Below are 56,127 nucleotides of genomic sequence, written 5' to 3' on the forward strand. Positions count from 1 at the left end.
TTGGTGTAACATCGGCAGCAACAATATGGGTGCTGGCCGCGATAGGCGTAAGTATTGGTATTGGTTTTGAGCTAGTGGGAATAAAACTCTCGATATTGGTGGTAGGTGTACTTACGGGCATTGATTTACTAGAGAATTCTTCATCAGCACTGCGTCGTGGTGTACATCGCACCTATAGTGAATGGCTAAACGGCAGCTATGGAGGTTTATTTAACCGGCGCAAGAGTGACAAGCCGAAACCTCAGGATATTGATGATCCACATTAACTCAGCAGCAACGGTATTAGGTTAGTATATTGAATTGATATAAAAGGGAACGGTAATAAATGCTTGAAGCGGTCTGGATAGGTTTTGCTTTTTCTCTTGGTTTATTGGTCCGAGCTATAGGTTTACCGCCACTAATCGGTTATTTGATAGCAGGCTTTGTCATATCGGCTACTTCTGCCGATTTAAATTACCCGTCTGAGGGTAACGACATTATTCATCACGTTGCGCATTTAGGTGTGTTGCTACTGCTATTTACTGTGGGTTTAAAGCTTAATGTCCGCAGTTTAGGTAAGTCTGAAGTGCTGGGTACTAGCATGCTGCATTTCGGGTTATCAATAGTTTTAACTTTACCCGCAGCACTGTTTATTTTTGATGTTAGCCTATATCAGGCATTATTACTGGCGGTAGCCTTAGCGTTCTCTAGCACGGTGTTAGCAGCCAAAGTGTTGGAAGGTAAACGAGAAATACGCGCCTTTCATGGCCGAGTTGCCATCGGCATTTTAATTATGCAAGATTTACTAGCATTATTAGTAATGAGCATTGCTAACGGCACTGCGCCTTCACCTTGGGCGTTACTGGTGTTTTTATTACCTTTGCTGCGGCCAGTATTATATAAATTGCTTGATGTTAGCGGCCATGAAGATTTACTTATTTTGTTTGGTTTAATGCTGGCATTAGTGGTCGGCGGCCAAGGCTTTGAAATGGTTGGTTTAAGCTCTGAGCTTGGTGCTTTGGTGTTTGGCGCAATATTGGCAAAACATCCCCGTGCAGGCGAGCTAGCGAAATCATTATGGAGTATTAAAGAGTTTTTCTTAGTTGGTTTTTTTCTACAAATTGGTATTGATGGTTTACCCGATGCCAATGCATGGCTATTTGCCGGTGTTATGTCGCTATTGTTACCGATAAAAGCACTACTGTTTTTCTTGTTATTGGTGTTTTTTAAACTTCGGGCACGTAGTGCATTTTTAGCCAGTTTAAGCCTAACTAATTACAGTGAGTTTGGTCTTATTGTTGCTAGCGTGGTGTTGCCGCAGTGGCTAATTCCGTTGGCGTTAACGGTTGCTATCTCTTTTGTTATTTCAGCGCCACTAAACCGCTTTGCCCATCCGTTATATGACCGGTTATGTAATAGGTTATTAAAGTTCGAACGCAATATTCATCACCCTGATGAGCAACCTATATCTCTAGGCGAAGCAGAAATACTCATTATGGGCATGGGCCGTACGGGTAATGCGGCTTATCATTATCTTGAAGATAAGCGTAATATTATTGCTATGGATTCAGATCCAGCTAAAGTGCTGGAACATAAAAGTAAGGGTATTAATATATTTTATGCTGACGCAGAAGATCAGATATTTTGGCAGGGCTTAAACTTTGGTGCCGTTGAAGCGGTAATTTTAAGTATGAACGATGTTGAAGCTAAAATGATTGCTGCGAAAAAGCTGCGCAAAGCCGGTTTTAAAGGCTTTATTGTGTCGCACAGTATGCACGATGATGAAGCCAGAGACATTATTGCCGCTGGTGCTGATCAAACCTACCTTACAATGTCAGAAGCCGGCGTAGGTATTGCCGAACACGTAAAACAACATTGTTTTAATAAAAGTGCATAATTAGTAATGAAGCAGAAACAAACAAGGCGCCATTAGGCGCCTTGTTTTAAATATTCAGTATATTAGCTTGCACTACGCTCTTTGATGGCAGCGATAATAGGTGAAGAGCTAAAACCATTGCTGGTGGCCCATTCAATGTCACCTGATGCAGCAACTTGGCTACCAGGTAATTGGCTGATAATAAAACCTGCAGCGTCTGCAGCATTATGCTTAATAGCATGACGAACTAATGGTAAACCATCACAAACGATACCGTCATACACGTTACGTAAACGTAAGCGGTTATCCGCTAAGGTTTTACGCAGGTTATTTTTGCTATCAGCAGCTACATATGAGCAAATAGACTGAGCCAGCTGTTCATCAGCAGCAACTGGAGTGCTGATAAAAGACGTTGCGGCAATAATAGTGGCTAAAGAAAGTAATTTTGCGTTCATAGTCGTGCTCCAAAATGAGTTATTTCACAATCAATAATTAAGTAAGTTCAATTATTTAAAGTGCTTATCGCGAAAGGACATGCAGGATGTCGAGTAACTCTGGCGGAGCAGAATAAACATCGCATTTGCGACGGCAGCCCAGCTATCGTAGATGCCATACTATGGCAACCCTTAGACCTGAAGCTTTGCGTGTACACCCTTTCGGATGACTTGCCTTTCGATTGTTAACATTTTAAATAGTGCCGGTTTTTTATGCAAGCTTAATTTTATTAATAAGCGGTTAATACCTAAAAAGCGAAGATAGTTTACATTTAGTCGTTATAAATACTTTATTTAACGCTACAATTAACCGCAACGTAGCATTTAGATAGTAAATACACTATTTGTTATCGCTAAATTTGGAGTAATTATGATTGTTACCTTTAAAACTAAAGCCAGCGGTAATTTAATTTATTTTAAAGATGTGGCTATTAAGCTACTAGCGTTAATGGGAAGAGATGACAAAGTACCTTCTGCGCTGTTTGCTGAGGATGTAGCTGCGGCTCTGGCTAAACTACAACACGGGCTAGCCGAGATAGCACGAGAAGAACAAGAAAAAGTAAAACAAAATGAAAATTTGGCGGAACAGCGGGTATCCTCGGCTACAACAAAAGCCTACATTAGTTTAAATGTGCGCGCTGAACCCTTGCTTGAGATGCTACAAAAGGCCGTAAAAAAACAGTGTCCAGTACAATGGGAGTAAAAGTTAAACGGGTAACGCTACATTAGTGCTACCCGTTTTTATTAAGATAAACTTATAGAGTTAAGGCTTTTTTACCCACTTGCCATCAAGTAAAATAAAGTGTCCAGAGTTAGTGCGTTCTATCGCTTTTTTACCGGCCATGGCTTCTACATCGGCTACGGCAATATTATTTTGCTGAGCTAGGCGGCTATATTCAGCGCGTCTTGCATCGTTAATTAATTTAACGATGTCGTTGGCATCCGCATTCGATGTCACTGCACCTAGGTAGCCGTTAGCTTGTTCACCAACTAAACCTTGAGCTTTCGCTTGCCCCAACGTTGCCATAGCCTGCTGCAAATTCATGGCTAGCACCGGCAAGCTAAGTGCAAACAGGGCCGGTAACAACAGCATTTTTACTTTAGTCATTAATTTCATCTTGGGCTCCTTAGAATAAACCGCTGTCGTCGCTGAACAATTCATCTAATTGTTTATCGACTTTAATAAAAATTTCGTGCTGAATTTTAACATTCAAATTAATGTTAATCGGCTCGGATGGCAGCGCTACTTGCACCTTAGGTGTGCAGGCGCCAAGTAGCAGTACCAGCATGGCTGAGGCTGTTAATTGTTGGATCATGGTTTAGCTCCATTAGCGCGGTTTGCGCTTGATTGTTGTATGCGTTGCTGTACCCGTTGCTTAATTTTGTCGCTGATTTTGCTACTTAATTGCAAACTGGTGATCAATGCGGGTATATCTTCCTCTAAATTTATATTGAGGTTTATCGCTCTACCACCTTCCAACGCAGGGTTACTGCCTTGCAAGTTAAGCGTTAATATAAGTTGGCCTTGATTGCTATAGCTTACATCACTGGCCAGCACTGAGTAATGAAAATCGTTTAATGCATCTAATACTACCTTCATGCCTGAATTACCTGCCGCCATGTTTTCTGCGCCAGTAGGGCGGTATTGTAGTTCTCCACCTGGGCTTTCTGCGGCAATATGACCATTTTTTATGGTTGCGCCACTGCGATTAATAAGTAAGGGAACAGTACCTGAGATACGGCCATTACCGGTTAAATCGGTAGTGGGGTGTTGTTGCAGTAACTGAGCTAGGTTTATCTGGCTTAACTGCAATATCACTTCTTGTTGCTCTTTCGTTAGGTCAAGAGTTACTGGCTGCACCGTTATTTGGCCGCCCATGGCCTGTAATAGCAGCTGAGTAACGGTCATTTTACCGGCGACGGGGGCACTTGCTAAGGCATGATATTGAGCCGCTAATTTTAATGGGCCAACGACTACCCCGTGATCTATTTCTTTTAACGTCGTGTTTTCGGTAGTAAGCGTGATTTCATTGGCATCGTAGTTTAGATTAAGCTCGGCTGATAAGTCTTTAAATAGGCTGCGATCATAAATACCACTTATACCGGATAAATTAAGGTTAGCTTGGGCCTTTAAAGAGTCGGTATAGTGAAGACTGCCGCTAGCATTCATTCGCCCTCGGCTAAACTCTAATAACGCTGGCCAACTGGTAAAAGAGGCCATTAATGGGTTACCCGCCAATAAGAACATCTCATCAAGCTGCCAGTTAAGTTCTAACTGCTTATTTTGATACTCTAGTTGATGATTAATACCTAAGTTAGCATGGTTGCTAAGTGCACCTTTAACCATTAGTTCATGTTGGGATGCAGTAGTAAGGTCTAATTTACCGCTAATATCCGCTTGCCACTGCCAGCTTTGTGTTAATAACTCTGTCTGCTTAATACTGCCTAATGTCAGCGCGATCTGGCTTTTAAAATCGATACGGTGAAATTGACTATCACCATTGAATTTGCTTGGTGATATATCTAACTGGATTGTTTTAGCACTGATATCGTTGACACTCAGGTGTTGTAAATTGAGCTGAGCAGTTTTTATATCAAGTTGCCAGCTATCGTCTAACCAATTGGCAGTAAACTGACTGTGTAAGCTGAGTTGTTCCAGCCTAGTTTGTGGTGTAGGGGTAAATGTTTGCTGCTGCAGCGCTAGCTCACTGTGTTGCAGCGTTGCACTTAGCGGCGGTATAAGGTTAATTATTGCAGCACTATTAAACGAAAGATTAGTGGCGCCTTGTGAGCTAATACTCACCTGTACTGGCAACGCCGTGAATTGTGGCTTAGTTTTACCATCGGCATAAAGCCTAATATTAACAATGTCAGCTTGTATACCTTTTTGTTGCAAGGCATCAGGCAGTATTGGCTGCAGCAGTGCAAGCTCGCTGTTTAATTTATAAAGGCTTAGTTCACCATCACTTAACCCTATTTCTAGTTGCAGCTGACCTTGTAATTGACCAATGCCTGGCACTGACAGCGGTGAGGGTAAATGAAGGGTTAGTTGTCCGTTACCACTAGCTTGTTGGCTAATACTGATTAAATCGAGTTGCTTAGGTAAATCAAACTGCCAATCACTGTTGAGTGTTACCGGAGCAGTAAATTGTGCAACGGCATCCGCGGGTAATTCGAGTTGCCAAGCGCTAATTTGTTGTAATAACCATGGAGATGGCGGGGCTATTTGCAGCTTTATATTGCCGCTTGCATGCAACAGATCGGGTTGTTTAGCAACTTGTTGGCTCAAGGTTTGTGCTAAATTTAGGCTAATACTATCATCAAACGTTAATTGGCTATTAAGTAAGGGTAGGCCTTGTACGGTTTGGTAATCACCTTGCAGGTTTAACCTTACTATGTCCGCACTGGCAGCATCATAACCATACAGCTGATAACGTAAATGTTGCTCTGCTATTTGTAGCTGCGCAGCTAATAGATAATCGCACTGTCCTGCTGGGCAAGGTAGGCTGAGCATCAGTTGCTTTATATCTATTTGCTTCGGGAACTGAGTTGGTATTTGCCAGTTGCTTGGCAAGCTATAGTTTAGTTCTGCTAGTGGGTCTTTATCTGGTGCCGAGCGCGGCCACTGTGTAAGTATTACTTTGCCACTGCCAAGGCTAATCTGTTGCAGAGTAGGGCGAAATAACGACGGAAAATGCCAACGTATTACAAGATCATTAAGTTCAGCTTTTACTGCAGGTTGTTCTAGCTCAAAGCTTAAATGCTTAAGTTGCAGTTGATGTAGGCTAAGGGTTTTTATGCCAAATTGCAGGTTATGTATGGCTAAAGTCTGCAGTGTTTTTTGCCAATACCAGTAGCCTGCAGAAAAAAGCAGTACAACGAGTATTAACATTGTTAGCAGTACTTTAGGCCAGTGACGCATTGAATATCCTTAATTTACTTCAGCAGACACTACGCTGAACTGACTGAATAGCTTATGAATAATTGAGACCAATAGAAAGGGTAGCCTAAGCTACCCTATACAACAATAACTGCTGTTATTGCTTATTTACGAGCATTCGCTGAGGTATCACGCAGTGCGCGAAACTCATTGGTTTTGTTCCAATTTGGCCATTCGCGGCTATTTGCCAACTCATTACCCACTTGGTAGAACAGGAATAAATCTTGTTGTGCACCACGTAAATCCCAGTTGTCGTCCCACTCGTCGGTTACTTTGTGGTAGCAGCATTTATTGTATTCAGCACTTTGCGCTTTACCCCATTCGATACCTTTTTCAAAGTGATCGTTGCCGCCTTTAGCGTACAGTATAGGTACACCTTTTTTCGATAGGTTAAAATGGTCCGAACGATAGGCTGTGCCTGCCGCAGGGTTTGGCTCACGCACGGCATAACGGCCTTGTTGTTTAGTATATTTGATTAAAATATCCTCGGCATTATTATTACCAAGACCAACCACCACCATATCTTTCATTGGGCCATATACGTTCATCACGTCCATGTTAATGCCCACTACCGTTTTCTCTAATGGGAATACTGGGTTAGCGGCATACCACGCCGAGCCTAATAGGCCGCGCTCTTCTGCCGTTACCGCAACAAATACAACTGAACGTTCTGGTTGTTTTTGTTGGGTAAAGTACTCTGCGAGTGCTAATAAGCCGCCCGTACCAGAGGCGTTATCTTGTGCGCCGTTAAATACTTTGTTACTTGGGTTGGAAAAATCCATACCTAGATGATCCCAGTGCGCCATATAAAGCACGTATTCATCAGGGTATTTGCTACCTTCGATATAACCCACTACGTTGCTTGAGGTAAGTTCACGTAGATTGTTTTTTACACTAATTGATGCAGTTGCATCTAAGGCCACGGCTTTGAAATCTTTTTCTAGTGCTTTTTTATGCATTGTTGCTAAGTCGGTACCGATATGTGCAAGTAGCTTTTCGGCTGACTCAGTGGTGATCCAACCTTCAACCTTGGCTAAATCGGCGTTTTTATTTTCATTAACCAAGTCAAATTTAATTGGCGAGCCGTGTGCAACCACACCCCAACCATAACTGGCGGCGTCGGTTTCATGAATAATTAATGCCATTGCCGCACCTTGACGTGCTGCTTCTTCATATTTATAGGTCCAGCGGCCGTAATAGGTCATGGCATCGCCATTAAATAATGCGGGATCTTTAGTCGCAAAGCCTGGATCGTTAACAAACATCACTACGGTTTTGCCTTTTACGTCTAAACCTTCGTAGTCGTTCCAATTGTATTCTGGCGCAACAATACCATAACCAACAAAGACCATTTCGCTATCGGTTACTTCAACTTGCTCGGTAACTTGCTTAGTCCAGGCGGTCATATCATCGCGGTAATTAAACTGCGCCGGCAAGTTTTTACCTTTTAACGTCATTGCTGATACTTGAGTCGGATCAATTTGCACTAAAGAAACAGGTTGTTTATAGCTGTCACCATTAATTGGCTTTAAGCCAATACGACGAAAGTTATCTTCTAAAAAAGCGACAGTTAGCTCTTCGCCTTTAGTTGCTGGCGCGCGGCCTTGAAACTCGTCAGATGATAAGGTTTTAATATATTCACCTAACCGCGGGTTAACCTCGGTTATTTTAAATTCATTTTGCAATTCAACCGCAGGCTTGACTTGAGCCGTTGTTGTATCTGCTGGTTGCTTTGAGCAGGCACTAAGTAGCGCACCTGCCGCCAGTAAACTGGCAAGCGTGGTAAACCTGGAAAGGGTTGTCATGGTTACTCCGTAGTTTTTATCGTTATATGTTTAGCTATTTAGTGCCGCTGTCACGGCAGCTGGTGTAAAAACACTTTATCTTAACGCAACTCTGTAGCCTCAACCAGTAAACTGGTCGATAAAGCTCGACGATTAGTCTTTATAGCCCCATGGCAACGGCGGTAATGCCACCGGTTTTGTTAAATCAAAATCAACTCGAAATTCTCGTCCTTCACGAATTAAGCGATAGCTAAAAGTGGTAGGATAAATATACATTTGCCAAATGTTGCTGTTAGATTGTGGCATGCCTAAGCGAGTAAACAACTCTTTAGAGTACTGATCTGCGGGGAAGCTTTGCACCGTTGGCCAACCGGCATCTAAAGTATGGCCGCCATACATGGTTGACTCATCATAGCTACCGTCTTTCATCCGGTGATCATGCTTTAAACTTAAGCCTGAACCAGTTTTAGTAATAATCCAGGTGCGAGAGTGATCGTTGCCAACATGAAACGGGATCTGCAGTTGGTTGTCAGTACAATTACGCACATGCATAATTAATGCACCGTCAAAACCTCCGCTTGCCGGATTATCCATTACAACTTTACCAGCATAAGCTTTGCCGCAATGTGCGCGTAAATTATCAAAATAAGCATCATGGCTGACAATAGATACTAATGGCGCATTTTGTATGGTGTTAGCAAATATACTGGTCGAAAATATTAACGTTAAAGCGCCGGTAATCATGGACTGGTGCATTTATCTCTCCTTGTAATTTGGCCGGACTATAACCTTTGTACGTAATAGCTGCAAACTGGTGTTATTCTTAAGTTGTAGGTAACAGGAGCAAACACAAATGCAAAACGAACTTGATGGTAAATTTTTATTAACGGTATTTGGTAAAGTGGAACAACATGGTCAGCCAATAAAGAATGAGCTGGGTGCGGGGTTTACACTAGATGGTATGACGGTTAATTCAGGTTTTGACGGTTATGAGGTGTATTTTAATGATGGTAAAGTGCAATTAACACTGGGTTTTCATAATAAATGGCACAGTGATGCTAAGTCAGAGAAAGATATGGACGACTTTATTACGCAGTTGAAAAAAATTAATGAAAAGTACTAATTTTTTTCACATTGCTAAGGATTTGTTCAGTTACACGCGTTAAAATAGCGCCGAATTATAAGCGCTGGCAGTATACAGTAGTAAGCTAACCTATAACTTTGTAATTTAGACGGCTGTAAGGCTATTGTCTGGATTGAAAAAACAAGGTAAGGTAATGCCCGTCAATCATATTAGATAGACCAGAAGAGGTGCGTTAGCCAGGTAACTCGGGACAGATGTCTATACATCGTAGCCCGAGTGAGGGGGCGTAACGCCGAAAAAAACACCAGTATAGAACAGTGTTTTTTGGCCGTATCGGTTGAATCCGTGCGACTGTCACCTGAATTTCGGTGGAGAGCTTCTGGCCTTTGTTAATTATAGAAGCGGTCTGTTTTTTTCGTTTTGCTATTAGCAAATGCCATGCTCTGCTTATTATGTTTTATAAGGAGAGATCCCTTTTGTCCAAGCTTATAGTTGCAAAATTCGGCGGCAGTAGTGTTGCTGATTTCGACGCCATGTCTCGTTGTGCTGATATCATTTTAGCCGAACCCAATATCCGTTTAATCGTAGTGAGTGCCAGTGCTGGCGTTACTAACTTACTGGTTGCCATTACCAAGCACTGTGACATTAGCGAACGTTACGTTTGCTATCAAGGTATTGAGGCTATCACGCTCTCGGTAATTAACCAGTTGCAGCAGCCAGAGTGCGTAGCCGCAGAAATTAAACATTTACTACTCGCCCTTAAGCATTTAATTGAAAATGGAGGAGTGGTATATGGCGCAGCACAAAAAGATGAAATTCAGTCATTTGGCGAGCGCTTAAGCTCGGTATTATTTGCGCAAGTACTGCGTGAGCGTGGCGTTGCCGGTTTGTGTTTTGATATCAGACAAATAATGCGCACTGACAGTCGTTTTGGTAAAGCCGAACCGCAAGTGGCCAATATTAGTGCACTATGTGGCCAGCATTTGCAGCCGTTACTGCATGATAATATTGTTGTTACCCAAGGTTTTATTGGTGCTGATGAGCTAGGGCAAACCACTACCTTAGGCCGTGGCGGCTCTGACTATAGCGCAGCACTATTAGGCGAGGCATTATCAGCATCTACAGTACAAATTTGGACTGACGTAGTAGGTATATTTACAACCGATCCGCGCCTAACTGAGCAAGCACGTTGTATTAAAGAAATTAGTTTTGATGAAGCGGCTGAAATGGCTACCTTTGGCGCTAAAGTGTTGCACCCGGCTACGTTAATACCGGCTATGCGGCGCAATATTGCTGTTTTTGTCGGCTCTAGCCGAGAACCACATGCTGGTGGTACATGGATTGCCAAAGAAGTAAAAGATCGCCCGCCGTATCGCGCTATTGCGCTGCGTAAATCGCAAACCTTAATTACCGTTAAAAGCCCCGCCATGCTGCATGCTGCTGGTTTTTTAACACGGGTTTTTGATACCTTAAGTCGGCATCAAATTTCGGTAGATTTAGTAACCACCTCTGAGATTAGTGTGGCGTTAACACTTGATGAAAATGGCATGTCCACGGCGTTTAGTGCATCTGTTGAACCTGCATTAACCGAGCTTAAAACCTTTTGCGACGTTAGTGTCGAGCAAGGGTTAAGTTTGATTGCCGTTATTGGTAACCATTTGCATGGCAGCAAGGGGATCCCTGGCGATTTATTTAATACTTTGGAGCGGGTTAATATGCGTTTGATTTGCCATGGCGCATCTAAACATAACCTGTGCTTTTTAGTGCAAGACGCTGATGCGGCAAATGTTGTAAAGCAACTGCATCAACGCTTATTTACTGCAGGCTGACATAAGCACTGCAGTAAATGCAGTTAGTATTATTCGTAAGGGAGCGGGTCAGTGGCGTGATTTAACGTAAATGCCTCTAAACGCTCCTGACATGAACCACACTTACCACAAGCTTTTTCACGGCCATTGTAACAAGTCCAAGTTTTACTGTAGTCCAGTCCCATAGCGATACCATCGGCTAAAATATCAATTTTGGTGTGGCTTAAATAGGGGCTAACAATGTCTACCGCTTCATAGTTGGCTATCTGACACACATCATGCATTTTCTGTACGAATTCTGGGCGGCAATCAGGATAAATAAAATGATCACCAGAGTGCGCACCATAGTATACCTGTGATGCACCAATCGACACGGCGTAGGCCACAGCCAAAGATAGCAAGATCATATTACGGTTAGGCACTATGGTTGATTTCATGTTGTCAGCAGCGTAATGGCCTTCAGGAATATCAATATTGTCTGTTAGTGATGAGCCAGCAAGTAGCTGATTAATAGCTGAAATATCTACTATTTTATGATTGATGCCTAATTCAGCACAAACCTGTGCGGCACACTGCAACTCTTTAACATGGCGCTGACCGTAATTAAACGACAATGCATAAACATCGTGACCGGCCTGAATAGCTTTATGTAAAACTGTGAATGAATCCATTCCTCCGGAGTAAATCACGACAACTTTGTTCGGCATAGCGGGCTCTCTCTTGTATAATACAACCAAATGTTTTGCGGATTACCCCGACAATACTGTCGGGGCGCGCATTGTACAGTAGTTCAGCTGTAGGCTAAAGGGCTAAGCATAGAGTGTATAAAGTTAACGAAGTTTTTGAAACCATTCAGGGCGAAGGCAGTTTTACTGGTGCGGCGTCTATTTTTATTCGCTTACAAGGTTGCCCAGTAGGCTGTAGCTGGTGTGATACCAAGCATACTTGGCCGGTTAGCGCGCAAATGCAACAACCGCTAGGCGATATTATAATAAAAACTGCGGAAACCGAGCACTGGGCCGCGGTGTCGGCTGCGCAATTAGTTACGTTATTTAGCCAGCAAGGCTATCAAGCTAAGCATGTGGTTATTACCGGTGGCGAACCTTGCATGTACGATTTAACCCCGCTGTGTGAATTATTATATAGCAAGGGTTACAGCACGCAAATTGAAACTAGCGGCACCTATGAGATAAAAGCACCAGAACAAACCTGGGTAACTGTGTCGCCTAAGGTGAATATGGCCGGTGGTTATAAGGTGCTGCAAAGTGCGCTGGATCGAGCTAATGAAATTAAACACCCGGTTGCAATGGAAAAACATATAGATGAGCTGTTGCAATTATTGCAACAAACCGATTGTGCAGGTAAGCTAATTTACTTACAACCGATTAGCCAACAACGCCGTGCCACAGAACTAGCGATAGCCATGTGTAAAAAATATAATTGGCGTTTAAGCGTACAGGTACACAAATATTTAGGGATTAGCTAAATGCAAACGGTAGCCGATTTTTTTCAGCTGTATGCCAAGATATACGTTAATTGTGAACTTGACAGCTTTAGTCAATTTATTTCGTTACCCAGCATGCTGTTGGTAGGCGATACGAAAATACTGTTTACTGACATAGATAATCTGCACCGTTATATTCTGGCAAGAATTGAAAAATACCGTAGCCTAGGTGTAGTGCATGCCGATTTTGTATTGCAGCATCAGCTTCGCTTATCAGAGCAAATGCAATTTGCCAGTTTGTATTGGCGTTTTTATAATGCTGAAAACAAAATTATCTTCAGCTGCCACACCTCTTACACATTACAGCGCTATAGCGAAAAGTGGCAGATAGTGGCAATTATTTTAGATGATGAAGACGCTAACTTTGTAAAATAGCGGGCTAGGCATAGTTGGCAAGCCACGCTTGCAAGCTATTTAGACACGGAGTGGGGGTCTGCTCTAGTGCTAGCTGCTGTTTTAGTGCAGGTTTCATCGGTAACAACTCCAAATAGCGAGACGCCAGCCACGCTGCATCACGGTATTTAGGCTCTGGATATAATGCCATTAGCTCTGGATGCTGTTGCAGTAGCTTTTCCAATTGCTTAATCAGCGGATGATATTCCTTGGCAATATCATGCTTAGGCCAAGTTGTTAGAGCTTGCGTATCGGCAACATTTAACCCGTCTGGCTCTTGCCAACGGTTTGTTATTAGTACTTTTTCTACGCCAATTACCGTAACGCCTAGCAAGCCATCATCTAATTGCTCAAAATCGTCAATACGCACAGCAGTAGCCAATGACAAAATTCGTTCAGGGTGCTGCTGAGCAACGTAGGGGTTAATTTGCGCGATAGCAAAATTACGCTTACCCGAACTTGCCTCGCATATTAAACGCACATAACGGCGTTCAAATACCCTTAAACGCATACGACCTTCAGGTAATATAAAACTATTCAGCGGAAATAAAGCGAGTTCATTCATATTGCTACAGATTAAATTGTATAGTTACTCCTTATACGTCGCTTAGTTAATAGTGGTTTGCCCAAACAGAGGATTTATGACAACAGAGTTTTGGATGTATGTATTAACCGGCCTTAGCAGCGTTAGCCTAATTTTGCTGTTGATAATACTAGTGCGTAAAGCGCCCGGCACTGGCCTTAGTGAGCAGTTAGCGCAACATAAGCTAGAGTTGGTGCAACAACAGGGGCAGTTTCAACAGCAGTTATCTGAGCAGCTGCACATGCAACGCCAGCAGCTATTGCAACAGCAACAAGAGCATTTACTGCAGGTACTACAAAAAATATCGGATACCCAGCAAGCAGCGCGATTTGAGCTTAGTAAGAATTTACAGCAACAAGCCATAATGTTAGCCGAGCAAGTAAAACAGTTAACTCAAAGTATCGATCAACGTTTAAAGGATATCGCCGGACAGGTAGAGAAACGTCTAAGTGATGGTTTTGAAAAAACCAATCAAACCTTTACTGATATTGTGAAACGACTCGCTCTGATTGATGATGCGCAGAAAAAAATAACCGAGTTATCTAATAACGTGGTTAGCTTGCAAGAAGTGCTCGCCGATAAACGCTCACGCGGAGCTTTTGGTGAGGTACAGCTAACCGCACTTATTCGCAATGTTTTGCCAGAGCAACACTTTTCATTACAACACACGCTAAGTAATGGTCGTATTGCTGACTGTATGTTGTTTTTACCCAAACCCAGCGGCGATATTGCGATAGATGCGAAGTTTCCGTTAGAAAGCTATAAAAAAATGACCGACTTACACAGCTCAGCAGAAGAGCGAAAGCAGGCTCAGCGGCAATTTAAAATTGATATTAAAAAGCATATTAATGATATTGCCGATAAATATATTATTGCCCATGAAACTGCAGATGGTGCCATTATGTTTTTACCTGCTGAAGCTATTTTCGCTGAGTTACATGCGTATCACCCTGATATTGTTGAAGAAGCTTATCGACGCAGAGTGTGGCTAACATCACCCACCACCTTAATGGCAGTGCTAACAACCGCTAGAAGTGTGTTAAAAGACGATGCAACACGTCGACAAATTCATTTAATACAAGAGCATTTAATTAAACTAGCCGATGATTTTTCCCGTTTTCGTGGCCGGTTCGATAATTTGGCCAAGCATATTGATCAGGCTGCCGTTGATGTAAAACAAATTCATACGTCAGCGGATAAAATTAGTAACCGTTTTAGCCAAATTGAAAAAGTAGAATGGCTCGACGATGCCGAGTAAGCTAACTATTTATTATTGGCGTGGATCGTCTTTTAATTTAGGAATTTTCAAGCCTAACTCTTGGCCACGATTACTAGCATAATAGGTACAGCCAATAAACATAGCGCAGGCTAGCACAAACTCTAACAATGCCAGCACCTGTTGCATGCCAGTGCTTACCCACGCGTTAGTTAAACTATGTAGAAAATAAATCATCACAATAAAATTGGCCCAAGCAATAGTGTAAGCATGGCCCTTAATTATGCCATACAGCGGCAACCATAATGGCAACCACAAGAGTGTAAGCAGTACATAAGCATTACCTAACTGCGGTGGTGCTAGTAATAAAATCCATAGTGGTTGCAATAACCACAAGCCCCAAAAGCCGATACGGCCCAGTAATAAATATCGTGCAGTCTGCGCAGATAACGGCGTACTACTGTGTTGCATGTTTAACACCTATGTTGTTTAAGTTGCTGACTTAACGTAGCTAAGCGTTTGCCAAATGCAATAGCAAGCCGTTGTTCTTCAACACTAAGTTTATTATCAGCATTATGACCACTAACGTGCGATGGGCCATAAGGCGTGCCGCCCGTTTTAGTTTGATGCAGTTCAGGTTCGCTATAGGGAATACCGGTTAGCAGCATACCATGGTGTAGCAAAGGCAAACTCATACTTAATAATGTGGTTTCATTGCCACCGTGCATGCTACCCGAAGACGTAAACACACCGGCTGGTTTATCTATTAACTCGCCTTTTAACCAAATGCTGGTGGTGTTATCCCAAAACGCTTTAGCGTCGGCCACCATATTACCAAAGCGTACTGGGCTGCCAAAAGCCAAACCGTCACAGCGTTGTAGTTCAGTTTGGCTAACAATAGCGTGACGGCTGGCATGCTGAGTGTCTAATGGTGGTATGCAGCGTACTAAAGCTTCAGCGCCAGCTTGTTGCACGCCAATAGCAATTTTATCTGCCAGTGCGGCTACCGCGCCGTGACGCGAATAATAAACAACTAGAACCGTTGCGCTCATGGCAGTAGCGTCAGTACATTGCTTGCCGGTCGGCCAATAACGGCTTTATTACCGCAGACGACAATAGGGCGCTCAATGAGTTTTGGCTGTGCAACCATGGCGGCAATCAATTGTGCGTCCGTTAGGCTGGTGTCGGCTAAACCTAATTGCTGATATTCGTCTTCTTTATTGCGTATTAGTTGCCGTGCGCTAATACCCAGTTTAGCTAAGATCTGCTGTAATTCTGCGGCAGAAGGTGGCGATTTAAGATACTCGATAATCTCAATCTGCTGGCTATGTTGTTGTAATAACTCAAGCGTCTCGCGGCTCTTTGAGCAGCGCGGGTTATGATAAATGGTAAACATAAAATATCCTGTATAAAGATGTTACATACGGCGCAAACGGTCAAATTCGGTTTGTAATTGACGTTTTTTCGCTTCTAAGCGGCGGTTTTCCAGCTTTTCTTCTGTTTTTAAATGATTAAGTGCTTCGTTAATATCATCAATTGCGCGTGGGTAATTGGCATATTGATAATTTAAATCAGCTCTCGCTTCATAAAACTTGGCCATATCACCTGCCGCTTTATAAGCGTCGGCCAACAAGCCATACGCCAGTACGTTATCACTTTTATAAAACAACAAGCTTTTTAGTAAATGAATGGCTAGGCGATGAGCGCCCGAAACCAGTGCGACGTTGGCATAGTTTAATGTGACGACCTGATTGTTAGGTCGCAGCAAGTATTGCTGTTCTAGTAACTCTAAACAGCGTTGATACTCTTTTTGTCCAAGTAGAATATCGGTATAAACATCCATGTAATATAAATTATGTTCATCAGTTTCTAGCAGCTTTTCTATTAATTTGCGCGCCGGATCTAGGCTACCGTTATCCAACAATGCTATAGCTAAGCCGTACTGATTCGCTTTAGTATTACCGCTAGGTTCAGTAAGTTTTTTTCTGAAAACGATTTCAGCATCTGCTTTATCGTAATGGTAGCGCGCCAGAACCCGAGCTTTGCTTAGGGTAAAGTCTTGGCTATCTGGAATAAAACGTTGTGGAAACTGTTCTGCACGAAGGCGAGTATCACTAACTCGGCTTTGCGATAATGGGTGGGTTTGGAGAAAAGATAATTGCTGGTTTAAAAACCGGCTTTGTTCTGTCAACTTGCGAAAAAAGTTAGGCACGGCATAAGGGTCAAAACCGGCTTCGACCATAATGGTCATGCCAATACGGTCGGCTTCTTGCTCATTACCGCGGGTAAAGTTAATGGCACTTTGTGCTGAAGCGCCCTGGGTTGCCATTAACGCCGCCATGCCTGCTTCTGGGTTTACCGTAGCTAAAATAATGGCGCCTAACATGCCAGCTAAGGTTATTGGTGCTTGTTGGTTTCGGGCCTCAAAAAAGCGGGCAATATGACGTTGTGTAACGTGGGCTATTTCGTGCGCCATTACTGAGGCAAATTCACTTTCACTGTCGGCAATCGCCAGTGTGCCGGTGTGAGAGGTGATATTTCCGCCAAGCGTAGCGAAAGCATTAATATTTTTGTCATTAACCCAATGAAATTTAAATGGAAATTTAACGTCGTTGGCCCGCGATACTAAGCGATTACCTATAGCGTTAATATATTCATCTAATAGCGGATCGTAAACCATAGGCAGGCTGCCGCGAGTTTCGCGCGCCATCACATCGCCGAGTTGTTTTTCTTTTTCCGTACTAATGGTGCTAAATGCGTTACCACCTAAATCCGGCAAGTCTGCCTTTGTCTGCCCCGAAAGTGGCAGCGTTAATGCTACTATTAAGCATAATAAAGTGGGCTTAGTTACTACAGTGAAAGTCATGTGAAAAACACCTGCCCTGTTGTCGAGTCAATGTCATAATGCTGAGTTTGTCTGGATTTTTATTAATTAGTTCCAGTTATCCAAGCCGTTAATTTAACATATATTTACCGGTAACAGTCGGTTTAGTATCAAATACGCTATTTTGTTCGGTATACTCAAAAACGCTAAGGTATTTTCGCCGTATTGTCTGGTGCTGGAGTCTTAATATGCTGGGTTGGTTAAAAAAATGGTATGCCAATAAGTTTTCAGATCCGCAAGTCGTCACCTTATTTTTGTTATTACTAATTGGTTTTATGGCTATTTATTGGCTAAGCGGCATTTTGGCGCCAGTGCTTGTGGCTATTGCCTTTGCGTATTTGCTTGAGTGGCCAGTTGTGAGGTTATCTAGGCTAGGTTTGTCACGGTCAATTGCAACCATTAGTGTTGTCGCGGGTTTTGTTGGTTTAGCCATATTAACCCTAATGTGGATTATTCCTATTGTTTGGTATCAAGGACGTAACCTATTACGTGATTTACCGCAGATGACAGAGCAAGGCCGAAGCTATTTACTTGAATTACCAGAGACATTTCCAGGCATGGTAAGTGTTGAGCAAATTAACATCTTAATCCACTCGGTTGATGAGCGATTAATGGTATTTGGTCGCGATATGTTGCAGTTGTCGTTGGCGTCTATAGTCGATTTGGTGGCATTACTTATTTACTTGGTATTAGTACCGATGATGGTGTTTTTTATGCTTAAAGATAAGGCAGAGCTGAGTTCTAGTTTCGCCCAGCTATTGCCAACCGAGCGCCGCCTAATTAGCCAAGTGTGGCAAGAGATGAATGGCCAAATAATGAATTATATTCGTGGCAAAATATTAGAGCTTTTGATTGTTGGCTCGGTTAGCTATGCGGTATTTGCTATTTTTGGTTTAAATTATCCGCTGTTATTAGGGGTGTTAATTGGCTTATCAGTACTTATTCCTTACATTGGTGCTGCAGTAGTAACTTTACCTGTGGCGTTAGTGGCGTTTTTTCAGTGGGGGCCAACGGCTGAATTTGGTTATCTAATGCTAGCTTATGGCATTATTCAAGCATTAGACGGTAACTTGTTAGTCCCTTTACTGTTCTCTGAAGCCGTAGATTTAAATCCTGTATTTATTATTATTGCCGTACTATTTTTTGGTGGCCTGTTTGGCTTTTGGGGTATATTTTTTGCCATTCCACTGGCGTCATTAGTTAAAGCAACAATAAATGCGTGGTCGACACGAGTTCATCCGCAAATTGAGCTAAACGAGTAAAAATAAAGGTGGTTTACTTGCTTTGTTCGTACACCGCCTTTATCAGTTTCAAATTTTTAATCTAGTTTTAATTTGGCTTATGTATTAAGCCAAATAATCGAGTACCACTGCGTGATGATCTTTAGTTTTAAACTGATCAAATACTTTTTCTACTTTGCCATCCTGAGCAATAAGAAAACTAATACGGTGTAGGCCGTCGTATACCTTGCCCATAAATTTCTTTTCACCCCAAACACCAAAAGCATCGGCTACTTTATGGTCTTCGTCAGATAACAATGTAAAGTTTAGCTGGTCGCGCTGTGCAAACTTGGCTAAGCGCGCTGGCGCATCAATGCTTATGCCGAGCACACTAACGCCTTTAGCTGCTAGCTGCGCCATGCTGTCACGTAAGCCACAGGCCTGAACGGTACAACCTGGTGTCATGGCTTTGGGATAAAAATACACCAGTACTCGGTTTTTTTGTAATAGCGTACTAAGCTGCACCTGATTATTGTGTTGGTCAACTAAGGTAAAATCAGGGGCGATAGCGCCAGCGGTCAGATATTGCATAATCCAATCCTTATTAGGTGAGGGCGCTAAAGCTGCCCGTTAAGTTCATGTCGTTTATCAGCGCCATAACGTCGGTTTCAATTTGCTGTGCGGATTCACCTTCAGGCAGTTCTAATGTCATAACGGTATGCATTAGGTTTTGGCCATGTTTATCCGTTTTGCTTTCAGACTGCAGTGAGCCGATATAGATATCACGGCTAGCCAACAAACCCGTTATAGCACCTAGTGTACCGACGCGGTCTAAGCCTTTGTACTCTAATACATAGTGCGCGGCGACAGGTTTAGGCTGATGAGCACTGGTACGCTTAGTCATTGTCGTTAGATCAAGTTCTAAACCTAACCCCGGTAATAAATGCTCTATTCTACTAATGGCAACTGAGTCGCCGGATAACAGCATAATAAAAGTAAATTCGCCGCCGAAAATAGCCATGCGACTGTCAATAATGTTGCAATTGCAATCGGTAACTAAACGCGCCAATCTACTAACAATGCCGGTGCGGTCATTGCCAATGGCGGTTACTACAAGTTGTTGTGGCATAATATAAAACCCTGGTGGCAAACTAAAAACGTTAAGAAAAATATCGGCGACAAGTGTAACATACCGCAAGATTATATCATCGGTTTGTCTAGTGAGCACATAACCGCATCAGGATTCTTGTGTTTAGGCCAGTGTCTCTTTAACATAGCCCTCCTTACTGGTTTAACAGGATTGTAATTAACATGTTCAGAGGAAGTTGGGTTGCGCTTATCACGCCGATGTTGGCTAACACAGATATTGATTATCTTGGCTTAAAACAGCTGGTTGATTTTCATCTAAAAAATGGCACCCAAGGTTTAGTGATAATGGGTACTACGGGTGAAGCCGCAACGATTAGTTTTGCTGAACAATTAAAGGTTATTGCGGCAGTATGCGAGCAAGTGAACGGGCAAATTGGCGTGATTGCGGGTAACGGCACTAATGCTACCGCAGAAACCATTGAGCGTACCAAAGCGCTGTCTTTACTGCCTATTGATGGCTTCTTAACGGTTACGCCGTTTTATAATAAACCCATGCAAAAGGGCATGATTGCGCATTTTAATGCCGTTGCGGCAGTAACGGATAAGCCGGTATTGTTGTACAATGTGCCCAGTCGTACCGGTATAGATTTATTACCCGAAACGGTAGCCGAGCTAGCTAAGACCAGTAATATTGTTGGTATTAAAGAAGCCACTAGGTCGATGCAGCGTTTAGCGCAGTTGCAACAGTTATGTCCGGCAGATTTTATGTTATTAAGTGGCGACGATGCCTCAGCGGCGGAGTTTATGTTACGTGGTGGTCATGGCGTTATTTCGGTTACTACTAATATTGCACCGAAAAAAATGGCGCAATTATGTGCCGCCGCATTAACGCAACAACGTGAGCAAGCTGAATCAATTGATAACACCTTGGTCGCGTTACACAAAGATCTCTTTATTGAAGCAAATCCCATCCCTGCGAAATGGGCACTGCAAAAAATGGGTCTGATTAATTCAGATATGCTGCGATTACCGCTTACACAGCTTGAACCAATTCATGGCGCGGCAATCGAACAGGCGTTAAGGTTAGCAGATATTCAGTTCTGAAATAGTCAGGCTACAAAGTACCAAATTTAGGAGTAGTACCGTGCAAAATTGGGTTAAAGGTAGTGTTGTCGCGAGTGTGTTACTGACGGGGTGTTCTGTGTTTCAGTCAGAACAAGAAGTTGCGAGCCGTTCAGCATATAACCATGCAGAGTTAAAACTGCCGGCTGGTTTGGCGCAGCCAGCAAAGCCTGGAAAATATGATATTCCAGAGATCAGCAGCACGGTAATTAGTGAAGCAGATACACATTCACCGGCTTTGGTGTTGGCTACTGCTGGCAGCAGCAGGATAGAAGAAGGTGATAAGCTATCCCGTGTATGGTTTGACCGTAATGATTCAACCGGCGAGCTAGTACCGTTTTTACAACGAATATTGCAAGCGCAATTTGCCGAACAAGCGATTGAGCTTACTGCCGATGAAACGGGACTAACTTATACCACGGGCTGGATAGCTAAATCAGAGAAGGAAGGCTTTTGGTTCTGGCAATCATCGCAGCAGCAAGAACAGGCACGTTTTAAAATTAGCATAGAGCCACGCCCTCATGGCCGTGCCGCCAGTATGATGGTAACGATGTTAGAACATCAGCACTTTAACGCTGAGGCTAAGCTTGAAGGCCGTGAAGCACAGCGCCAAGAGGTTGCGTTACTCAATCAAATTATTGATCGTATTGGTAAAGAAGAAATTATCGTCGCGCGCGCAAATAAAGCTAAAGCGCCAGATGTTTCATTGGAACCGGGGATTGATGCCGAAGGCCATCCGGCATTAATTACTCAGCAGTCAATTGACGTTACTTGGTCTCAGCTTGAAGCCTTGTTAGCGGAGTTAAATTTTGCTGTTACTGATATGAACCGCACCGAGTTTACCTATTATATTAATTACACCAAACCTGAACCGGGCTTTTGGTCAAAGTTATGGGGTAGTTCTGATAAAGTCGTATTGCCGCTGACTAATGGGGAATATCAGCTGGTGTTAGGCCGGGTTAATAAGCAGACGGCTATTGTGCTGCGCGATAAAGATGGCACCTATTTAAATACAGAAACAACATTAGCACTGCACGAACCCTTTGTGCAGGCGATTCGTCAGGCCCGAATTGAATTATAAAGTGTAATGAGCAGTATTAGCTTATTAAATAAAGAATAATTATTTTGTGCTTGTTGCTTATGTCTTTATTGCTTTAGCTTGGTGTTATAACTAATGCTGCAACAGAGCCACTATAAAGTGGCTCTGTTGTTTATAACGTAATAAAATAAGCCGATTAAAAATTACATTGCGCGTGGCTATAACGGAGGTAACGCATGCTAGAAATACAGGATTATTTAAAAATACTGATAGGTATCTTCGCTATTCTTAATCCGCTAGGCGCATTACCGCTATATTTATCGTTAACACAGCGCCATACGGCTCTTGAGCGTAAACAAACCGCAGCTAGCGCCGCAAAAGCTGCGACCATTATTCTATTAATCACTTTATTTTTTGGTGAATTCATTCTTAGTTTTTTTGGTATATCGGTAAACTCTTTTCGTGTCGGCGGTGGCATACTTATTCTGCTAATGGCGATCTCTATGTTATATGCTGAAACGAGTAGTGCAAAAAATACGGATGCCGAGCGCGAAGAGGCGGAGCAGCGAAAGTCGATAGCGATAGTGCCCTTAGCTATGCCGATGTTGGCTGGGCCTGGCGCCATAAGCTCAATTATTTTGTATGCTAATCGTAGTGACGGTTGGCAACACTACGCCATTATGTCGGCAGAGTTGGTGTTAATTGGTGCCACGCTTTGGGCGTTAATGCGTGTAGCTGATAAAATTTCAGCCCGCTTAGGTCAAACTGGTATGAATATTATTACCCGAGTAATGGGGCTTATTTTAGCCGCAATTGCCGTTGAGTTTATCAGTGCTGGCTTAAAAGGCATTTTTCCAGTTTTGGCATGAGGTAACAAATGATAAATAGGATATGGCGTGTTTTGGCGGCAATGAGTGTGGTAATGAGTGTTGCAGCTAATGCTGGGCAAGTGGCTGATTTATATCAAGCTAATGTTGCCGCTGACAGTGCGCAGTGGCAGCGCGATGCGCTATTACAAGTGTTAGTGCGTGTAACTGGCAAGGCAGATATTGCCACCGAGCCAGCACTAGCTAGCGAGCTAAAGCAGGCATCAGGTTACATCAAGCAATACGAAGCGATACGCCATGCACAGGGTAATCAGATGAAAGTACTGCTGGATGCCACTAAGGTTAATCGTTTGCTACAGCAAAATAACATCGGCATTTGGGGCGCATTACGGCCCGATATTTTAGTGTGGTTTGTGCAGCAAGATAATGGAAATCGCAGCTTTGTTCGGCGCAGTGATGACGGTTTAAATGCGGCAATGCGTCAGGCATTTCAGCAAGCAGGGTTGCCGTTAATAAGCCCATTGTACGATATGGACGACTTACTTAATTTGTCTGAAACAGATGTTTGGGCTGGGTTTTGGCAGTCAATTAGTAAAGCGAGTGCGCGCTATAATGCTGATGTAATATTAAGCGTAACCACTGACAAAGTAGTACAAGATAATGAAAGCTTATACCGGCTTAGCTGGCAGCGACAAGATGATGGCCGAACCTATCGTGATGAAGTAACCGCGATTGATGAAACCAGCTTGATGCAACGTTTTGCTGCGGTGTTAGCCGGGCAATTAGCTGAGCGTTATGCCAGTGTAATGACAGGTCAAAATAGTGCAGAGTATGTACTGCAAGTGCAGCAGTTAAACAGTTTGGCTGACGTGGTACAGGTACAAAAGTTATTGCAACAAGTGGTAGGTATATCCGAGGTGACTGTGAGTCGTTTTGATTTAGGCACGGTACATTATCGCTTACAAAGTGATGTAAGTGCCGAAAGCTTGATCAATGCGCTGCGTTTTAACCCTAAACTGCGGATAGTTCTCGCCAGTAATAACATGGCCGAGAGCGTTGCTGCGGTTAATGCTGTAAGTGTGCCAGTACTAGCAACGTTTGAGTATCTTCGACCTTAATGCAGCCACTACAGTACACCTTAGCGGTAACCTTACCGGAAGACGAAACGCTCGACAGCTTTTATGCGGCCGGGCAAACTGCGGCTGTGGTGTTTTTAAAAAATTATCTGCAACAAACTACCCAGCAAAGCCCAGTATATTTATTTGGCGCCAGTGGCAGTGGTAAATCGCATTTGCTGTATGCCGCCTGTGTGCAAGCACAAGAGCAGGGACATACCAGCCAGTTAGTTGCATTAGATGAATGCAGACAGTTTAGCCCGCGTTTATTAGATGACTTGGAGCAACTTGATTTAGTCTGTTTAGATAATATTCAAGCTATAGCGGGCGATCTAAGCTGGCAAACCGCAGTGTTTGACCTATATAACCGAATGTTAGAGCAGGGCAAAGCACTGATAATTGTTGGTAACGAAGCGCCAGCACAACTTGGCTTGCAGCTAGCCGATTTGGTGTCGCGCTTACAAGCATGCACTGCATTTCAACTGCGTTTACTTACTGATGATGACAAACATAAATTACTACAGCAAAAAGCGAAACTTCGCGGTATTGAATTGCCCGATGAAGTAGCGCGCTATTTATTAAACCATCAAGATCGCGATATTCGAGCGTTAGTGTCTACATTAGATAAACTAGATAAAGCTACGCTAGTGCATCAACGTAAACTTACCATCCCTTTTGTCAAAGATATTTTAAATTAATCGCACTCCTTTTTAGAAAAAATGCCGTAACAACCTGCGTTTAGCATTAATTCTGGTGTATCATTGGCGGCTTTGTTATGTATTAATACCTAGCTGCTTTGAGGACACGCATGAACCTAACAGCAATATTGGAAAACGCCTTGCAGGCCGTTGCCGCCGCCGCAGATATTCCAGCACTGGAAACTATCCGGGTCGAGTTTCTTGGGAAAAAAGGCAGTATTACTGAATTATTAAAATCTTTGGGCGCGATGGACCCCGAGCAACGCAAGCAAGCTGGCGCCGAAATTAATGAATTAAAGCAGCAAGTACAAGATGCGTTAAATGCCAGACGCGATCTGCTGCAACATGCTCAGTTAGCTGAAAAGCTAGCGCAAGAACAAATTGATGTTACCTTGCCTGGGCGTACGCTAGACATTGGCGGTTTTCATCCAGTAACACGCACAATCGAGCGCATTTCATCATTCTTTGCCGAGTTAGGTTTTGAGGTTAAACATGGTCCTGAAATTGAAGATGATTTTCATAATTTTGATGCGCTAAATATACCCGAGCACCATCCGGCGCGTGCTGATCATGATACTTTCTACTTTAACCCCAAGTTAATGCTGCGCACACAAACCTCTGGCGTACAAATACGTACGATGGAGCAGCAACAGCCGCCACTGCGGATTATTTCACCGGGCCGAGTATATCGTAACGATTACGACCAAACTCACACGCCGATGTTTCATCAGGTTGAAGGCTTAATGGTTGATACCAATGTTAGCTTTACTGAGCTTAAAGGTATTTTGCACGATTTTTTACAGAACTTTTTTGAAGAAGATCTACAAATTCGTTTTCGCCCGTCGTTTTTCCCGTTTACAGAACCCTCAGCTGAAGTAGATGTAATGGGCAAAAATGGGAAATGGTTAGAAGTGCTAGGTTGCGGCATGGTACATCCAAACGTGTTGCGTTCAGTCGGTATTGACCCAGAAGTTTACAGCGGCTTTGCCTTTGGTATGGGTGTTGAGCGTCTTACTATGTTGCGTTACGGCGTAACCGATTTACGCGCCTTCTTCGAAAACGATTTACGTTTTTTAAAACAGTTCAGATAAGCGGAGTTAATTTAGATGAAATTCAGTGAAGCCTGGTTACGCGAGTGGGTAAACCCAGCCATTGACACCAATAACTTATCTGAACAGCTGTCGATGGCGGGTCTAGAAGTAGATGGCATCGAAAAAGTTGCCGGTGAGTTTACAGGTGTTGTGGTAGGTGAAGTTGTCGAATGCGGCCAACATCCCGATGCCGATAAATTACAAGTTACGAAAATTAATGTGGGTGGCGCAGAGCTATTGGATATCGTCTGCGGTGCTAAAAACTGTCGTAAAGGCTTAAAAGTTGCTGTTGCCACGGTAGGCGCGGTACTGCCAGGTGACTTTGTAATTAAAGCAGCCAAATTACGCGGTCAACCGTCTAACGGTATGTTGTGTTCATTATCTGAACTGGGTATGGCAGATGATTCTGACGGTATTTTAGAACTGCCACAAGATGCGCCAATTGGCCAAGATGTTCGCCAGTACTTACAGTTAGATGACCGTATTATTGAAGTGGATTTAACACCTAACCGTGCTGATTGCTTAGGCATTAAAGGTTTAGCACGTGAAGTGGGTGTGCTTAATAAGCTGGCAGTAAACGAAGCGCCTATTAGCGTAATTACACCAAGCATTAGCGATAAAAAAGCGATTACTTTAGCTGCGCCAGATGCCTGCCCACGTTATTTAGGTCGGATAGTGCGCAATGTTAACGTAACTGCGCCAAGCCCATTATGGTTGACCGAAAAGTTACGCCGCTGTGGTGTGCGTAGCATTGATGCTATTGTTGATATTACTAACTTTGTGCTGTTGGAGTTAGGTCATCCAATGCACGCATTCGACTTAGCCAGTATCGATGGTGACATTAGCGTGCGTTTGGCCAATGATGGTGAAAAATTAGTGCTACTTGATGAAAGCGAAGTAACGTTAAAAAGTAACACCTTAGTTATTGCTGATGATAAAAAAGCCCTCGCTATGGCCGGTATTTTCGGTGGTTTGCATAGCGGAGTTACCAGTGCGACTAAAGATGTATTTTTAGAAAGTGCCTTTTTTGCGCCGTTAGCTATAGCAGGTAAAGCGCGCCAATACGGTTTGCACACCGATGCATCGCACCGTTATGAACGCGGCGTTGATCCAACTTTGCAGCATGCAGCAATGGAGCGTGCGACTGCATTACTACTTGAAATTTGTGGTGGTGAGGCCGGCCCAGTAGTTGAGGCAGTATCGGCAGCACATTTGCCGAAGGTTGCAACGATTAACCTAACTGAAGCTAAGTTAACCCGTATTTTAGGTATAAGTATTGCCAAAGCTGACGTTAGCGCTATTTTTACCCGCTTGGGGTTAATGCTTGAAGAAACTCAAGACGGCTGGCAGGTAACGATACCGGGTTATCGCTTTGACCTGCGTATTGCTGAAGATTTAATTGAAGAAGTGGCACGGGTTTACGGCTATAACAATATTCCTAACCTTGCGCCAAAAGCCAGTTTAAAAATGCGTACTTTCTGTGAAGCGCAGCTTAATGTGCAGAATTTACGTACGGTGTTAGTTGACCGTGGTTATCAAGAAGCAATAACCTACAGCTTTGTTGACCCTAAAGTGCAGCAACTATTATTTCCGCAACACGAAGCTTTGGTGTTACCTAACCCTATTTCAGCTGACATGTCAGCAATGCGCTTAAATTTATGGCCAGGTTTATTGCAAACTGTGCAATATAATCAAAATCGTCAGCAAAGCCGTATCCGTTTGTTTGAATATGGCCTAAAGTTTATTCCTGATGCTACGGCTGAAGGCGGCGTGCGGCAAATACCGGTAATTGGCGGTGTTATTGTCGGTTCAATGCATAATGAGCATTGGAACATGGAAAACCGTGCGGCGGACTTCTACGATATAAAAGGTGATGTTGAAGCGCTGTTGGCCCAAACATCCGCAAGTGCAGAATTTCGTTTCGCAACTGGGGAACATTGTGCATTACATCCGGGTCAGACTGCAGCAATATATCGTAATGATCAGCAGGTTGGCTATGTGGGAGCGTTGCACCCAGAAGCCGAGCGTAAGCTGGGCATTAAAGGTAAAGCTTACCTATTTGAATTAGATGTAACGGCTTTGGGGTTACGTAATATTGTACAAGCTACGGAGCCGTCAAAGTATCCAGCTAATAGGCGCGATCTAGCGGTAGTGGTAAAATCAGAGGTGCGTTTTTCTGATATTGCTGCTACTATAAAAAAAGTTGGCGGAAATCAATTAGTTGACCTAAAATTGTTTGACGTATATACAGGAGCAGGTGTGGCAGAGGGTTTTAAATCACTTGCCATTGCTCTGACCCTGCAGGATATAGCGCGTACACTGGAAGATAAAGATATCCAACACTTGATAAATCAAGTAGTTAACGCGCTTAGTGAACAGTTCAACGCATCGTTGAGGGATTAAGAATGGCGCTTACCAAAGCCGATTTAGCAGAACGTTTGTTTACAAAGTTTGGTGTCAGCAAACGCGACGCCAAATTGATAGTCGAAGCTTTTTTTGAAGAAATCCGTATGGCGTTAGAGTCGGGTGATCAAGTAAAGCTATCCGGCTTTGGCAACTTTGACCTTCGGGTTAAAAATGAGCGGCCAGGTCGTAACCCAAAAACGGGTGAAGATATTCCTATTTCTGCGCGCTGCGTAGTAACATTTCGCCCGGGGCAAAAGCTAAAAGCTCGAGTTGAAGTGGGTACTAGTAAGAAGTAGTTAGTGGCTATATCCGAAAAAACGGCAGGTTGCGTAAGCAAGCTGCCGTTTTTTTATGCGCAAAGTTATATGCGTTTAAATTTAAACTTAAACGGCCTAGCGTACGTAGTAGTTAGCAAATAAAAAAGTTGGTGGTGTTATGTCAATTAAAATAGGTATTAGTGCCTGTGTGCTCGGTGAAAAAGTGCGCTACGACGGTGGCCATAAGGCCTCTGGTTTCTGTGTTAGTCAGCTTGCACCCTTGGTTAGTTATGTGCCTATTTGTCCCGAAATGGCTATTGGTATGAGTGCGCCGCGCCCAGCAATACGCTTACAGCTAGACAATGAGTTACGTGTCCAATTGGTGCAAAGTAACGATAATAGCATTAACCACACCAGCGCCATGCTCGCCTTTACTGAAAAAAAACTGCCACAGTTAAATCAATTAAGCGGCTATATCGTTTGCGCTAAATCACCCAGTTGTGGCATGGAGCGAGTACGGTTATTTGATGCGAGCGGCCATCAATTAGGCAAACAAGGCGTAGGTTTATTTACGCAACAACTAATGCAAAGGTACCCTTGGTTACCGATAGAAGAAGACGGGCGCTTATTTGATCCTGCACTAAAAGAGAATTTTATTTGTCGAGTGTTTAGCTGTAACGACTATCAACAAACTATGGCCGATGGGTTTACTGTAGGTAAGTTGGTAGCATTTCATAGTCGATATAAATTTTTAGTAATGGCACATAGCCCTGTAGCTTATCGTGAGTTGGGCCGATTAGTAGCGCAAGCTAAGTTATTTTCGCCCGCCGAGTTGCAGCAACGCTATTTGCTAGAATTAATGCAAGCGCTAAAAAATATTGCTAACCGCAAGCAGCATACAAATGTGTTACAACATTTGCAGGGCTTTTTAAAAACAGGTTTAACCGCACAGGCGAAACAGGAATTATCTGAGCTAATTCATCGTTATCGCCAAGGTTTTGTGCCGTTACTCGCGCCCATTACCTTGATCCAGCACCATTTAGCGCAGCGACCCAATGCCTATGTTTCAGCGCAACGTTATTTTACACCTTATCCAGAAAATTTAGGTTTAAGGGGCTAGTCATGAATAGCCTAAACCTCGTGTGGTTACGTAATGACTTACGCAGTTATGATAACGTCTGTTTACACAGTGCAATAGAGCATGCAAAGCGCACTGCAAGCCAAGTATTAGTCTTGTTTATTGCTACTCCAGATACCTGGCAGCTGCATGACATGGCAGCAATAAAACAAGATTTGCTTCGACGTCGAGTTTTGCAATTACAGCAAGAACTTGCCGAGCTTGCTATACCTTTACTCGCGATTGAAGGTAGCAGCTATGCGGATACCCCGCAGATATTTGCTGCGCTAAGTAAGCGCTTTGTACTTAACGTTTTTCTACAAACGGAATACGAACTACGCGAGCAACAGCGCGATGCTGCTGTAGAACAGCTGGTATTAAGCTCGGGCGGGCAGTTTATCCGGTTTGATAGCCAATGCATTATGCCGCCAGGCGCTATACGCACGCAGCAAGGGGCGATATATAGAGTATTTACGCCATTTAAGCGTACCTGGCTAAGCGCCTTACACAGTCAAGGTGTGACGTGTTATCCCAGACCTAAAACTATTGAGCAAGCAGCATTAATGCTCCCTGAGTTTACGCCAATGCAGACCGGTGATAATAGCTCGGTCGATTGGCCAGTTGCAGAGCAAGACGTGCTTAATTTACTGCGCGCGTTTTGTCGAGAAAAGGTAGCCAATTACACCAATGCACGGGATTATCCCGCCATTGCTGGCACATCAAAGCTGTCGGCGTATTTAGCTATCGGTGTGGTGTCAGCCGCACAGTGCGTTGCTAGATTACAAATGGAAATGAAAGACAGTTGGCAGCAGGATAAAAGCGGCGCCGAGGTCTGGCTATCAGAGCTTATTTGGCGTGAATTTTATAAACATATATTAGTCGCTTACCCAAATCTAATTAAGCATCAGCCGTTTCAGATAGAAACAAACGGCATACGCTGGAGTAATAATCAGGCATTATTTCAAGCGTGGTGTGAAGGTAAAACCGGCTACCCGATAGTTGATGCGGCGATGCGCCAACTCAACCAAACCGGTTGGATGCATAATCGATTACGCATGATTACCGCTAGCTTTTTGGTAAAAGACTTACATATCGATTGGCGTTGGGGCGAGCGCTACTTTATGTCAAAACTGATTGATGGTGAATTTGCAGCTAATAATGGTGGCTGGCAGTGGGCAGCCTCTACCGGTACCGATGCCGTACCTTACTTTAGAATATTTAACCCAACCAGCCAAAGTGAGAAGTTTGATCCAAGCGGCGAGTTTATACGTTTATACGTACCTGAACTGCGTCATCTGAAAGAAAAATCGATACATTGGCCGCATAATAATGGACTGGTTTTGGCGTATCCCGCACCAATTGTCGATCATGCCGTAGCACGTAAATATACACTCGAACTTTTTGCAGAGGTAAAAAATCGGTATGAACACAGCGCCAACACCACGCATTGAGCAATTTTTAACGTTTTATAACAATTTATCGAGCGCTAATTTAGAGCAATTAGCGCAATTGTATCATGCGGATATTACCTTTATTGATCCCGTGCATCAGCTTAATAGTCGACAAGCATTAAGCCAGTATTTTGCTCATGCTTACGAACGGTTGCAGCAGTGTCGGTTTACGGCTGCTGAGAAGTTAGAGCAAGCAGAGCAAGGTTTTATTAGCTGGAAAATGCAGTTTGCTCACCCAGCAATAGCTAAGGGTAAATTACTTGAGGTTGACGGTTGTAGCGTACTTAGGTGGCAAGACAATATGATAATTTATCAGCGCGATTATTACGATTTAGATGCAATGGTATTCCAACATCTACCAATTTTAGGTTGGCTTACCGCTAAGGTAAAGCACCGCATGGCCAACAGCAACGCTTAGCATAGGCTATAGCAAAAGGAGTAGTATGCGTATAGCAGTTATTGGTGGTGGTATTGCAGGTATGATGACCTGGTACCTGCTGCAAAGAAAACACGACGTTACCCTAATCGAGGCTAATAGTTACTTGGGCGGCCACACCGCAACGGTTGACGTTGAAGTGCAGGGTAAACTTTATGCGATAGATACTGGTTTTATTGTGTTTAATAATTGGACCTATCCTATTTTTAACCGCTTTATTGCTGAACTAGGCGTGGCGTTTCAGCATACACAAATGAGTTTTTCGGTAAAGAATAGCGCACAAAATCTTGAATATAACGGCAACACACTTGCCAGTTTATTTGCGCAGCGGCGTAATCTATTTCGGCCATCATTCTGGCTGATGTTACGTGATATCGTTAAGTTTAATAAGCTGGGTAAACGCTTGTTAACTGAAAATTCAGCTGATTTAGAGCTGTCTTTGGGCGACTTTCTTATAAAATATAATTTTGGCGTAGCAATTCGCGATAACTATCTTATGCCTATGGGTGCAGCTATTTGGTCGGCGGGTTTGTCAGATATGCCAGCATTTCCGGTAAGGTTTTTTCTACGATTTTTTAATAACCATGGCTTGCTTAATATTACTGATAGGCCGCAGTGGTCGGTAATAAAAGGCGGTTCAAAGCGCTATGTTGAAGCATTACAAGCCAAGCTTGGTAGCGAAAACGTAAAGTTAGGTCAAACCGTTACTTCAATTAAGCGCGATGCTAACGGCGTAACCATTAACTATGTTGATGGCCGCACTGAGCAGTACGATAAGCTAGTATTGGCTTGTCATAGTGACCAAGCATTGAAGTTATTAGCCAATGATGCAAGCCAAGACGAGCGCAATGTGCTTGGCGGTATCGCCTATCAGGGCAACGAAGTAATACTGCACACCGATACGCGTTTACTACCCAAGAGGCCGCGGGCGTGGGCAGCATGGAACTATAATTTAGACACCAGTATCAACCAACGTGCGACCTTAACCTATAATATGAACTTATTACAGGGCATAACAGCACCAGTGACATTTTGTGTTACGTTAAACAATTCAGCAGCAATTGACAGCTCAAAGGTGCTAGGCCGCTATCACTATGCGCATCCGGTATATAACCATCGTACTTTAGCTGCACAACAACAGCGGCATGTTATAAATGGTGTTAACCATACCTATTTTTGTGGCGCATACTGGTATAACGGCTTTCATGAAGATGGTGCCAGAAGCGCTGTCGATGTTGCCGGCTTATTGGGGGTTGAGTATTAATGCAAGCTGGACATGCCGTATATCAAGGTGAAGTAGGGCATTTAAGGGTATCGCCGCGTAAACACGGCTTTAGTTATCCGTTGGCGCACTATTGGCTAGATTGCCATGAACTTACCAAGGTGTCACTTGAGGCGAAAGGTATTAAATACCAGCGTTTTGGCGCATTAAGTTATCGACGTAAAGATTATCTTGCCGGTGCTGATTCGGTATTTCAGGCAGTGAGCGATAAGGTGAAATTGCTAGGCGGTGAGCTAACACCGACTAGCGTATTTATACTGACGCCTTTGGCAAATTGGGGAGTGTATTTTAGTCCGCTAACCTTGTATTACTGCTTTGATGCACAGAGTAACTTTTGTTATTTATTAGCCGAGGTAACAAACACACCATGGAATGAGCGGCATTATTATCTGCAAACCATAAGTGGCAACCAACAGCGTTATCGACATGATAAAGCGTTTCATGTGTCACCTTTTAACCCAATAAATATGCAGTACCACTGGCAAATTACCTCGCCAGATGACAATTTACTCTGCAGTATTCGTAATACACAGGATGATAAGCCCATTTTCAGCGCGTGGATTAAACTGCAACGGCAAGAGCTGACGGCAAGTTGGAAACGTAATTGGCTGATCCGTAATCCGTGGCAAAACGTACAGGTAGTACTGCGCATTTATTGGCATGCGCTGAAGTTATATTTCAAAGGTATACCGGTGCACGCCCACCCTAAAACGAAGGAAAAAAAGCATGACAATGAGTCTAACTGAAACGTCTGTTTTCGCTAATTTGACGTGGTTTGACCGCTTATGCCGTAAGTTTGCACTGGATTTTATCAGTCAGCTAAAACATGGCGATATTACGGTAGTGGAAGGCAATCAGCGTTATTGTTTTGGTGATAGCGCTGCTGAATTAAAAACGGTAATAACGGTGCTTGAGCCAGCGTTTTATAGAAAAATGGTGCTGTCGGGTTCAGTTGGTGGTGGTGAGGCCTATATTAATGGTTTTTGGCGCTGCGATAATTTAACGGCGTTAGTGCGTATTTTTGCACTTAATTTAGACACACTAGATAAGCTTGATTCAGCGATAACACGGCTTGGTCGGCCAATATTAAAGTTAATAGACCGAGGTAATCGAAATTCTAAACAGCAAGCGAAAAAAAATATTGCCGCGCATTATGATCTAGGCAATGACATGTATCGCTTGTTTTTAGATGACAGCATGATGTATTCCAGCGCAGTTTATAAAGATGACAGCGTTAGCTTAGCCCAAGCACAGCAAGATAAATTAAAACTTATTTGTGAAAAGCTACAGTTAAAATCAACTGATCATCTAATAGAAATAGGCACCGGTTGGGGCGCAATGGCGATCTATGCTGCCCAGCATTATGGCTGCAGGGTTACCACTACGACGATTTCGCAACAGCAGTACGATTACGCCAAAACGCGTATAGAGCAGCTAGGCTTGCAAGATAATATTACTTTGTTGTTAGAAGATTATCGTGATCTTAGTGGCGAATACGACAAGTTGGTGTCTATCGAAATGGTAGAAGCTGTGGGCGAGGCATACCTTGATACTTACTTTGAAAAATGTGCCAGTTTATTAAAACCTGACGGTTTAATGGTGTTACAAGCGATAACAATAGTAGATCAGCGTTATCAGCAGTATGTAAAAGAAGTCGATTTTATTAAACGCTATGTCTTTCCGGGAGGCTGTTTACCTTCAGTTAGCCGAATGACCGACGCGATAAGCCGTAACACAAACTTAGTGGTTCGCCATTTACAAGATATCGGTTTTGATTACGCACGCACACTTAAACATTGGAGCGATAACTTTATGCACTCGCGTGATAAAGTGCATCAACTGGGTTACGACGATAATTTCGTGCGCTTGTGGCAGTTTTATCTAAGCTATTGTGAGGGGGGGTTTTTAGAGCGTTCAACTAGTGCGGTGCATTTAGTGCTATCTAAGCCAGGCAACCGCAGTTATATATAGTAGTTTGGTTATTAGCTTACTGAATTATGTTCTAGGTAATTCAGTAAGCCTATTCTAATGTGGGCAAATCGGCTCTAGTTATTCACTAAAATAATGCCCTCGTCTAAAATGACGATTTTCTTTTCTTTATATAAGCTGCCAATAGCCTGTTTATAGGCTTTTTTACTGACGCCAAATGCGGCGTAAATCAGCTCTGGTGAGCTTTTATCTGTTAAGGCTAACTTGCCACCATTTTGTTCTAACTTTCGCAGCACTTGCTCTGTTAGCTCTAATGCCTGTTTAAAGGTCGATGCGTTTAAGCGCAAATCAATTTTGCCGTCATCGCGTACTTTAACAATAAAAGCCGACATTCTTTCGCCACGACGTAACGGTTTAAACACTTCGCTTTTATACAATACACCCCAATGCTGATTATTCACCACCGCCTTGTAGCCAATATCAGTTTGCTCAGAAATAATAATATTTACTTTATCTCCCGCATTATAGTGTGCAGGAGTTTTGTGTATGTGGCGGTCTAGTTTGCTTGAGGCAACAATGCGGTTACTGTTATCGACATAGCAGTACAGTAAATATTTTTGCCCTTCTTTAAGTGGAATTTGCTGTTCGCTAAAGGGGACGAGTAAGTCTTTCTTTAAGCCCCAATTAACAAAGGCGCCCACTTTTGTTGTCGCGACAACATCAAGCTGTGCTATTTCGCCCACCTTTATTTTTGGCCGCTCGGTGGTCGCAATTAACTGATCTTCAGAATCGAGATAGAGAAAAACATCAATTTCACTGCCAATCTCTAAACCTGCAGGGGTGACGTTATTAGGCAGTAAAATTTCGCCCCAACTTAAACCATCAAGATAAAAGCCAAATTTAACCTGTTTTTTAACCGTTAAACGGTTTATTTTTCCAAGAGCAAGCATGCGGTATCCATAAGTTAGCCCAAGCGGGCATAAGGTAATTATGACTATTGTAACGGTTTTTTTTACTCACCGCTGTATATTAGCCACGGCATGATAAACTTAACCTCTTTGACCAATTTAAAGGCCAATGTTTAGGTGTCTTCAGAGCAATTACTTCATCCACGTAACCCGCATCAAGGCGGTTATAATTTTGCTGAGCTGTGTGCAGCAACGCCTAATTTAGCCGCGTTTGTAAGGCTAAATCCTAAAGGTGAGTCAACCATTGATTTCGCTAACAGCACTGCGGTAGTTTTGCTTAATCAAGCGCTGCTGGCAAAGTTTTCAACGCTTTGATTTAACGATGTGTAACCCGCCATTTTTTAGTTCTCAGGCCGAAGCTAATGCGGCGAATATGCGTAAATGGACGAAGTTAGAACAGCCGGAGCAAGGGCAAAACCGAAACTTTGCTGGCCAGCAACATGAGTTATGGTGCGACGGTGGTGAGCTAAAATTTATTAAGCAAATGATTACTGAAAGTCAGTTATTTAAGCAGCAGGTATGTTGGTTTAGCAGTTTAGTGTCGCAGCAAAAACATATTGCACCGTTACAAAAGCTACTACGTAGCGTGGGTGTAATGCAAAGCGAGGTGATTGCAATGCGCCAAGGGCAAAAAGTAAGCCGAATCTTAGTTTGGAGTTATTTGACGGTTGCACAACAAACGCAGTGGTTAAGCTTAGATACAACGCCAGATATCTAACTCTTTCGTGTTAATAGCACACAGATTGTTAGTTAATCGATTTTAATAATTCAAACGTATAACATACAACAATACGTTGGAGGCGGGTATGGATTGGCGGCAATGGTTAGATGTAAAACAGTATGAGTTTTTACTACACTGGTTTATGCGTCGGCAACGGGAGCTAAAGTTAGCTGAACTCAATGAGCCGTTAGCGTATGACGGGTTTAGCGTTTACGATCAGCTGTGCCAACAAATGTTAAAAGACGCTGAGGTTGCCTATCTAGAACGATTCTCACAAGTTGTCGTGCCGATTGCGCTGACCAATATGTTGCATTTAGCTGAGCTAGAGTTGGCGGGCAGACCGCCAAAGCCAGTGAGTAAAAGCATACATTAATAAGCTCAGTTTACTCGGTCGGTTGTTCAATTCGCTTTAATGCATCGATTAGCATCGGCAAGTCTAGTTTGTCGTTTAATGGTAATAGGGTGCCTGCAGACCAGGTACCAAAACTGCCATCAGAGCGCAAAATAACCATTTTATCTTTTTTAAAGCTAATAATTTCTTCGCCACTAATGGTTAGTTTGGGTAGAGCGTTTGGTTTTAATAAGTTATCGCCTAACCAATTTCCATTGTCGCTGCAGCCTGCTTGCGCCAATAAAGTAGGAAACCAGTCAAGGTGCTGAGTTACTTGGTAAGGATGCAATTTTTGCAGCGCCCGCCAATTTGACCAAACTTGAGCTGGAGCCAAGCTAAATTGCTCGTGCTGGCCAGTTAAGCCCATAACGACGATATTGTCGTAGGCCTGATACCGTTGCCAATGTTGTAGTGGCGAGTTATCAAATACTATCGCAAAAGGGCTGAAAGGCGCTGTATTTACCCAAGGTAAAGTACTTATTTCCGTGCCTTCAGCACGGCTAATACTTATATTTCCAGAAGGTAGCGCACTAAACCAGCCTGGCGCAGTTGCTAAAATGTGTTCAGCATCGTCGTTGACACTGAATTTGCCATACAGTAGATGCAGTAGTGCTTCGTTATTGTTACGCGGTGCAAAGTGTTGCTCTAACTGTTTAAAACCTTTGGCACTGAGTTGCTGCGATACGCTTGCGGTTAGGCTGTCAGTAATGAGCAATAACGTTGATTTACCCGCTTTTGTGCCATTGCATTGCAGCAGATGGCCGTTGGCAAACTCACTGGGTAAACTCATTTTGTCTAATTGGCGCTGAGCACGGCTATTTAAATTTACTAATTGATGGCGCGCCAAAAATGTTTTGGCGGTGGCAGGGTACGACAATGGCAGCACGTTATCTTGCTTAGTAACATCGTATTTTAAATTTGCATCGGCATGAATATGTAGGAAGTGGCTACACATAAAGCTGCCGATAAACAGCATAAATAAGGGCGCAGCAACCGCCGATTGTTTTAAGCGTTCAATTTTTTTCCAACAATAATTGCTTAGCGTTAGTTCAAGTGCCAGCAGGCACGCGGCAACGGCTATAACAATAAACACAAAATTGCGTAAGTTGGTAACAATTTGCTGGCGTAGTAAATCAATGGTTTGCTCTAACGAGGCACTCCCAACGTGATAGCCTAAACTGGCATATACATAGGCATCGAAAATTAGTGCGACGAGCGCAGCAGTGGCTAAGATAGCGGCTAGCCCACGAACATGACGTTGATAAGGAAACACTAATGAGATTGGGAAAATAGTTAAGATAAAAAACACAAAGCACAAAAATGCCGTATGTCCGACCCAGTTTAGTAATAGATACAGCCAACCGAGAAACGACACTGGCGACGGCTCAGCCAGCCAATACGCCGAGGTGACTGCAAGCGCCAGCAAAATATTAAAAAAGCTAAACCAGTGCCCCCAATTAAGTAACCGGTTAACTTTTTTAACTAATGACAGGTTTTTTTCTAGCACCATGAGCGCTTAGTTAACCTTAGTATTTACGGCATCTGCTAATGCCTGATTAAAATGTGTAACAACAGCAGCCCGTTGCGTTGCTGGCACGCTACTATTAACCACGTGGCTAATAGCATTGCCCAAACACATTAGGCTTAATTCTGTGGTAGCTTTTTCTGTGTGAAGCACGTCAAGTAACTGGTTTACCAGTTTTTCAATTTGCACTGTAGAATACTTTGATACAATTGGCATGAATTATCCGCAAGTCATATAGATTAAACAGTTAGAATAGTAACAGAATTCATTTTAAACAGGAAAAGTTATGTCAGTAGATGTACAGCAGTTGGCGATAAATTACCTTGAACTAGATGAACACGCACGTAGCAAGGCGCATTATCGTGCGGCATTGGTTACACCTACGGCGGCAGTTGCGCATTTAGTAGAGCAGTTGCATCTGGCTTATAACGGTAAACCAGCTAAAGGCTACGCTGCATTTAATGCTAAAAAAGATCAGCAGGTAGTCACCGTGTTGCAAGACTGGCAAAAGCAGAATAGTGACTTTATGGTGCTATCTAACACCGCGACCGCCGTGCTAGAGCAGCAACTTACCGCGCACCAACTACCTGAAAGTGGTTATTTGCTAGTTTGTCATTATCGCTATCTTACTAGTGACTATTTATTGTTTTGTTTGTTAGGCAGTAAAGATCATTTTTCGCTTACGGAAGAGTTAGAGTTAGCAGCGTCGCGACATTTAGATATTGCGCGTATGCAATTGGCAGCAAGAATTGATTTAACTGAATACCAAAGCTCACCAGAGCAGGGTAAATATATTAGCTTTATTCGTGGCCGAGCAGGGCGCAAGGTTGCTGATTTTTTCTTGGACTTTTTAGGCTGTGAAGAAGGCACCGATGCAAAAGCAAACAGTAAGGTGGTATTGGCCTCGGTAGAGGAATATTTTTCTGCCGCAGAATTTGACGGTGTTGAAAAATCAGATGCGCGTAAGCAGGTATATAACTACTGTGAAGAACGGGCTAAAGCTGGGCAAGATGTGGTATTAACAGAGTTGTCAGCGGTAATAGATGAACAAGAACAACAAGGTTTTTTACGCTATTGTCAGGAGCAACAGCTTGCTGTAGCAGATCAATTTCCGATAGAAGTGAAAGAATTAAAAAAGCTGATTAAATTTAGCGGTCAAGGCGGTGGGCTGAGTATTGGGTTTGACCAAAAGCTGTTAGGTGATCGGGTGCAGTATGATGCGCACAGTGACACTATTTTAATTAAAGGCACGCCACCAAACTTACGCGATCAGCTGCAACGTTTTATGCAGGGCTATTCGGCGTTTGATCGTGAGAGTTCAAGCGAATAAATAACTGCATGGTTATTAGCATAACACCTAACAAATATTGATAACGTACCGGTCATAAATATTGTCAAGGTGTTGTAGTACCAAGCTTTGTTCGGTTACAGGGTGTGTCCGAATAAAGCTTCGTAGTATATCGACACTAAAGGCGGCCATATAAGGCTCAGATAATGGCTGGTAGCTAAGATGCCAAGGCTCCGCAGCGACACCGCCATTGTAGTGTGCATAGGGTAAAAAAAAGCCATAGCTGACAGCATGCTGGTTTAGCCATTGTGTCAGTTTAAAAAACGGACCGCCGGCTTGGTATTCATGTGGTTCTAACTTGGGTTTGTAGTCAGACGTTATCGCAGCCGCATCATAAATATCTAGCTCGGTGCCCCAGTGATGCCGACTGGCGCCTGGCAGCGCAGAATATAGCAATACTGCATCGAGTTTTGCTTTGTCACTTAATTCATTAATATTAACTTGTTGGCCTTGCAGATTATGCACCTTACGCAAGCCCGACAATTTACCGTGCCAAATAATAGCCTGGCGCTGGTAAGAGCGAAACGCTGACGCGATTTCAATCTCAATACCCTCGTTTGCTGCGGCTTTGCATAAAGCATTAAAGGGTTGCTCTACTTGTTGATGCAGCATAAAACCGTCAGCGCGCGTTAATAGGTGCTGTTCTGTTAGTCCAGTTAATATATCAACGCTTACTATATTCATACACTAGGCTTATTTATACGATTTATGTTTATCATCTTTATTTACCAAAAATACTTTGGTAATCATCTGCTTTGAAACCTAAATAGTATTTATCGTCGTGGATCAACAGAGGCCGTTTTATCATTGCTGGTTGTGCCAGCATAAGCGCAAGGGCCTTTGTTTCGGTTAAGTCGGTTTTATCTGCCTCGGCTAATTGCCGATAGGTGGTACCGCGCGTGTTAAGTAGGTTCTGCCAACCACAAGCGTTCGCGAAGTTGGTTAATTGCGCCAGAGTTAACCCGTCGGTACGGTAATCAACAAATTGATAAGCAATATTATGCAGCGCTAACCAATTGCGTGCTTTTTTTATCGTGTCACAATTTTTTATGCCGTAAAGTATTGTCATAATGCGTGATTCTTCAATTGAATAGTAAAAGCCGTATCTTCAGCTGCTGTCACAAAACGTTCTGCACTAAGCACGTTACTAATAGCCGAATGGGGTAAAATTGTTAGTACCACCCAATCAGCATTGCTATGCTGCAATAACTGCAAATCTAGGCGGATAACAGCCTGCCCAGCTTGCACTTGCTGCCCCGAATTAACGAGATGACGTATCGCAACACCATGCCGGTAAGTTTTACTATCAGCTAAGTCCAGTTGCATCGTTAAGCCACTTTTATGTTTAAACCGAAGTCGGCGGCCATCTAAAAAGCTGCAGCTGTAGCTACTAGCAAAAGGTGCAACCAGTGTACCGTGCTGTAATTTAATACACAAAGCCTGTGGTAATACATTGGCATTAAATAGCCGTTCTGGGTGCGACGTTAATGGCAGAATATCGCCAGTTACTGGACTTTTTATCGGTAAGCCAAGCATAGTATCAAGCTGTGGTGTCCACTGAATCATGTTTTACGTTCTACCATTTAGTTAGCTAAACAGACTATTAAAAGCCATGCTAGTGCTGAGCTTTACTCGATTGTTACTGTTTTTTTATAAACTGTCCATCAAGTATTAATTAGGTGTAATGCATCGTAAATGTGTTTTTTGGCACTTATCCTCCTTAAGTTGGTTGAAGTGGGGTTTTTAGTTGGTGGTTTATTGAGTAATATCCGAAGTTTTATTGAGCAGTATGGGATGTTGTTGTCCACAGATTTTGTGGATAAGCCTGTGAGTAACAGTGTTTAACTATCATAGAGTAATGTTTTTAAATGATATTATATGTTGGCATATTTATTGTTAGTTTATGCTCAACGCAAATTGGTCAGCAAAGTGCTTTAAACGCTGGTTTAATGTTTATTAATAACTTAAGGCTACATAAAAACTAGCTTACTAGTAGTAATGTTTACTAATTAGCCTAGAAAAGTTTTTTTGTCTACTATTTAGTAAACATGTTTAGTTTTAGTTTGGTGTGACAACGACGCAAGAAAAAGGTAAGGTGCTACATCTGTGTTATCGTTTAACCGTGATCTAATAGTGGGAGAGTGCAATGCAGTATCCTCTTTACTCAACACTTCGTGCCGGCCGTGAATACGGTAAACAGTGGCCATTAAAAGCAGAATTAAACAGTTTATTTGTTGAGAACAAGGTTATTTTGCTGACATCGTTAGCGGGTCGATTTTTGCCGCCATCGGCCTTGCTATGTGCAGTGCTTCAATACGTTTATTTAGGTAGCGAATTTCTGCCACAAATTTTAACGATGATGTTGTTTGTCGCAACCTTACCGCTGCAAGGCTGGTATTGGCTGGGAATACGCTCGGCTAAGCCATTACCACCGGCAATTGCCAGTTGGTACTTTCAGATCAGAGACAAAATGCAACAACAAGGCATTAGCCTTTCGCCAGTAAAACGTTCAGGTTGCTATAAAGATTTGGCAATATTACTACAACAGGCGTATCAACAGTTAGACCGAACTTTTGTAAAACAATGGCTATAACAACTTATTATAGCCACTTTTAGGTATAGTAAAAAGGTTAGTTAAATACCGACCATACTGGCGCATGATCTGATGGGCGCTCAATACCACGTAATTCGTAATCGATACTGCTTTCAACGCAGCGTTTGGCCAACGGCGCTGTTGCCATTACAACGTCAATACGTAAGCCGCGATTTTCATCAAAACCTTTAGATCTGTAATCAAACCAGCTGTATTGCGCATCTGCATTAGGGTGTAGTTGTCGGAAAGTATCGATCAGCCCCCAGTCTTTTAACCGCTGTAACCACTCACGCTCTTCAGGTAAAAATGAGGTTTTTCCGGTGCGTAACCACCGTTTTGCGTTTGCTTCACCAATACCGATATCAAGGTCAATAGGTGAAATATTAATATCACCTATTACGGCAAGGTGTTCGTCAGGTGTATGGTGCGTTGTTAAATAGTGTTGCAAATCAGCATAAAACTTCGTTTTAGCTGGAAATTTAATAGGATGGTCTCGGCTTTCACCTTGTGGGAAATAACCATTTAATACGGTGATAGGGGTGCCGTCAGCCATAGTAAAACGACCAATTAGCATCCTACGCTGTGCATCATCTTCGTCGGTAGGGAAGCCATATTGCATATTAATGGCAGGCAACTTACTTAAAATAGCGACGCCATAATGGCCTTTTTGACCAAAATGATAAACGTGGTAGCCCATGGCTTCAACATTGGCTAACGGAAACTCATCATCATGCACTTTAATCTCTTGTAAGCCGATAATGTCAGGTTGATGCTTATCAATCATGGCTTGCAGTTGGTGTAGCCTTGCTCGAATACCATTGATATTAAAAGAAATAATTTTCATGTTACGAGTGACCCTTAATCGGTTAAATACGGCAAAATCGAGTAGATAATAACACTTTTATCCGTGCTGTGGCACAATGCTCGCTTGTTAATCTACCACTAACTCGGCTCTTGGAGAGTATGTTGTCTGCGCTAATGATAGAAACCGATTTATTTAGTTACATGGTCCATTACAGCATTAAAAGGCGCAGCATTGCTTTGCAAATTAAGCAAGGTCAGCTAACAGTTAGAGCGCCAACCGCGATCAGTTTGCCGGATATTCAGGCATTGGTGCGAAAAAAACATAACTGGATTTTAAAGCACATGCAGCAAGCTAAGCAGCATGTTAAACCAGACTGGCTCGCACAGCAGCAAGTGCCATTACAAGGGAAGCTTTTAACGCTGCAGTTGCAGTCTGCTTCACAGTCGTTGGTAATATTCGATGATGATCGTGTTATCGTTAATATTTCAACACGTGTTCAAGCCTTACGCCACAATATTAAAGCGCGGGAGCTATTACAACAATGGTACAAAAAGCAAGCCTTACAGTGGTTTACACAACGGCTTGACTATTGGCAAAGCCAAATGAGCTTGCACGCCAAAGAGCTAGTTATTGGGAATTGGCAAAGTAAGTGGGGCTATTGTAAACAGTCAGGGGAGATTGGCTTTAACTGGCGTTTAATGATGGCGCCATCATGGCTAGCCGATTACGTTATTGTGCACGAGTTAGCACACCTAAAGCATCTTAATCACTCAGCTAGCTTCTGGCGCTTGGTGCAGCAATATTATATTGATATAGATGCGGCTCAGAGTTGGTTAAAGCAGCATCAACACTGGATGGAAATATAACGACTTGAGTGATAAAAAAGCGCCGGCAATAACGCCGGCGAAAATACTAGGACATCGGAAATACAGGGGAGAAACGGTACTACTTAACAACTACTGTAAGATAGGACTGTAGCTTTACTGATTAATTCAAAATATTTTCATTTATTTTTTGTATTGTGGTTTTGCATTCCGGCTGCCATCTAGTTTAAGCTCCTCCGTTAGCAAGAAACAGTGCATGGTATTTTTAGATGGCCGGTATGGCTGCATCGCTTTGTGGACCCTATTATGACTAACATTTTACGTTTGCAGCAATTGGTTAAGTTGCTTGATATTACTCGATTACAGGATGACGAAACGACGATATCCTTTTTACAATGGTTGGAAACAACGCCGCCAATATCAGCTGCAGCCTATTGTGTTTATCCGCAGTACTTAATGGCGCTACAAGGCTGGCACTCTAGGCAACCGCAAATGGCGTTAGCTACAGTGGTTAACTTCCCTTCGGGTGATTTAGCTACTGATCAAGTCTGTGAGCAAATTCAGCAGGCGATAGCGCTCGGTGCGACAGAAATTGATTGTGTACTACCTTATAAAGCACTAATGCGCGGTGAACACGGTTTTGTAAAAAACTTCCTTTATGATGTGCGCCAAGCTAGTACCGGTTGCTGCCTGAAAATTATTATTGAGTCAGGTGAACTTGTTACAGCGCAGCAAGTGGTTATTGCATGTGAACTGGCTATTGAAGGTGGCGCAGATTTTATAAAAACCTCAACCGGCAAAGTGCCTGTCGGTGTAACTGAGGAAGCCGCACGTATTATTTTGACCGTAATTGCGGCCGCGAATCGTGATGTTGGTTTTAAGGCATCAGGTGGTGTGCGCTCTATAGAGCAAGCGCTCGCATTAGTCGCATTGTACGAAGAGATCACCGGTAAAATTGCGTTGAGTTCAGGTATGCGTATTGGTGCAAGTGCGCTAGCGTTTGAATTAGCAGAACAGTTGGCTACTAACTAAATTAGCGACGTAGCTCTTCGCGTAACTTGGTAAACTGCTGTAATAATTCTTTGTAACGTGCGCGATGATGTTCAGGTAATGGCATATTATCAACTACGCGAAAGGTTTTTTTACAGCGGTCAAACAGCTCCATTGATTTGTGTTTTTGCTGCATATTTAGTTGTTGAAGTGATGCTTGAATTAAATTAAGCGCGCTGCCGGTATTCATAGGTGCTAGTTCTAGAGCAGTTTCAAACTGTGTTATTGCGGTAGCAAAATTACCCTCTTTATAACTTTTTATGCCTGCTTTGTTTAATTCAGCAAATTGCAGTTGTTTTTGGCCAACAAAGTTTTGTTGATCGCTAAAAAGGGTGTTGAGTAATGGGTTTTTCATTAGCTCTGCTGGTACCAGCTTTGTTAGCGTGCTCGCTTGCTCAAATTCGCCAATTTGATTCAGCAAGAATATGGCATCGGGTAATATTTGATGTTGTTCTGCTAATTGTTCTGCCACGGCGGCATAGGTTTTTTTCGCTTGAAATTGCGCGCCGCTCAACGACTCTAGCCTCGCTTGGCAAAGCATTTCAAATAAACTAAAGTCAATCTCGCGGATCATTCCATCGTCACGCTTTACGCGCTGTAATGCTAACGACACCTCTTGAAAATAGCGATTACGTTGCGTAGGGTCATCCTCTCTTACTGCTGCATCAATAATGGTACGAATATAATTTAATAGATGCACCACGTCTTGTTTAATAGAGCGTCGAGTTATTTCGTAGAGTTGCTTACTCGCATTAACTTGCTGAGGAATATTATCAAGCTCACGGGCTATTTTTATAACTAAATATTGACGCGGCATACTAAAAGGAGCAATTTCAGCTGCGGTTTGTATGCTGCTAAAAGCTTGATCTAGTTCGCCCATTGCGAGATAAGTCTGTGCCATTACGTCATACGCTTCAGCAAAATAGCGATTACCCTCTATTGCCTCTTGGCATAAGGCTAAGCTTTCTTGAAAACGCTGCTGTAAAAAACATAACTTAGCTTGTAAAAATAGAGCCCAACCACTTCGACGTTGCCCCAAGCTATTTTGTAAAATAACTTCTGCTTCACCATAACGGGAAAGGTCAATAAAGCTTTCAACTAATACCCGTTTACAAAACTGTTGGTATCGCCCTTCTTGGGCAATTTCTTGCTGACACAAGGTTATTACCTGCTCTGCTTGTCCATCAAATAATGCTTGATATAGCGTAGCTAAATGAGCCTTTTTTCGTTGAATACGCTGGATCCTGCTGCGCAGTACGCTTTGTGAAAAGGGTTTGACCAAGTAATCGTCGGGTTCAAGTTCTACCGCGCTCATTACCATAGGTACCGTATTTTCGCCGGTAACCAACATAAAAATACTATCTGGCGGTAAAAGCTTTTTTTCGCGAAGATCTTCAAGCAGCTGTTTACCATTCTTGCCTACACCTAAATGGTAATCAACAAAGAGTATGTCGTAACTGATATTAGCGCATTTTGCTAAGGCCTGTTCGCCGGTTGGTGCGAAAGCCACATTAGTCGCGCCCATAGAATACAAAATACCTTTAAACATAAGTTGAAAGGCTCGTTGATCGTCAACTATTAATACTCGTTGATTCTCAAGCGTTTTGTTATCCATTAGCACCACTTTTTATCAGTAATAAACACTGCTAAGTGTCGAGAATAACAAAGGCATTAGCAAGCGATATAATGATATTGGTGAATTGTTTTTGAGTTTAATCAGTAGATAGCAGATAAGATGGTGGAGGGGGAAGGATTCGAACCTTCGAAGGCATTGCCAGCAGATTTACAGTCTGATCCCTTTGGCCACTCGGGAACCCCTCCACGAGTGGACGGCATATTATCAAACTTACTTTTGATGTAAAGCCATTTACTAAACTTTTTTCACTGACTGCCGATAAATTATGCAATAACGAAAAATAGTGAACAAATTAGCAGTGATTGATCATGATTATTAATGAATGGCAATTAAATACTAAGCTTAATACGGCATTGCAACATACGCATCGTGCCGATTTTGCTCTTTATTTGGCGCTGCTTTCGCCTGCAGTTGATGAGTTTGCTGAGTTTTTTACACCAGAACCTCAAACCGACGTAGTTAAACACGATATATATAAACAGTTAGATATTAAGAAGTGCCGACCTTTTGAGCTAATGGACGGCGATATTGATGTTTTAGCACAACACAGCCAAGCATTTATCAATAATGGTTTCGCCCAGCTTAAATTGGCTTCGTACCTTACGCCGCCGCCTTTAACTCAATTTAATGACAAAGCCCGATTAGATTCAGCCGTCTGGCAAAATCTTAGCTTACATAGCCGTAGGCGTTTAGAGCAACCACTGCAGCCTAAACCAAAAGCTGATCCTGCTGCATTGTATGAAGTACTACAGAAGTTAAACGATAAAGCCGCTTAACCTAGAGTATTCAATTACCGGATAGTCGATGTGTAGAGCACTGCTTAAATTTTTTACCGCTGTTGCATGGGCAAAAATCATTACGGCCAATTTTAATAGGTGGCTTGTCGGCCAAAACACCATCTATATATAACCAAGTGGTATCAAAAACAAACCGAGAACGCTCTGTAAATTCACAAAGTAAATTATTTTGTATATACATCACATTAAAACAGACGTAACCATCGCTAGTTGTTTGTTCACTGGATAAGACAGTAAGCTTGGTAAAATGCACACTATTAGCAAATTCCTCAATGGCAGATAGAGAATTAATCGGCCGCACAGAGGGATGATAGGTATTATAAATATAAGTTATTTCATGGTGGCAGTAAGCGCTGTAGCGTGAACGCATTAACTGTTCACAGTTGCCAATAGTAGCTTGCCCAGCAATATAAGGTTGGCAGCATGCACTAAACATGCTTGCCGAACCGCAAAAACATAACATAAGTGACATTTTGCTCTGATAAGAAAAACTCTAATGTTAACTTACGCTGGCAAAGATGTCTTGTATCAGTATATAAAGCTTAATGAGTTAATTGCTCTTGTTGCATCGCCTCACATTGGTAAAACCAAGTATCGTTAGCTAATGCTAACTTGCGACATTCATTAAGTTGCTGCTTATTAAGCTGCGGCGCAAAATTGATAACAACTTTACAGCTAGGCGATTTAAGTGCTTGCTCTATTGTTGAGGCTAAGTCCTGGATCTGTTTATGATGTACCATCAGCACGTTATGCATAGATAGTTGATACTGTTCAGCCCAGTCTTTATCAGGGATATGCGCTGGAGCAACGAGCAAAATCCAACCCGCTTGGTTTTGATGTTGGTGCATCAGTTGCACCAAGCTGTGTTTAGAATTCTCAGTTTCAGCAATATCAGTATCAGTAACTGAATGTATTCTAGTCAAACTACTATTGCTATAAATGCTATCTGTCGTTGCGTAGAACCTATTACTTACAGAACGATGATACATATCAACCTCTACATGTTTATTTATACAGTGTATAGATATACAGTATTTCTTGTCTGGGTAAAAAGCAAGCATCTTTGATAAATTTTTATTGCGCTACTGGCTAGACCATTTACTATGCAATATTGGGTAGAATGATACTCCTTGATAATAAAGAGTTAGCGGTCAATGTTGTTAGAAAAGTATGTTCAGCAGAATAACGAAGGTTTTAGTTTCAGCAGAAAGCAAGCAAGTGAGTTTGCTAAACAGGTAGCCACAGATTTTAACCCGATCCATGACGAAGACGCGAAACGGTTTTGTGTGCCTGGAGATTTACTATTCTCTTATTTACTGACCCGTTATGGTTTATCCAAGCAGCTTAGCTGCCACTTTTCTGGCATGGTTTCAGCAGACGTACCTTTACACTGTAAAGAGCATGGCAATATCATTAGTATTTGCGACGTACAGGACAAAGTCTATTTATCTTTAACACATAGTGGTGAATATCAGCACGACCTAACGGTCATCGAACCGCTTATCAAAGACTACGTGCGTTTTTCCGGACAAAACTTTCCTCATATACTGCAACCTTTAATGCAACAGCATAATGTCATGATTAACACGCAACGTCCGTTGGTGATTTACGAGAGCATGGCGTTGAGTTTCGAACGGTTACCCCTTAGTAAGGTTGAGCTAACGTTAACAGCTTCTTCTTTATTAGTAGATGGTAAAAGAGGTAATGCATTACTTGAGTTCTCACTTACCGAACAAGGCCAGTTAATTGGCAAGGGAGAGAAGCGCATGATTCTAAGCAACTTGATGGCCTATGATGAAGCTCAAATGCAGGAAATGATTACCAAGTATAATATTCGTAAAGATTGTGCTTGATAAATAAACAAAAACGGCTACTTTGTGCAAAAAAAAAGCAGTCGCACCACTTTTCATGATTTTGCGCTTGCACGACAATTAAAACCCCCTATAATGCGCGCCATGCCACGGGGTGCAGCGCTAGCGCAGTCTCCGAGGGGTTTTAGAAATAGAGTCAAAAATCTTTTAAAAAGACGCTTGACACTAGGGCTTAAATCTCTAAAATGGCGCCCTCGCTTCACGGTGGTAACTAACGCGGTGAAATGAGAAGGTAAGTTAAGCCTGACGAGTGTTTTTGATAAAGAATCATCGTCACGCTTGACTTAAAAACTGGGAAGTGTAACATACGCCTCCCGCTTCTTAAGCAGAAGCACGCTCTTTAACAATTCGCAATCAATCATCTGTGTGGGCACTTATGATGGATTTCACAAAAATGAAATACATCGGTTGAGTGACTTACATAGAAATATGTTTTAAGTCAGTAAGACTGAGCGCCACTTTGGTGGCAGAAAGAACTTTAATAGAAGAGTTTGATCATGGCTCAGATTGAACGCTGGCGGCAGGCCTAACACATGCAAGTCGAGCGGGGTTTTCGGACCTAGCGGCGGACGGGTGAGTAATGTATAGGGAGCTGCCCGATAGAGGGGGATACCAGTTGGAAACGGCTGTTAATACCGCATAATGTCTACGGACCAAAGTGTGGGACCTTCGGGCCACATGCTATCGGATGCACCTATATGGGATTAGCTAGTTGGTGGGGTAATGGCTCACCAAGGCGACGATCCCTAGCTGGTTTGAGAGGATGATCAGCCACACTGGGACTGAGACACGGCCCAGACTCCTACGGGAGGCAGCAGTGGGGAATATTGGACAATGGGCGCAAGCCTGATCCAGCCATGCCGCGTGTGTGAAGAAGGCCTTAGGGTTGTAAAGCACTTTCAGCGAGGAGGAAGGGATAGGCGTTAATAGCGGCTATTTTTGACGTTACTCGCAGAAGAAGCACCGGCTAACTCCGTGCCAGCAGCCGCGGTAATACGGAGGGTGCAAGCGTTAATCGGAATTACTGGGCGTAAAGCGCACGTAGGCGGTTCGTTAAGTTGGATGTGAAAGCCCCGGGCTCAACCTGGGAATTGCATTCAAAACTGGCAGACTAGAGTATGTGAGAGGGGGGTAGAATTCCAAGTGTAGCGGTGAAATGCGTAGAGATTTGGAGGAATACCAGTGGCGAAGGCGGCCCCCTGGCACAATACTGACGCTGAGGTGCGAAAGCGTGGGGATCAAACAGGATTAGATACCCTGGTAGTCCACGCCGTAAACGATGTCTACTAGCTGTTCGTGGTCTTGTACTGTGAGTAGCGCAGCTAACGCACTAAGTAGACCGCCTGGGGAGTACGGTCGCAAGATTAAAACTCAAATGAATTGACGGGGGCCCGCACAAGCGGTGGAGCATGTGGTTTAATTCGACGCAACGCGAAGAACCTTACCTACTCTTGACATCTACAGAATTTTGCAGAGATGCGAAAGTGCCTTCGGGAACTGTAAGACAGGTGCTGCATGGCTGTCGTCAGCTCGTGTTGTGAAATGTTGGGTTAAGTCCCGCAACGAGCGCAACCCTTATCCTTAGTTGCCAGCACGTAATGGTGGGAACTCTAGGGAGACTGCCGGTGATAAACCGGAGGAAGGTGGGGACGACGTCAAGTCATCATGGCCCTTACGAGTAGGGCTACACACGTGCTACAATGGTATGTACAGAGGGAGGCAAGCTGGCGACAGTGAGCGGATCTCTTAAAGCATATCGTAGTCCGGATCGCAGTCTGCAACTCGACTGCGTGAAGTAGGAATCGCTAGTAATCGTGGATCAGAATGCCACGGTGAATACGTTCCCGGGCCTTGTACACACCGCCCGTCACACCATGGGAGTGGGTTGCAAAAGAAGTAGGTAGCTTAACCTTCGGGAGGGCGCTTACCACTTTGTGATTCATGACTGGGGTGAAGTCGTAACAAGGTAACCGTAGGGGAACCTGCGGTTGGATCACCTCCTTACCTAAAGTGAAGAAGTTGTAAGTGTTCACACAGATGATTGATTGTAGAGATAGAGCAAATAAAGTTTATTGCGAAGTTTATGAGAATAAATAACGCAGGATGTTTTATTTAGCGCAAGGCGCACGCCGAACGAAGGAAGGAGTTTACTAATGTAAATGACTGACTGAGAGAGAAGTGAAACGCAGCGATAGATAAAACAGACCAGTTAAACGGGTCTGTAGCTCAGGTGGTTAGAGCGCACCCCTGATAAGGGTGAGGTCGGTAGTTCGAGTCTACTCAGACCCACCAAATTGCGCATCATACGGCGTTACTTCGATACTCACATACACTAGTATGCTTCGTATCAAAGTGCCTTGTCTGATACACAATTCCTTAATTGGATCCTTATTGGGGCCATAGCTCAGCTGGGAGAGCGCCTGCCTTGCACGCAGGAGGTCAGCGGTTCGATCCCGCTTGGCTCCACCATTCTTTATTTACTCTAAAAAATTCAAATCAAAGCGTTCTAAACAGAATGATTTGATTTGAGTTTAATCTCAAATGCTCTTTAACAATTTGGCAAGCTGATAGTAGTAAAAAACAAGGTGCAAAATATTGCACAGGATGTTTTTACTGTTGCTAGGCGCACAACGAACGCGTGAAGGAGTTAACTTCGGTTAATGGCTGAGCAAGTGAGGAAGTGCAACAACGCAGCGGGAAAAATAGACCAGCAAGACGTTGTGAACCTTAAACACACTGTATGATTTCAAGACATCTTGGGGTTGTATGGTTAAGTGAATAAGCGTACACGGTGGATGCCTTGGCAGTCAGAGGCGATGAAGGACGTACTAACCTGCGAAAAGCTGTGGGAAGCCGGTAAGAGGCGTTAGACCCGCAGATATCCGAATGGGGAAACCCAGTGCATTTATGCACTATCGTTACATGAATACATAGTGTAACGAGGCAAACCGGGAGAACTGAAACATCTAAGTACCCCGAGGAAAAGAAATCAACCGAGATTCCGTTAGTAGCGGCGAGCGAACGCGGAGTAGCCCTTAAGCTACATTGGTGTTAGTGGAATACTCTGGAAAGAGTAGCGATACAGGGTGATAGCCCCGTACACGACAACACCTTTATAGTGAAAACGAGTAGGACGGGACACGAGACATCCTGTTTGAACATGGGGGACCATCCTCCAAGGCTAAATACTCCTGACTGACCGATAGTGAACCAGTACCGTGAGGGAAAGGCGAAAAGAACCCCTGTAAGGGGAGTGAAATAGAACCTGAAACCGTGTACGTACAAGCAGTGGGAGCACCTTCGTGGTGTGACTGCGTACCTTTTGTATAATGGGTCAGCGACTTACATTCTGTAGCAAGGTTAACCGAATAGGGGAGCCGTAGGGAAACCGAGTCTTAACTGGGCGAATAGTTGCAGGGTGTAGACCCGAAACCGGGCGATCTATCCATGAGCAGGTTGAAGGTTGGGTAACACTAACTGGAGGACCGAACCCACTAATGTTGAAAAATTAGGGGATGACTTGTGGATCGGAGTGAAAGGCTAATCAAGCTCGGAGATATCTGGTTCTCCTCGAAAGCTATTTAGGTAGCGCCTCGAGCGAATACCATTGGGGGTAGAGCACTGTTTGGGCTAGGGGGTCATCCCGACTTACCAACCCCATGCAAACTCCGAATACCAATGAGTACTACTCGGGAGACACACGGCGGGTGCTAACGTCCGTCGTGGAAAGGGAAACAACCCAGACCGCCAGCTAAGGTCCCAAAGTAATGATTAAGTGGAAAACGATGTGGGAAGGCATAGACAGCTAGGAGGTTGGCTTAGAAGCAGCCATTCTTTAAAGAAAGCGTAATAGCTCACTAGTCGAGTCGGCCTGCGCGGAAGATGTAACGGGGCTAAATCATTCACCGAAGCTGCGGACTTGTGCTTGCACAAGTGGTAGAGGAGCGTTCTGTAAGCCGTTGAAGGTAGACCGGGAGGTTTGCTGGAGGTATCAGAAGTGCGAATGCTGACATGAGTAACGATAAGGGGAGTGAAAAACTTCCCCGCCGAAAGACCAAGGGTTCCTATCCCATGCTAATCAGGGTAGGGTGAGTCGACTCCTAAGGCGAGGCTGAAAAGCGTAGTCGATGGGAAACGGGTTAATATTCCCGTACCGACCAATACTGCGATGGGGTGACGGAGAAAGCTAGGCAAGCGCGGCGTTGGTAGTCCGCGTGAAAGTAAGTAGGCTGAGAGACTAGGCAAATCCGGTTTCTTAAGGCTGAGATACGAGACGAGTGTCTAAGGACACGAAGTTGTTGACGCTATGCTTCCAGGAAAAACCTCTAAGCTTCAGGTATTGGTGATCGTACCCGAAACCGACACAGGTGGTCAGGTAGAGCATACCAAGGCGCTTGAGAGAACTCTGCTGAAGGAACTAGGCAAAATAGTACCGTAACTTCGGGAGAAGGTACGCTCTTTGCTGTTAAGGACTTGCTCCGTAAGCAGCGAAGAGTCGCAGTGACCAGCTGGCTGCAACTGTTTATTAAAAACACAGCACTCTGCAAACTCGTAAGAGGACGTATAGGGTGTGACACCTGCCCGGTGCCGGAAGGTTAATTGATGGGGTTAGCGCAAGCGAAGCTCTTGATCGAAGCCCCGGTAAACGGCGGCCGTAACTATAACGGTCCTAAGGTAGCGAAATTCCTTGTCGGGTAAGTTCCGACCTGCACGAATGGTGTAATGATGGCCAGGCTGTCTCCAGCAGAGACTCAGTGAAATTGAAATCGCGGTGAAGATGCCGTGTACCCGCGGCTAGACGGAAAGACCCCGTGAACCTTTACTATAGCTTGGCACTGAACATTGGCCCTACATGTGTAGGATAGGTGGGAGGCTTTGAAGTTTGAACGCTAGTTCAGATGGAGCCGTCCTTGAAATACCACCCTTGTATGTCTGATGTTCTAACGTAGGCCCCTTATCGGGGTCGTGGACAGTGTCTGGTGGGTAGTTTGACTGGGGCGGTCTCCTCCTAAAGCGTAACGGAGGAGCACGAAGGTTGGCTAAGTACGGTCGGACATCGTACGGTTAGTGTAATGGTAGAAGCCAGCTTAACTGCGAGACAGACACGTCGAGCAGGTACGAAAGTAGGTCATAGTGATCCGGTGGTTCTGTATGGAAGGGCCATCGCTCAACGGATAAAAGGTACTCCGGGATAACAGGCTGATACCGCCCAAGAGTTCATATCGACGGCGGTGTTTGGCACCTCGATGTCGGCTCATCACATCCTGGGGCTGAAGTCGGTCCCAAGGTATGGCTGTTCGCCATTTAAAGTGGTACGCGAGCTGGGTTTAGAACGTCGTGAGACAGTTCGGTCCCTATCTGCCGTGGGCGTTGGATGATTGAGTGGAGTTGCTCCTAGTACGAGAGGACCGGAGTGAACGAACCGCTGGTGTTCGGGTTGTCATGCCAATGGCATTGCCCGGTAGCTACGTTCGGAACGGATAAGCGCTGAAAGCATCTAAGCGCGAAGCCGGCCACAAGATGAGTCATCCCTCAGGCTTTAAGCCTGCTAAAGGGTCGTTGAAGACCACAACGTTGATAGGTGAGGTGTGGAAGCGCAGTGATGTGTTAAGCTAACTCATACTAATTGCCCGTGTGGCTTAACCATACAACGCCCAAGGTGTTTTTAGAAAGAATACGTGTGTAACTACTAATCAGATTGCCGAATATCGGAACACAGTTTTTATCAAATTCTTCCATGGATTTGACCCTAACGGGCCGCACTACAGTGCGTTAAAACGTGTTCCCTACAAGTTTTTGCCTGGTGGCAATAGCGCTGTGGACCCACCTGATCCCATTCCGAACTCAGAAGTGAAACGCAGCTGCGACGATGGTAGTGTGGCATTCGCCATGCGAGAGTAGTTCACCGCCAGGCTCCCAATTCAAGAAAGCCCGTCTCGTATGAGTCGGGCTTTTTTACGTCTGTAACTTGGCTAAATAATGCGAAATAATAGCCAATAAAAAACCCGCTTACGCGGATCTAATAACTATATGTTATCGTTAATAGGTGTTACTACACCTAGAGTATAGCCCAGGGGCCTTATCTACCAAGATAGTGTTCCCAATCTTTGTAAACCGGTTGTATTCCTTGGTTTTTCAACGCCTCAGCTACCTGAACCACCGTTCGGTCATCATCGATACTAAATTGTTCAAGGCTATCTGGTGCAACACTATAACCACCTGGCTGGGTTTTTGAGCCGGCACTAATGCTGGTAATTGCTAACGGAATAACGTGCTGACGGAATACCGCAGATTCACGAGTTGATAGGCTTATTTCTAACTCGGGTGAGAACAAGCGAAACGCGCAGATAAGTTGTACTAACTCTTTGTCACTGATGGCTAAAGGCGTTTCAATACCACCACTACAAGGGCGTATTCTGGGCACAGATAAGCTATAACGACTTTGCCAGTATTGGTGTTGTAAGTATTGTAAATGTTGAGCTAACAATATTGCATCGGTTCGCCAGTCGGACAAGCCTAATAAAATACCTATACCTATTTTATCTATACCAGCATTACCAATCCGATCGGGTGTGTTTAATCGCCATGCAATGTCAGTTTTGTTGCCTCTTAAATGATGGCTTTGGTATGCGCTTTGGTTATAGGTTTCTTGATATACCATGACAGCGTCTACGCCTAAATATTTTAATTCAGAGTATTCGTCAGTACTTAAAGGTTGAACCTCAAGTTGTACTGTACTGAAGTAGCGCCGAATTAGCGGTAAAACATTGCGGAAATACGCGATACCTACCTTGTTTTCATGTTCGCCGGTAACAATAAGTACCTGCTCAATACCCATAGCCTTAATGGCTTGGCATTCTTGTTCTATTTCAGCAAGATTGAGTGTACGTCTTTTTACTTTTTGGCTAAGCGAAAAACCACAATAAGTACATTCGTTAGCACAGAGGTTGGATAAATACAGTGGTGCATATAGT

General features: G+C 43.5%; 57 protein-coding genes, 3 tRNA genes, 3 rRNA genes and 2 riboswitches (2 of these 65 cut by a window edge). Of the genes, 37 read left to right on the forward strand and 26 right to left on the reverse strand.

All coding sequences use genetic code 11. From position 1 onward, the window contains the following. Both E0Z06_RS06545 and E0Z06_RS06550 read left to right on the forward strand, forming a co-directional pair. A protein-coding gene (locus tag E0Z06_RS06545) for an MgtC/SapB family protein (RefSeq protein ID WP_132583025.1) crosses the window boundary here: on the forward strand, window positions 1-266 show its final stretch. Its footprint begins 283 nt before the window's first position; only the last 266 of its 549 coding nucleotides appear in the window; its start codon lies off the left edge, out of view; the stop codon is at window positions 264-266. 59 nt (window positions 267-325) lie between these two features. After that, window positions 326-1,876, forward strand: a complete 1,551-nt coding sequence (locus tag E0Z06_RS06550; protein WP_132583027.1) for a cation:proton antiporter family protein — start codon at window positions 326-328, stop codon at window positions 1,874-1,876. Window positions 1,877-1,938: 62 nt separating this feature from the next. Here the strand turns inward: E0Z06_RS06550 and E0Z06_RS06555 are convergent, their stop codons facing one another. Further along, window positions 1,939-2,310: a DUF3718 domain-containing protein gene (locus E0Z06_RS06555; RefSeq protein WP_132583029.1), complete on the reverse strand. Its 372-nt coding sequence runs from the start codon at window positions 2,308-2,310 to the stop codon at window positions 1,939-1,941. 129 nt (window positions 2,311-2,439) lie between these two features. Then, window positions 2,440-2,535: riboswitch (cyclic di-GMP riboswitch) on the reverse strand. Between the two features lie 184 nt (window positions 2,536-2,719). On the opposite strand from E0Z06_RS06555, the gene E0Z06_RS06560 reads away from it, so the two are divergent. After that, on the forward strand, window positions 2,720-3,052 hold the full coding sequence (locus E0Z06_RS06560; RefSeq protein WP_132583031.1) for a DUF1840 domain-containing protein: 333 nt from the start codon (window positions 2,720-2,722) through the stop codon (window positions 3,050-3,052). A gap of 60 nt (window positions 3,053-3,112) precedes the next feature. On the opposite strand, the gene E0Z06_RS06565 is transcribed toward E0Z06_RS06560, so the two are convergent. From E0Z06_RS06565 to E0Z06_RS06585, 5 genes are all read right to left on the reverse strand, one after another. Next, entirely contained in the window at window positions 3,113-3,466 is a 354-nt protein-coding gene (locus tag E0Z06_RS06565) for a YdbL family protein (RefSeq protein ID WP_132583033.1), read from the reverse strand. 10 nt (window positions 3,467-3,476) lie between these two features. Beyond that, complete coding sequence (locus E0Z06_RS06570) at window positions 3,477-3,665, reverse strand: YnbE family lipoprotein (protein WP_132583035.1); 189 nt, start codon at window positions 3,663-3,665, stop codon at window positions 3,477-3,479. Further along, window positions 3,662-6,271 (reverse strand): YdbH domain-containing protein, encoded by a 2,610-nt coding sequence (locus tag E0Z06_RS06575; protein WP_132583037.1) that lies wholly within the window; start codon window positions 6,269-6,271, stop codon window positions 3,662-3,664. The genes E0Z06_RS06570 and E0Z06_RS06575 overlap by 4 nt, the downstream gene beginning before the upstream one ends. A gap of 122 nt (window positions 6,272-6,393) precedes the next feature. Beyond that, entirely contained in the window at window positions 6,394-8,094 is a 1,701-nt protein-coding gene (locus E0Z06_RS06580) for a M28 family metallopeptidase (RefSeq protein ID WP_132583039.1), read from the reverse strand. A 132-nt stretch (window positions 8,095-8,226) separates the two neighbouring features. Beyond that, the gene (locus E0Z06_RS06585; protein ID WP_132583041.1) at window positions 8,227-8,829 is read right to left on the reverse strand and encodes a hypothetical protein; all 603 of its coding nucleotides are present in this window, start codon (window positions 8,827-8,829) and stop codon (window positions 8,227-8,229) included. A gap of 97 nt (window positions 8,830-8,926) precedes the next feature. Here E0Z06_RS06585 and E0Z06_RS06590 point away from each other — a divergent pair, with 97 nt between their 5' ends. Together E0Z06_RS06590 and lysC are read left to right on the forward strand one after the other, a co-directional pair. Continuing rightward, window positions 8,927-9,196, forward strand: coding sequence for a DUF3081 family protein (locus tag E0Z06_RS06590; RefSeq protein WP_132583043.1), 270 nt, complete (start codon window positions 8,927-8,929; stop codon window positions 9,194-9,196). Between the two features lie 175 nt (window positions 9,197-9,371). Then, a riboswitch (Lysine riboswitch) is annotated at window positions 9,372-9,544 on the forward strand. 89 nt (window positions 9,545-9,633) lie between these two features. Beyond that, window positions 9,634-10,986 (forward strand): lysine-sensitive aspartokinase 3, encoded by a 1,353-nt coding sequence (gene lysC / locus E0Z06_RS06595; RefSeq protein WP_132583045.1) that lies wholly within the window; start codon window positions 9,634-9,636, stop codon window positions 10,984-10,986. A gap of 29 nt (window positions 10,987-11,015) precedes the next feature. Here the strand turns inward: lysC and queC are convergent, their stop codons facing one another. After that, a complete protein-coding gene (gene queC, locus E0Z06_RS06600; RefSeq protein WP_132583047.1) occupies window positions 11,016-11,672 on the reverse strand; it encodes a 7-cyano-7-deazaguanine synthase QueC in 657 nt (218 codons plus the stop codon). 113 nt (window positions 11,673-11,785) lie between these two features. Between queC and queE the strand changes: the two genes are divergently transcribed. Both queE and E0Z06_RS06610 read left to right on the forward strand, forming a co-directional pair. Then, complete coding sequence (gene queE / locus E0Z06_RS06605; RefSeq protein ID WP_132583049.1) at window positions 11,786-12,451, forward strand: 7-carboxy-7-deazaguanine synthase QueE; 666 nt, start codon at window positions 11,786-11,788, stop codon at window positions 12,449-12,451. Then, entirely contained in the window at window positions 12,452-12,844 is a 393-nt protein-coding gene (locus E0Z06_RS06610) for a hypothetical protein (protein WP_132583051.1), read from the forward strand. It abuts the gene before it with no gap. 4 nt (window positions 12,845-12,848) lie between these two features. Here the strand turns inward: E0Z06_RS06610 and E0Z06_RS06615 are convergent, their stop codons facing one another. After that, window positions 12,849-13,427 (reverse strand): LON peptidase substrate-binding domain-containing protein, encoded by a 579-nt coding sequence (locus E0Z06_RS06615; RefSeq protein WP_132583053.1) that lies wholly within the window; start codon window positions 13,425-13,427, stop codon window positions 12,849-12,851. A gap of 76 nt (window positions 13,428-13,503) precedes the next feature. Here E0Z06_RS06615 and E0Z06_RS06620 point away from each other — a divergent pair, with 76 nt between their 5' ends. Beyond that, window positions 13,504-14,703 (forward strand): DNA recombination protein RmuC, encoded by a 1,200-nt coding sequence (locus E0Z06_RS06620; protein ID WP_132583055.1) that lies wholly within the window; start codon window positions 13,504-13,506, stop codon window positions 14,701-14,703. Window positions 14,704-14,715: 12 nt separating this feature from the next. Here the strand turns inward: E0Z06_RS06620 and E0Z06_RS06625 are convergent, their stop codons facing one another. From E0Z06_RS06625 to E0Z06_RS06640, 4 genes are read right to left on the reverse strand one after another with little or no spacing between them, the layout of a single operon-like run. Further along, window positions 14,716-15,132, reverse strand: a complete 417-nt coding sequence (locus E0Z06_RS06625) for a DUF2069 domain-containing protein (protein WP_132583057.1) — start codon at window positions 15,130-15,132, stop codon at window positions 14,716-14,718. Between the two features lie 2 nt (window positions 15,133-15,134). After that, window positions 15,135-15,713 (reverse strand): NAD(P)H:quinone oxidoreductase, encoded by a 579-nt coding sequence (gene wrbA / locus E0Z06_RS06630; protein ID WP_132583059.1) that lies wholly within the window; start codon window positions 15,711-15,713, stop codon window positions 15,135-15,137. Beyond that, the gene (arsC, locus tag E0Z06_RS06635; RefSeq protein WP_132583061.1) at window positions 15,710-16,057 is read right to left on the reverse strand and encodes an arsenate reductase (glutaredoxin); all 348 of its coding nucleotides are present in this window, start codon (window positions 16,055-16,057) and stop codon (window positions 15,710-15,712) included. Before arsC ends, wrbA begins: the two co-directional genes overlap by 4 nt. Window positions 16,058-16,078: 21 nt before the next feature. Then, window positions 16,079-17,527 (reverse strand): M48 family metalloprotease, encoded by a 1,449-nt coding sequence (locus E0Z06_RS06640; protein ID WP_132583063.1) that lies wholly within the window; start codon window positions 17,525-17,527, stop codon window positions 16,079-16,081. A 206-nt stretch (window positions 17,528-17,733) separates the two neighbouring features. Between E0Z06_RS06640 and E0Z06_RS06645 the strand changes: the two genes are divergently transcribed. Then, entirely contained in the window at window positions 17,734-18,807 is a 1,074-nt protein-coding gene (locus tag E0Z06_RS06645; protein WP_132583066.1) for an AI-2E family transporter, read from the forward strand. A gap of 84 nt (window positions 18,808-18,891) precedes the next feature. Here E0Z06_RS06645 and bcp read toward each other — a convergent pair whose 3' ends face one another. Next, entirely contained in the window at window positions 18,892-19,356 is a 465-nt protein-coding gene (bcp, locus tag E0Z06_RS06650; RefSeq protein ID WP_132583068.1) for a thioredoxin-dependent thiol peroxidase, read from the reverse strand. A 13-nt stretch (window positions 19,357-19,369) separates the two neighbouring features. Continuing rightward, window positions 19,370-19,894 carry an ACT domain-containing protein gene (locus E0Z06_RS06655; RefSeq protein ID WP_132583070.1) on the reverse strand — a complete coding sequence of 175 codons (525 nt, stop codon included), beginning with the start codon at window positions 19,892-19,894 and terminating at the stop codon, window positions 19,370-19,372. A gap of 182 nt (window positions 19,895-20,076) precedes the next feature. Here E0Z06_RS06655 and dapA point away from each other — a divergent pair, with 182 nt between their 5' ends. The 14 genes from dapA (at window position 20,077) to E0Z06_RS06725 (ending at window position 34,666) form a co-directional block, all read left to right on the forward strand. Further along, the gene (gene dapA / locus E0Z06_RS06660) at window positions 20,077-20,958 is read left to right on the forward strand and encodes a 4-hydroxy-tetrahydrodipicolinate synthase (protein WP_132583072.1); all 882 of its coding nucleotides are present in this window, start codon (window positions 20,077-20,079) and stop codon (window positions 20,956-20,958) included. Window positions 20,959-20,998: 40 nt separating this feature from the next. Then, window positions 20,999-22,057: an outer membrane protein assembly factor BamC gene (gene bamC, locus E0Z06_RS06665; RefSeq protein WP_165907377.1), complete on the forward strand. Its 1,059-nt coding sequence runs from the start codon at window positions 20,999-21,001 to the stop codon at window positions 22,055-22,057. 194 nt (window positions 22,058-22,251) lie between these two features. Next, entirely contained in the window at window positions 22,252-22,884 is a 633-nt protein-coding gene (locus E0Z06_RS06670) for a YchE family NAAT transporter (protein WP_132583076.1), read from the forward strand. A gap of 8 nt (window positions 22,885-22,892) precedes the next feature. Next, the gene (locus E0Z06_RS06675; protein ID WP_132583078.1) at window positions 22,893-23,960 is read left to right on the forward strand and encodes a DUF2066 domain-containing protein; all 1,068 of its coding nucleotides are present in this window, start codon (window positions 22,893-22,895) and stop codon (window positions 23,958-23,960) included. Beyond that, the gene (gene hda / locus E0Z06_RS06680) at window positions 23,960-24,655 is read left to right on the forward strand and encodes a DnaA inactivator Hda (RefSeq protein ID WP_132583080.1); all 696 of its coding nucleotides are present in this window, start codon (window positions 23,960-23,962) and stop codon (window positions 24,653-24,655) included. Before E0Z06_RS06675 ends, hda begins: the two co-directional genes overlap by 1 nt. A gap of 110 nt (window positions 24,656-24,765) precedes the next feature. Beyond that, window positions 24,766-25,746, forward strand: coding sequence for a phenylalanine--tRNA ligase subunit alpha (pheS, locus tag E0Z06_RS06685; protein WP_132583082.1), 981 nt, complete (start codon window positions 24,766-24,768; stop codon window positions 25,744-25,746). Between the two features lie 15 nt (window positions 25,747-25,761). Beyond that, window positions 25,762-28,149, forward strand: a complete 2,388-nt coding sequence (gene pheT / locus E0Z06_RS06690) for a phenylalanine--tRNA ligase subunit beta (protein WP_132583084.1) — start codon at window positions 25,762-25,764, stop codon at window positions 28,147-28,149. Window positions 28,150-28,151: 2 nt separating this feature from the next. Continuing rightward, complete coding sequence (locus E0Z06_RS06695) at window positions 28,152-28,448, forward strand: integration host factor subunit alpha (protein WP_132583086.1); 297 nt, start codon at window positions 28,152-28,154, stop codon at window positions 28,446-28,448. A 139-nt stretch (window positions 28,449-28,587) separates the two neighbouring features. Then, window positions 28,588-29,529, forward strand: coding sequence for a DUF523 and DUF1722 domain-containing protein (locus E0Z06_RS06700; RefSeq protein ID WP_132583088.1), 942 nt, complete (start codon window positions 28,588-28,590; stop codon window positions 29,527-29,529). 2 nt (window positions 29,530-29,531) lie between these two features. Next, the gene (gene phrB, locus E0Z06_RS06705; protein WP_132583090.1) at window positions 29,532-30,977 is read left to right on the forward strand and encodes a deoxyribodipyrimidine photo-lyase; all 1,446 of its coding nucleotides are present in this window, start codon (window positions 29,532-29,534) and stop codon (window positions 30,975-30,977) included. Continuing rightward, window positions 30,949-31,395 (forward strand): nuclear transport factor 2 family protein, encoded by a 447-nt coding sequence (locus E0Z06_RS06710; protein ID WP_132583092.1) that lies wholly within the window; start codon window positions 30,949-30,951, stop codon window positions 31,393-31,395. Before phrB ends, E0Z06_RS06710 begins: the two co-directional genes overlap by 29 nt. 25 nt (window positions 31,396-31,420) lie before the next feature. Further along, window positions 31,421-32,677, forward strand: a complete 1,257-nt coding sequence (locus E0Z06_RS06715) for an FAD-dependent oxidoreductase (protein WP_132583094.1) — start codon at window positions 31,421-31,423, stop codon at window positions 32,675-32,677. After that, entirely contained in the window at window positions 32,677-33,441 is a 765-nt protein-coding gene (locus tag E0Z06_RS06720; RefSeq protein ID WP_132583096.1) for a DUF1365 domain-containing protein, read from the forward strand. The genes E0Z06_RS06715 and E0Z06_RS06720 overlap by 1 nt, the downstream gene beginning before the upstream one ends. Then, window positions 33,422-34,666: a cyclopropane-fatty-acyl-phospholipid synthase family protein gene (locus E0Z06_RS06725; RefSeq protein WP_132583098.1), complete on the forward strand. Its 1,245-nt coding sequence runs from the start codon at window positions 33,422-33,424 to the stop codon at window positions 34,664-34,666. Before E0Z06_RS06720 ends, E0Z06_RS06725 begins: the two co-directional genes overlap by 20 nt. Before the next feature lie 74 nt (window positions 34,667-34,740). Here the strand turns inward: E0Z06_RS06725 and E0Z06_RS06730 are convergent, their stop codons facing one another. Next, entirely contained in the window at window positions 34,741-35,574 is an 834-nt protein-coding gene (locus tag E0Z06_RS06730) for a S1-like domain-containing RNA-binding protein (RefSeq protein WP_132583100.1), read from the reverse strand. Window positions 35,575-35,709: 135 nt separating this feature from the next. Between E0Z06_RS06730 and E0Z06_RS15730 the strand changes: the two genes are divergently transcribed. From E0Z06_RS15730 to E0Z06_RS06740, 3 genes are all read left to right on the forward strand, one after another. Further along, window positions 35,710-35,907 (forward strand): RlmF-related methyltransferase, encoded by a 198-nt coding sequence (locus E0Z06_RS15730; RefSeq protein WP_243695574.1) that lies wholly within the window; start codon window positions 35,710-35,712, stop codon window positions 35,905-35,907. Between the two features lie 7 nt (window positions 35,908-35,914). Continuing rightward, window positions 35,915-36,310, forward strand: coding sequence for an RlmF-related methyltransferase (locus E0Z06_RS06735; protein ID WP_243695575.1), 396 nt, complete (start codon window positions 35,915-35,917; stop codon window positions 36,308-36,310). A gap of 88 nt (window positions 36,311-36,398) precedes the next feature. Further along, window positions 36,399-36,686 (forward strand): hypothetical protein, encoded by a 288-nt coding sequence (locus E0Z06_RS06740; RefSeq protein ID WP_132583103.1) that lies wholly within the window; start codon window positions 36,399-36,401, stop codon window positions 36,684-36,686. Window positions 36,687-36,696: 10 nt separating this feature from the next. Here the strand turns inward: E0Z06_RS06740 and E0Z06_RS06745 are convergent, their stop codons facing one another. Further along, on the reverse strand, window positions 36,697-38,214 hold the full coding sequence (locus E0Z06_RS06745) for a DUF3413 domain-containing protein (RefSeq protein WP_132583105.1): 1,518 nt from the start codon (window positions 38,212-38,214) through the stop codon (window positions 36,697-36,699). A 6-nt stretch (window positions 38,215-38,220) separates the two neighbouring features. Further along, window positions 38,221-38,445, reverse strand: a complete 225-nt coding sequence (locus E0Z06_RS06750; RefSeq protein WP_132583107.1) for a DUF1414 domain-containing protein — start codon at window positions 38,443-38,445, stop codon at window positions 38,221-38,223. Between the two features lie 70 nt (window positions 38,446-38,515). On the opposite strand from E0Z06_RS06750, the gene yejK reads away from it, so the two are divergent. Then, complete coding sequence (gene yejK, locus E0Z06_RS06755) at window positions 38,516-39,559, forward strand: nucleoid-associated protein YejK (RefSeq protein ID WP_132583109.1); 1,044 nt, start codon at window positions 38,516-38,518, stop codon at window positions 39,557-39,559. A 27-nt stretch (window positions 39,560-39,586) separates the two neighbouring features. Here yejK and E0Z06_RS06760 read toward each other — a convergent pair whose 3' ends face one another. Genes E0Z06_RS06760 through E0Z06_RS06770 form a run of 3 tightly spaced genes read right to left on the reverse strand, consistent with a single transcriptional unit; the run spans window position 39,587 to window position 41,143 of the window. After that, window positions 39,587-40,261, reverse strand: a complete 675-nt coding sequence (locus E0Z06_RS06760; protein ID WP_132583111.1) for a M15 family metallopeptidase — start codon at window positions 40,259-40,261, stop codon at window positions 39,587-39,589. Between the two features lie 37 nt (window positions 40,262-40,298). Beyond that, window positions 40,299-40,646 (reverse strand): ArsC family reductase, encoded by a 348-nt coding sequence (locus E0Z06_RS06765; protein ID WP_132583113.1) that lies wholly within the window; start codon window positions 40,644-40,646, stop codon window positions 40,299-40,301. Continuing rightward, window positions 40,643-41,143, reverse strand: coding sequence for a PTS glucose transporter subunit IIA (locus E0Z06_RS06770; RefSeq protein WP_132583115.1), 501 nt, complete (start codon window positions 41,141-41,143; stop codon window positions 40,643-40,645). Before E0Z06_RS06770 ends, E0Z06_RS06765 begins: the two co-directional genes overlap by 4 nt. A gap of 580 nt (window positions 41,144-41,723) precedes the next feature. Here E0Z06_RS06770 and yfbV point away from each other — a divergent pair. Continuing rightward, window positions 41,724-42,170 (forward strand): terminus macrodomain insulation protein YfbV, encoded by a 447-nt coding sequence (gene yfbV, locus E0Z06_RS06775; RefSeq protein WP_132583117.1) that lies wholly within the window; start codon window positions 41,724-41,726, stop codon window positions 42,168-42,170. Window positions 42,171-42,207: 37 nt separating this feature from the next. Here the strand turns inward: yfbV and xthA are convergent, their stop codons facing one another. Next, complete coding sequence (xthA, locus tag E0Z06_RS06780; RefSeq protein WP_132583119.1) at window positions 42,208-43,014, reverse strand: exodeoxyribonuclease III; 807 nt, start codon at window positions 43,012-43,014, stop codon at window positions 42,208-42,210. A gap of 119 nt (window positions 43,015-43,133) precedes the next feature. Here xthA and E0Z06_RS06785 point away from each other — a divergent pair, with 119 nt between their 5' ends. Further along, entirely contained in the window at window positions 43,134-43,841 is a 708-nt protein-coding gene (locus E0Z06_RS06785) for a SprT family zinc-dependent metalloprotease (RefSeq protein WP_132583120.1), read from the forward strand. Window positions 43,842-44,105: 264 nt separating this feature from the next. Continuing rightward, complete coding sequence (gene deoC / locus E0Z06_RS06790; RefSeq protein WP_132583122.1) at window positions 44,106-44,831, forward strand: deoxyribose-phosphate aldolase; 726 nt, start codon at window positions 44,106-44,108, stop codon at window positions 44,829-44,831. Between the two features lies 1 nt (window position 44,832). Here deoC and E0Z06_RS06795 read toward each other — a convergent pair whose 3' ends face one another. Together E0Z06_RS06795 and E0Z06_RS06800 are read right to left on the reverse strand one after the other, a co-directional pair. Further along, window positions 44,833-46,464 carry a response regulator gene (locus tag E0Z06_RS06795; RefSeq protein WP_132583124.1) on the reverse strand — a complete coding sequence of 544 codons (1,632 nt, stop codon included), beginning with the start codon at window positions 46,462-46,464 and terminating at the stop codon, window positions 44,833-44,835. A gap of 121 nt (window positions 46,465-46,585) precedes the next feature. Beyond that, a tRNA-Tyr gene (locus E0Z06_RS06800) sits at window positions 46,586-46,670 on the reverse strand. Between the two features lie 123 nt (window positions 46,671-46,793). On the opposite strand from E0Z06_RS06800, the gene E0Z06_RS06805 reads away from it, so the two are divergent. After that, on the forward strand, window positions 46,794-47,261 hold the full coding sequence (locus E0Z06_RS06805; RefSeq protein ID WP_132583126.1) for a VC2046/SO_2500 family protein: 468 nt from the start codon (window positions 46,794-46,796) through the stop codon (window positions 47,259-47,261). A 10-nt stretch (window positions 47,262-47,271) separates the two neighbouring features. Here the strand turns inward: E0Z06_RS06805 and E0Z06_RS06810 are convergent, their stop codons facing one another. Then, window positions 47,272-47,754: a YchJ family metal-binding protein gene (locus E0Z06_RS06810; protein ID WP_243695576.1), complete on the reverse strand. Its 483-nt coding sequence runs from the start codon at window positions 47,752-47,754 to the stop codon at window positions 47,272-47,274. 70 nt (window positions 47,755-47,824) lie between these two features. Then, window positions 47,825-48,271, reverse strand: a complete 447-nt coding sequence (locus E0Z06_RS06815) for a SulA-like leucine-rich domain-containing protein (RefSeq protein ID WP_165907378.1) — start codon at window positions 48,269-48,271, stop codon at window positions 47,825-47,827. Between the two features lie 165 nt (window positions 48,272-48,436). Between E0Z06_RS06815 and E0Z06_RS06820 the strand changes: the two genes are divergently transcribed. The 6 genes from E0Z06_RS06820 (at window position 48,437) to rrf (ending at window position 55,067) form a co-directional block, all read left to right on the forward strand. Beyond that, complete coding sequence (locus E0Z06_RS06820; protein WP_132583130.1) at window positions 48,437-49,135, forward strand: DUF3581 family protein; 699 nt, start codon at window positions 48,437-48,439, stop codon at window positions 49,133-49,135. 497 nt (window positions 49,136-49,632) lie between these two features. Next, a 16S ribosomal RNA gene (locus E0Z06_RS06825) occupies window positions 49,633-51,157 on the forward strand. A gap of 211 nt (window positions 51,158-51,368) precedes the next feature. Further along, window positions 51,369-51,445, forward strand: a tRNA-Ile gene (locus E0Z06_RS06830). Between the two features lie 101 nt (window positions 51,446-51,546). Then, window positions 51,547-51,622: transfer RNA gene (locus E0Z06_RS06835), tRNA-Ala, on the forward strand. Between the two features lie 299 nt (window positions 51,623-51,921). Then, window positions 51,922-54,800: ribosomal RNA gene (locus tag E0Z06_RS06840) — 23S ribosomal RNA — on the forward strand. 152 nt (window positions 54,801-54,952) lie between these two features. Continuing rightward, window positions 54,953-55,067: ribosomal RNA gene (gene rrf, locus E0Z06_RS06845) — 5S ribosomal RNA — on the forward strand. Together the 16S, 23S and 5S rRNA genes with 2 tRNA genes alongside form the textbook arrangement of a ribosomal RNA operon. A 165-nt stretch (window positions 55,068-55,232) precedes the next feature. On the opposite strand, the gene thiH is transcribed toward rrf, so the two are convergent. Further along, on the reverse strand, window positions 55,233-56,127 hold the 3' portion of the coding sequence (gene thiH / locus E0Z06_RS06850) for a 2-iminoacetate synthase ThiH (RefSeq protein WP_132583132.1). 218 nt of this gene lie beyond the right edge of the window; the window shows 895 of its 1,113 coding nt (coding positions 219-1,113); its start codon lies off the right edge, out of view; its stop codon occupies window positions 55,233-55,235.

The sequence above is a fragment of the Rheinheimera sp. D18 genome (assembly GCF_004345025.1).
In the GTDB taxonomy this organism is placed as follows: domain Bacteria; phylum Pseudomonadota; class Gammaproteobacteria; order Enterobacterales; family Alteromonadaceae; genus Alishewanella; species Alishewanella metallidurans.

Excerpts from the sequence above, each read along its gene's own strand:
- E0Z06_RS06550 (WP_132583027.1), top strand. The coding sequence starts at position 326 with ATGCTTGAAGCGGTCTGGATAGGTTTTGCTTTTTCTCTTGGTTTATTG.
- E0Z06_RS06555 (WP_132583029.1), bottom strand. The coding sequence starts at position 2,310 with ATGAACGCAAAATTACTTTCTTTAGCCACTATTATTGCCGCAACGTCT.
- E0Z06_RS06560 (WP_132583031.1), top strand. The coding sequence starts at position 2,720 with ATGATTGTTACCTTTAAAACTAAAGCCAGCGGTAATTTAATTTATTTT.
- E0Z06_RS06565 (WP_132583033.1), bottom strand. The coding sequence starts at position 3,466 with ATGAAATTAATGACTAAAGTAAAAATGCTGTTGTTACCGGCCCTGTTT.
- E0Z06_RS06570 (WP_132583035.1), bottom strand. The coding sequence starts at position 3,665 with ATGATCCAACAATTAACAGCCTCAGCCATGCTGGTACTGCTACTTGGC.
- E0Z06_RS06575 (WP_132583037.1), bottom strand. The coding sequence starts at position 6,271 with ATGCGTCACTGGCCTAAAGTACTGCTAACAATGTTAATACTCGTTGTA.
- E0Z06_RS06580 (WP_132583039.1), bottom strand. The coding sequence starts at position 8,094 with ATGACAACCCTTTCCAGGTTTACCACGCTTGCCAGTTTACTGGCGGCA.
- E0Z06_RS06585 (WP_132583041.1), bottom strand. The coding sequence starts at position 8,829 with ATGCACCAGTCCATGATTACCGGCGCTTTAACGTTAATATTTTCGACC.
- E0Z06_RS06590 (WP_132583043.1), top strand. The coding sequence starts at position 8,927 with ATGCAAAACGAACTTGATGGTAAATTTTTATTAACGGTATTTGGTAAA.
- queC (WP_132583047.1), bottom strand. The coding sequence starts at position 11,672 with ATGCCGAACAAAGTTGTCGTGATTTACTCCGGAGGAATGGATTCATTC.
- E0Z06_RS06610 (WP_132583051.1), top strand. The coding sequence starts at position 12,452 with ATGCAAACGGTAGCCGATTTTTTTCAGCTGTATGCCAAGATATACGTT.
- E0Z06_RS06615 (WP_132583053.1), bottom strand. The coding sequence starts at position 13,427 with ATGAATGAACTCGCTTTATTTCCGCTGAATAGTTTTATATTACCTGAA.
- E0Z06_RS06620 (WP_132583055.1), top strand. The coding sequence starts at position 13,504 with ATGACAACAGAGTTTTGGATGTATGTATTAACCGGCCTTAGCAGCGTT.
- E0Z06_RS06625 (WP_132583057.1), bottom strand. The coding sequence starts at position 15,132 with ATGCAACACAGTAGTACGCCGTTATCTGCGCAGACTGCACGATATTTA.
- wrbA (WP_132583059.1), bottom strand. The coding sequence starts at position 15,713 with ATGAGCGCAACGGTTCTAGTTGTTTATTATTCGCGTCACGGCGCGGTA.
- arsC (WP_132583061.1), bottom strand. The coding sequence starts at position 16,057 with ATGTTTACCATTTATCATAACCCGCGCTGCTCAAAGAGCCGCGAGACG.
- E0Z06_RS06640 (WP_132583063.1), bottom strand. The coding sequence starts at position 17,527 with ATGACTTTCACTGTAGTAACTAAGCCCACTTTATTATGCTTAATAGTA.
- E0Z06_RS06645 (WP_132583066.1), top strand. The coding sequence starts at position 17,734 with ATGCTGGGTTGGTTAAAAAAATGGTATGCCAATAAGTTTTCAGATCCG.
- bcp (WP_132583068.1), bottom strand. The coding sequence starts at position 19,356 with ATGCAATATCTGACCGCTGGCGCTATCGCCCCTGATTTTACCTTAGTT.
- E0Z06_RS06655 (WP_132583070.1), bottom strand. The coding sequence starts at position 19,894 with ATGCCACAACAACTTGTAGTAACCGCCATTGGCAATGACCGCACCGGC.
- dapA (WP_132583072.1), top strand. The coding sequence starts at position 20,077 with ATGTTCAGAGGAAGTTGGGTTGCGCTTATCACGCCGATGTTGGCTAAC.
- E0Z06_RS06670 (WP_132583076.1), top strand. The coding sequence starts at position 22,252 with ATGCTAGAAATACAGGATTATTTAAAAATACTGATAGGTATCTTCGCT.
- E0Z06_RS06675 (WP_132583078.1), top strand. The coding sequence starts at position 22,893 with ATGATAAATAGGATATGGCGTGTTTTGGCGGCAATGAGTGTGGTAATG.
- hda (WP_132583080.1), top strand. The coding sequence starts at position 23,960 with ATGCAGCCACTACAGTACACCTTAGCGGTAACCTTACCGGAAGACGAA.
- pheS (WP_132583082.1), top strand. The coding sequence starts at position 24,766 with ATGAACCTAACAGCAATATTGGAAAACGCCTTGCAGGCCGTTGCCGCC.
- pheT (WP_132583084.1), top strand. The coding sequence starts at position 25,762 with ATGAAATTCAGTGAAGCCTGGTTACGCGAGTGGGTAAACCCAGCCATT.
- E0Z06_RS06695 (WP_132583086.1), top strand. The coding sequence starts at position 28,152 with ATGGCGCTTACCAAAGCCGATTTAGCAGAACGTTTGTTTACAAAGTTT.
- E0Z06_RS06700 (WP_132583088.1), top strand. The coding sequence starts at position 28,588 with ATGTCAATTAAAATAGGTATTAGTGCCTGTGTGCTCGGTGAAAAAGTG.
- phrB (WP_132583090.1), top strand. The coding sequence starts at position 29,532 with ATGAATAGCCTAAACCTCGTGTGGTTACGTAATGACTTACGCAGTTAT.
- E0Z06_RS06710 (WP_132583092.1), top strand. The coding sequence starts at position 30,949 with ATGAACACAGCGCCAACACCACGCATTGAGCAATTTTTAACGTTTTAT.
- E0Z06_RS06715 (WP_132583094.1), top strand. The coding sequence starts at position 31,421 with ATGCGTATAGCAGTTATTGGTGGTGGTATTGCAGGTATGATGACCTGG.
- E0Z06_RS06720 (WP_132583096.1), top strand. The coding sequence starts at position 32,677 with ATGCAAGCTGGACATGCCGTATATCAAGGTGAAGTAGGGCATTTAAGG.
- E0Z06_RS06725 (WP_132583098.1), top strand. The coding sequence starts at position 33,422 with ATGACAATGAGTCTAACTGAAACGTCTGTTTTCGCTAATTTGACGTGG.
- E0Z06_RS06730 (WP_132583100.1), bottom strand. The coding sequence starts at position 35,574 with ATGCTTGCTCTTGGAAAAATAAACCGTTTAACGGTTAAAAAACAGGTT.
- E0Z06_RS06735 (WP_243695575.1), top strand. The coding sequence starts at position 35,915 with ATGTGTAACCCGCCATTTTTTAGTTCTCAGGCCGAAGCTAATGCGGCG.
- E0Z06_RS06740 (WP_132583103.1), top strand. The coding sequence starts at position 36,399 with ATGGATTGGCGGCAATGGTTAGATGTAAAACAGTATGAGTTTTTACTA.
- E0Z06_RS06745 (WP_132583105.1), bottom strand. The coding sequence starts at position 38,214 with ATGGTGCTAGAAAAAAACCTGTCATTAGTTAAAAAAGTTAACCGGTTA.
- E0Z06_RS06750 (WP_132583107.1), bottom strand. The coding sequence starts at position 38,445 with ATGCCAATTGTATCAAAGTATTCTACAGTGCAAATTGAAAAACTGGTA.
- yejK (WP_132583109.1), top strand. The coding sequence starts at position 38,516 with ATGTCAGTAGATGTACAGCAGTTGGCGATAAATTACCTTGAACTAGAT.
- E0Z06_RS06760 (WP_132583111.1), bottom strand. The coding sequence starts at position 40,261 with ATGAATATAGTAAGCGTTGATATATTAACTGGACTAACAGAACAGCAC.
- E0Z06_RS06765 (WP_132583113.1), bottom strand. The coding sequence starts at position 40,646 with ATGACAATACTTTACGGCATAAAAAATTGTGACACGATAAAAAAAGCA.
- E0Z06_RS06770 (WP_132583115.1), bottom strand. The coding sequence starts at position 41,143 with ATGATTCAGTGGACACCACAGCTTGATACTATGCTTGGCTTACCGATA.
- yfbV (WP_132583117.1), top strand. The coding sequence starts at position 41,724 with ATGCAGTATCCTCTTTACTCAACACTTCGTGCCGGCCGTGAATACGGT.
- xthA (WP_132583119.1), bottom strand. The coding sequence starts at position 43,014 with ATGAAAATTATTTCTTTTAATATCAATGGTATTCGAGCAAGGCTACAC.
- E0Z06_RS06785 (WP_132583120.1), top strand. The coding sequence starts at position 43,134 with ATGTTGTCTGCGCTAATGATAGAAACCGATTTATTTAGTTACATGGTC.
- deoC (WP_132583122.1), top strand. The coding sequence starts at position 44,106 with ATGACTAACATTTTACGTTTGCAGCAATTGGTTAAGTTGCTTGATATT.
- E0Z06_RS06795 (WP_132583124.1), bottom strand. The coding sequence starts at position 46,464 with ATGGATAACAAAACGCTTGAGAATCAACGAGTATTAATAGTTGACGAT.
- E0Z06_RS06805 (WP_132583126.1), top strand. The coding sequence starts at position 46,794 with ATGATTATTAATGAATGGCAATTAAATACTAAGCTTAATACGGCATTG.
- E0Z06_RS06810 (WP_243695576.1), bottom strand. The coding sequence starts at position 47,754 with ATGTCACTTATGTTATGTTTTTGCGGTTCGGCAAGCATGTTTAGTGCA.
- E0Z06_RS06815 (WP_165907378.1), bottom strand. The coding sequence starts at position 48,271 with ATGTATCATCGTTCTGTAAGTAATAGGTTCTACGCAACGACAGATAGC.
- E0Z06_RS06820 (WP_132583130.1), top strand. The coding sequence starts at position 48,437 with ATGTTGTTAGAAAAGTATGTTCAGCAGAATAACGAAGGTTTTAGTTTC.